Source organism: Thermococcus litoralis DSM 5473, assembly GCF_000246985.2.
Classification (GTDB): Archaea; Methanobacteriota_B; Thermococci; order Thermococcales; family Thermococcaceae; genus Thermococcus_A; species Thermococcus_A litoralis.
In genome coordinates this window covers 1,459,804-1,516,035 of record NC_022084.1, presented here as the reverse complement: position 1 = coordinate 1,516,035, position 56,232 = coordinate 1,459,804, and the positions used below count along the sequence as shown (strand labels likewise).

Below are 56,232 nucleotides of genomic sequence, written 5' to 3'. Positions count from 1 at the left end.
TGTGTCTTGAAGAATCTGTATCTCCGATAGGAGAGAATCCCAACAACTAGGGAGGTAAACGCTGCAAGCCTATCAATGAATCCCAGGTAAATACTTCCAGAGAGGTAGTATGCCAAAGGATTAAAGAGAAATCCCATAGCCCACATGCCTAAGTAGGCTTTGTAGAGCTCCTCCGAGTCTTCAAGGGAGTCCCCCAAGATTGTGTTCTTTTTTCTCTGGACATCCCAGAGCCCCACAAACACAATAATGGCGTAGGTTATTCCCATCAAATATCCAACTCCCGTAGAAATTGGGTCAGAGCCCATTTCCCTTCTCCCGAAGGGTTAATATATTGGCTAATCATAATTTTCCTTGGGGAGCATCATGTGGGAAGAGATAGAGCGCCATTTAAGACTTGCAGAAGAGGAGCTTTCATCAGCGCATATACTTCTGAAAAACAACAAGCTTAGAGATGCAATAAGTAGAGCATACTATTCAATGTTCCATGCCGCTAAAGCATTACTCTTAACAAAAGATATAAAGCCAAGAAAACACTCTGGAGTTGTCAAGATGTTTGGGCTGTATTTTGTGACGGAAGGATTCATTGAAGAGTTATATGCTAAAGCACTTAACAAAGCCTTTGTTCTGAGATCTCGGGCAGATTATGATATTTATTACCAGCCAACACATGAAGAAGCTGAAGAACTTGTTGAAAGTGCTGAAGCATTCTTGGACAGGGTTAAAAAGGCTCTGGAGATGATCAAAAATGAAGGAAAAAGCCCTTGAAGTATTCTTAAAAAGAATAAAAGAAAAATTTGGAGATGAAGTACAGGAGATCATTGTATTTGGCTCCTATGCAAGGGGAGAGAGTGAAGAAGAAAGCGATATAGACGTGATGATTGTTGGTAACGTTCCACTTGAAGATGTCATAGATATCTCTACCGAAGTACTTCTTGAGTATGGGGAGCTCATAAGCCCGATTATTATTTCTCCAGAGGAATTCAGAAGGAGAAATGATTCGTTCATACAAACTATTAAAGAAGAAGGGATAAGAGTTTAATTGCTCCCTACTCCTCTATCTCCACCCCATACGCCTTTTTTGGATTCTCAACGTGGATTTTGTAAGCTGTTTCCTCGTCCATTAAGCCCTGCTGGAGAAATGCTTTTGTCCTCTTGGGCACGGTTTTGGGGCCTAAAACAGCTCCCGGCCTCTTTTTATCGTCTATGTAATCGGTCTCCATCAAGAACCTGCTTCCCTGCATTAAGGCTTCCATAATGGCTTTTTTGCTCGCTAGAATTGAGGGAAAGACGCCAACTTCTTCGGCAACTTTGACCAGTGGCGGGGAGTAATGCTTGACGACTTTGTAGGGCTTTATGCCCACTTCTTTGACAATCGCTCCGAGCTCTCTGAACTTCTCTTCATTAAAGCTCTCCGTGTGGAGCTGGACTGCACAGTCTGCTTCTTTAGCAAGTTTCATCCCATACTTCATGAGCTCTATGCTTGCATTCCATACCTCCTCGCTGACCTCGTAGTGTGGCCTTCCTATCTCACCTATCGCTATTGCCTTTCCCTCAAGGCAGAGCTTTTGGGCATATTCCAAAGCCTTCATGACCTCGTCTTTAGCGTATTCCACACCTTTCTTCTCCGCAAGGTAGGCAAACTCCGCCGGGTGAACCCCAACCAAGGCAAATGCCCTAACTGGGGTTTCTTTATTTATCCTCTCCACAAGGCTTATGTGAAAGTCCATGGCCTTCATGAAGTCCTCAGCTCTACTTCCATTAAATCCGTAATCGTGGGCACTCTTGTAAACCACGTTGAGATGCGTGCCTCCAGCCTTGTGAAATTCTTTAACCGCCTCTAAGAACAGCCCTTTAAAGGGGTCAACGTGAAAGTGGTTATCAAATATTATCATTCCCACCACCAAGAAAGCATAAGTGAAGAGGTTTAAAAGCCCTTAGGATTGATAAACCTCAAGTACCTCCCCGGCTTTGGTGTTAAGTTTCCCTTCCAAAACAAGGGCCACTTTATCATATTCGAGCGCAAAATCGACCTTTTGCCTCTCTTTCTGTATCTCCCTTATGAGTGCGGCTTTCTTTCCCTTCACTTTATAGCCTGGGTAAATAACTCCCTCAACAACTTCTCCAACCAGAACTTCATTGCCAAAGATTTCAAAGACCTTTTCCACCTTAAACTTAGCCACGGGTCTTTTTGAGAATATCTCAACTCTACCCTCTTTCTTTTTGAAAATGTCAAAGAGCCCCATGTTCACCACTGGAGTACTCTCTCAAGGGAGACTTCGTACTCTTTGCCCAGAAACTCTATAAACGGGTTCTTTCCAAAGGTAACCTTTCCCTTTCCGTATTCTCCTTTGATGTATACCACAGTCGTCGCCATTTCCTCTAGCTCCGGGATTGGGTTGAACTTGAGATTTGAAGCAACGTTTTTGTCTATTATGTAAAACGCTTTTCTGCTCTTGTTGCCCAAAAATCCCTGAATGGAGTTTATTACCGTATAAAATTCAACGGGCTCCTGGAAGAAGGCAAAAAGCCTCTCAAGGCCAAGGACTATGTTGATGTACTTCCCCTCAGAAAAAACTTCTTTGACAGTACTCTCATATCTGCTCAAATATATCACCGGCTCTGTTTCCAAGGGAATTCTTCCCACGACCTTCCCAACGTCCATCTTTCCCCCAGTTTTGATTACAAGGACATCTGAGAAGTCCTCTTGAACGCCAAGAAACTCCAGTTGCTTTTTTATCAGAAAAAGAGTGTCTAAAACATCGTCGATCATTATTTTAATTCCCCTTTCCCGAGCATATCTCACAAAGGCATACATTGCCATAACCAAGCCGTAAGTAGTTTCATCCTCTATAAGAACCAAATCGCCGAAGGGTGTTCTATCCACTACATCAAAAAGCATCTCTTTTGTCATTTCCATCTTATCACCCCAGCTGGGATTTCGATTTTCTTTCCAAGCAGATCCAAGCTTGTGGATTTTTTGAAAGTAAAAATACCGCTCGTAGGGGTTGGAACGGCTTCAATTACCGTAGTTGCTAATCTTTCAAGTTCTGGTAGAGGGTTAAATGGGATTAAGGATGCAATATCCTTATTGACTAAATAGAATGCCTTCCGCTTCTCATTTCCAAGGAAAGACTGAAGTGCGAGGATAAAGGCGTAGAATTCTGGTACCGATGAAACAAACGAAAAGAGCCTTTCAAGGCCGAGGACAATGTTTATGGATTTCTCAACCTTTGAGAAGACCGCTCTCCCTGCCTCTTCATAATTTCTTATGTATATAACCGGCTCGCTGACAAATTTTACCCTTGTAACAACGTTTCCAATGTTCCTTTTTCCACCGGTTTTAACAACAAGGGCATCTCTAAAGTCCTCCTTAATGCCAAGGAATTCAAGATGCTTCTGAATAACGTGGAGAGAATCGAAGTTATCATCAATTATAACCGGCAATCCCCGTGACTTCCCATAGGACATAAGCCCAAGGGTCATAAGCTCAGGTATGAATGACGGAGAGTATTCAACGAGAACAATTTCTCCAAACTTTATTTTATCGGCTAGTTTAAAAACTCCCTCTAAAGACTCCAAACTTTCACCTCCACAACTAATTAATACCCTCTACAAATATAACTTTTTTGCATTAAAATAAAAAAGAATCAGAGCCTAACAACGTGCACAGAACAGGAAATGCAGGGATCAAATGCCCTAACAGTTTCTTCCAGCTTCTGAAGGAAAGTCATTTCATCTGAGCTTCCATACCTCTTTTTAGCCTCTTCGTAAAGGCTGAGCTCCATAATGGCGTGGTTGAAAGCTGTGGGGGTTATAATGTTGGAATACGCTATGTTGCCCTTTTCATCAATCCTGTAGTGGTGCACCAAAACGCCCCTAGGTGCCTCAACGTAACCTATTCCTTCTCCTTCTTTGGGTTCAATCGGCACGTTTTCTCCCTCAAAGCCCTTATCGAGGAGAGCTCTGGCTATTTCCTTCGTCCTCTCGAGGGCATATACAAGCTCTATGGCTTGAGCTAAGTTGTTTAGGCTGACGTATCCTTGAGCAAGCTTCTCCTTATATTCCTCGTAGAGATGCCTTGCCATTGGGGTAAGCATTTCGTACTTCAATATTACCCTTGGAAGGGCTCCTACCATGAATACCTCTCCTTTGTATCTGCTCTGCTTTGCAAAGCTGTATGGGAGAGTTTTCTCCTCAATGCACTTGAAATAGTCAAAGTGCTCTCCATCGTCAGCAATCAGCTCATCCCCATAGAGGTAGCCGTTAACCGCAACGTAATGCTCCGCCTTTGCTCCCAAATACTCCTGATTCGCAAATATGCCCACTGCCCTCCTTGCAAGCTTTAATAATGCCTCACTTTGCATTTCCATTCTTTCAAGCTCTTCTATTGTTGGGTATCTCCCAAATCCACCGGGCTTAACATTTATGCCGTGTATCTCCCTTCCACCAATAACCTCCCTGATGTAGTTGCCAAACGCCTTGATTGTGAGGCCTTCTTTTACTATTTCGCCGTGTTTGCTTGCCATTCTTATCGCGTCAGCATACCCGAAAAGGTCCGGAGCAACTAAGAGGTAGAGGTGCAGAGCATGACTCTCGATGAGTTCTCCTAGAAGGCCTAGTTCCCTTAGAAGCATTATCTCCTCTGGGACTTCAACTCCAAAGGCTCTCTCAATGCCAAGTACCGAAGCGACTGAATGCGACAGATAGCATATGGCGCATATTCTAGCCTCTAAGTCCGGCACGTCCCAGTAGTGTCTTCCAAGGGTGAGGAGCTCGAAGAACCTTGGCCCTTCGAATATTTTCACCTTAACGTCCTTCACTTCCCCGTTCTCGATGATTATTTCCGCTCCTCCGTTTCCTTCAACCCTTGTAAAAGCCTCGATCTCAATGCTCACCATCTCAGCTCACCCCTTGCAAAAGTCTTGAACTTTCTCCGAATGTATTCCTCGTCGTAGCCAAGCTCCTTGAGAATCTCGAACTCACTTGCAGGGTTTGCTTCCTTCGGCAGAGGCCCTCTGCACCCAATGCATCCCAGCTGAGATTTTATGCAGACTGCATTGCACCCGCCGAGCGTTATTGGACCCAAACAAGGAATGCCCCTCTTAACAAGAACACACTCGTATTCATTGAGCTTGCACTCCACACAGACCGGATAGTCCTTTGTAGGTGGCTCAACACCTTTTGCCAAATTCATGAGCACCTGATAAATTTCATCCTTATCATAGGGACAGCCCGGCAAGGCGTAATCAACTGCCACATGCTGCACAATCGGAGTTGAATCTAAAGCCTTCATTGGGTTTGCTCTCGTTCCATAAACTTTCTCAAGCTTTTCTCTGATTTTCCCTTCAACACTCGCCTGCACGTCTCCATGGGTGGCACAGGTTCCGAGGGCTATGAGATATTTTGAGTGGTTTCTTGCGTAGTGAAGGAGATTAAGATCCCTCTGTGTTGAAACACTTCCAGTAACAATCGCCACATCAAGAGTGTCGTGTTCTTTAATACTTGAAGCCATGTGAAATTCCTTTATTTCGTAGAATTCAAGCAGATCAAAGAGCTTTTCGTATAGGAAGAGAATGTTGAGAGCGCATCCTCCACAATCGGTCAGCTCAAAAACACCAAGCTTGAGCATCATATCAGCCCCCTTGTAGATAGAGCATCCCAATAAGTGAATACAGGGCCGTCTTTGCACACGTATTTAATAGAGGTGCTCGTTCCCACGATGCAGTGGCCACATTTCCCAACCCCACAGCGCATTCTCCTTTCGAGGGTCATGTAAATCCTTCCCGGAGAGAGCTTTCTATCTAAAAGCTCCTTGATAACGTATTTGTACATCACCGGTGGGCCGCAGATTAGTGCATAGGTGTTTTCAACGTCAAAGGTTTCTCCTCTAAAGAGGTCTGTAACGACTCCTTTGCATACCCTCGGTGAATAGCCCTTCTCTAGGTATATGCATGAAGGGCTCTCCACTTCGTAGGCGAGTTTCACATGACAGTTCATATCCTCGCCATGTTTGAGGAGGTGTATCACCTCATCCCTGAAGAGAATATCCTCATAGGCCTTTGTGCCGTAGAAGAGGTAGATTTTTTCATATTTCCCTGTATCCAGAGCATACCACAGCACTGAGCGAAGGGGAGCCATTCCCAAACCGCCAGCCACGAGAACTAAAGTTGAACCTTCCATCTTTTCCATTGGAAAGCCATTGCCATAAGGACCTCTAATCCCAACTATGTCACCCTCTTTGAGCTTATGCATGTATTTTGTCATTCTCCCAACCCTTCTAACACAGAGCTGGAAGTAGCCCTCTCTAGTAGGAGTTGAGCACAGGCTTATCGGAAACTCTCCAAAACCCCTTATGTCAACTATAACAAACTGTCCGGGCTTGTATTTGAAGCTTCTGTTGAGCTCTGGATCGACAAAGCGAAGTGTAAAAAGCTTTTCCCTTGAGGTGAGCTCCTTCACTTCCAAAATCCTCGCGTCGTGTGTTTGAAACGTCATTGTAACCCCTCCCTCACCTCATCGAGAACCTTAACGTGCTCTATCTTAGCTGGACAGAACTCGTCACATCTTCCGCATCCAACGCAGTTAAAGCCCGCTGAGGGGTCAAAGTAGCTCTTACAGTAATAGCGGTGCCTGAAGCGATCTAAACGAGTTGGTCTAAAGTTATGTCCTCCAGCAACCAAGCCATGGGTTTCCATAAAGCAGGAATCGTATCTCCTCACCCTTACTGCCTCATAGGCGTTCATCCATAGGTCACACACTTCATAGCATCTACACGTCGGACAAACCATGTTACAGTTGCCGCATCCAAGACATATCTTCTCGTACTTTTTCCACACCGGGCTGTTAAAGGCTAAGTCAAGCATGTCTTCAAGACCTTCCTTGTTGAGGTGCTTCTTAAAGGAATTGGCCCTTTTCTCTTCAAACTCCCTGAAGTTCCTCATATCCTCCTCTGTAAGTTCTTCAAAGAGCTCTTCATTTTCCCAAGCTATCTCATGTCCTTTTACACTACCAACCCTCACTAACCAGCCGTCCGGGAGCTCATGCAAAAATAGATCAAAGCCGTGCATAGCGAAATCTGTTCCTAAGCTTTTGCAGAAGCAGTATTCATCTGGCATACAGCTCATGCCGATTATTATTGAATTTTCCCTTCTTTTCTTGTAGTAAGGATCTACTGGCTCATTAAGGTAAACCTTGTCGAGTATCTCCAATCCGTGGATATCGCATGAATGAACCCCAAAGAGAACTACTGGTTCAACTCCATCGATCTCTTCCCATTTGCCTCCTTTAAGCCTGAGCATTTCATCCTTAGGCCTCACAAAGAACTTCTTCGGAGGAAGCATCGTTCTGGTGTAATCAAAGGCTATCTCCGAAGGTTTCTCGACATGCTGAAAGGAATAGATGTTTCCCTTTTTCACCGGGGCATATACTTTGCCCCAGTTCTTCAAAGAGTTGAAGAACTCCTCAAAATTTTCTTGAGGCAGTTTTACATATCGCAAGATTACCACCCGAATTCATTGTTTAGTTTTATATTTGTAAAGAACGAATTTAAGGATTTTTTAAACATAAGGTGACCAACCAAATGTTGCAAACATATACTTTAGTGTACATTTATAAACGTTGACGTAGATAAAGGGCATAGAATGGTGGGTGGTAATCATGAATTTGAAGTTTGAGTACATCTACAATTATGAGCCGAATCCGAGTTCTTTGATCCCATTGTTGCAGAAAACTCAGGAAATTTTTGGATATCTTCCAAGAGAAGCTCTAGAGGAGATTTCAAAATACCTAAAACTGCCTTTGAGCAGAGTTTATGGTGTTGCTACATTCTATGCCCAGTTCCGCTTTGAGCCCCTAGGCAAATACGTTATAAAAATATGCCACGGCACCGCTTGCCACGTTAACGGGGCGGTAAACATTTCTCAGGCAATTAAAGAGGAGGTTGGTGTCGAAGAAGGACAGACAACCCAGGATGGACTTATAACCCTTGAAAGAGTCGCCTGCCTCGGATGCTGCAGTCTTGCCCCTGTGATAATGATAAACGACAAGGTCTTTGGCAAATTAACGCCTGAGAAGGTTAGGAAAATAATCAAAAACCTCAAGGAGGGGAAGCTCAATGTCTGAGATCAAAGCCATTGCAGTCGGCATGAACTCTTGTGGAATTGCTGCGGGGGCTAGAGAGACTTATGAGGCACTCAAAAAGGAACTTGAAAAAAGAAATCTAAATATCAAGCTCAAAATCGTTGGATGCGTTGGTATGTGCTACCGCGAACCTCTCGTGGACATAATTACCGAGAATGAGATCATCACATACGGTCACGTTGACCCTAAGAAAATTCCGAGGATCATAGAGGAGCACGTCATCAACGGGAAGCCGGTAGATGAATGGATAGTCAAGCGCGACTGGTGGGAGAACGGCGAGAGGAAGACTTGGGATGTTGACGGCTACTTCGCCAAGCAAAAGAAGATAGTTCTTGAAAACTCCGGCTACATAAATCCTGAGGACATAGAGGAATACATAGCTGCTGGGGGCTATGAAGCCCTCAAAAAGGCCCTCAAAATGGAGCCAGAGGAGATAATAGATATAATCACCAAATCCGGCCTGAGGGGTAGGGGAGGCGCCGGCTTCCCCACGGGCCTGAAGTGGAAGTTCACCCGTCAAGCGAAGGGAGACGAGAAGTACGTTATCTGCAACGCCGACGAGGGCGACCCCGGAGCCTTCATGGACAGGAACGTCCTTGAAGGGGATCCCCACCGCGTGATCGAGGGGATGATAATAGGGGCCTACGCGATCGGAGCTACCAAGGGCTTTATCTACGTGAGAGCCGAGTATCCCCTTGCAGTAAAACGCCTTAGGATAGCGCTCCAGCAGGCGAGGGAGCGAGGCTTCCTCGGCGAGAACATCCTCGGGAGCGGTTTCTCCTTCGACATCGTCATCAAAGAGGGCGCTGGAGCCTTCGTCTGCGGTGAGGAGACCGCTTTGATAGCCTCCATCGAGGGCAAACGCGGCATGCCGAGGCCGAGGCCGCCTTATCCTGCCCAGAAGGGTCTCTTTGGAAAGCCCACCAACATAAACAACGTGGAAACCTGGGCGAACGTGCCATGGATAATAAGGCACGGCCCGGAAGCTTACGCTTCCCTTGGGACGGAGAAGAGCAAAGGCACCAAGGTCTTCGCCCTCTCGGGCAAGATAAAGCATGGAGGAAACGTAGAGGTTCCTATGGGAATCACGCTTAGGGAAATCCTTTACGAGATCGGCGGTGGCACTAAGACCGGCAAGAAAATTAAGGCAGTTCAGCTCGGCGGGCCTTCGGGCGGTTGCATTCCGGAGGAGCTCTTTGACACCCCCGTTGACTACGAGAGCGTGAACGCCACCGGGGCGATAATGGGAAGCGGCGGAATGGTGGTTATGGACGAGGACACCTGTATGGTCGACGTCGCCAAGTTCTTCCTTGACTTCACGGTTAAGGAGTCCTGCGGCAAGTGCACCTTCTGCCGCATAGGCACCAAGAGGATGTGGGAAATCTTGGATAAGATAACCAAAGGACAGGGGACTATGGAAGACATAAAGGAACTTGAGGAACTTGCCCCCATGGTGAAAGCCGGTTCTCTATGTGGGCTTGGACAAACGGCACCAAATCCAGTTCTAACAACCCTTCAGTATTTCAGGGATGAATACATAGCTCACGTGAAGGACAAGAGATGCCCGGCTAAGGTATGCAAGCCCCTCATAAAGTACGTCATAATAGCAGATAAATGCACAGGATGTACGGCATGTGCGATTTTCTGCCCTGTCAAAGCTATAAGCGGAGAGAAGCTTAAGCCGCATGTAATAGACCAAGAAGCGTGCATAAAATGCGGAACATGTTATAATGTCTGCAGGTTTGATGCCATAAAGATAGTTGATGCCTATGAGGGTGATTGAAATGGTCAAGCTCATCGTGAATGGTAAGGAAATCGATGTTCCCGAGAACAAAGTACTCCTTCAGAGCCTGAGGGAAAAGGGAGAACACATTCCAGGAATGTGCTACGATTTTGAGCTCGAGCCCTATGGATCATGCCGCCTTTGCTTAGTCGAAACTCCTAGAGGAGTTACAACTTCATGTACACTCAAACCTGCAGAAGGTCTGGAAATAGAAACGTTAAACGAAAAGATAGTCGCAATGAGGAGAACAGCTCTTGAGCTAATGCTCTCTGACCACTACGGAGATTGCATAGGGCCATGTCAAGAGGGATGCCCGGCACACAGTGACGTGCAAGGGTATTTAGCCCTCATAGCGATGGGCAAATATCACGAGGCTGTAAAACTCATGAAAGAGAAGTACATTCTTCCGGCAGTTCTTGGAAGAGTTTGTCCGGCTTTCTGTGAAAGCGAGTGCAGGAGGAACCTTGTGGAAGAACCTCTAGCAATAAGGCAACTCAAGAGGTTTGCGGCAGATTATGATCTTGAGCACGGCCCTTGGATGCCAGAAATTCCACCCTCAACGGGAAAAAGGGTAGCAGTTGTTGGTAGTGGGCCTGCGGGACTTGCATGCGCCTATTACTTGAGAACCATGGGTCACGAGGTGACAATAATAGAGGCGATGCCAGAACTCGGGGGAATGATGCGCTATGGAATTCCTCCCTACAGGCTTCCGCGTGATGTTCTTGACAAGGATATAGCAACTGTCATCAACACCGGCATTGAGGTTAAAACCAACACGGTGCTTGGAAAGGACATAACACTTGAGGAGCTCCGAAAAGAATACGATGCTGTTTTCCTTGGTGTTGGGGCATGGAAAGGCAGAAAGATGGGCATAGAAGGAGAAGAGCTTGAAGGTGTTATGCAGGGCATCGAGTTCCTCAGAAAGGTCAACATGGGCGAAGAAGTAAAGCTTGGCAAACGTGTTATGGTTGTCGGTGGTGGAAACACCGCTATGGATGTTGCAAGAACGGCTTTGAGGCTCGGTGCAAAGGTTACCGTTGTTTACAGGCGTTCAAAAGAAGAAATGCCGGCAAACCCAAGGGAAGTTGAGGAAGCAGAGGAAGAAGGTGTGGAATTCATATTCTTGGCAAACCCGGTTAAAATCCACGGCAACGGTAGAGTAGAAAAGGTTGAGCTAGTTAGAATGAAGCTCGGAGAACCAGATGAAAGTGGAAGAAGGCGTCCAATACCCATAGAGGGCTCAAACTTTTTCTTGGAGGCAGATAACGTCATCCTCGCCATAGGTCAGTATTGCGATGATTCCTTCTTAAAGAAACTGGGCATAGAAGCAAAGCGTGGAAAAGCCGTGGTAGATGAGGTAACCTTACAGACAAGCATTGAAGGGGTGTTTGCAGGAGGAGACCTAATCTTAGGACCCTCAACGGTCATAGAGAGCATAGCGACTGGAAGAAGGGCCGCTTTGATGATTGACCTGTATCTCAAAGGAAAGCTGGAGAAGGCAAAAGAAGTACTTATTGAGCCCTCAAAGCACATAGACGAGATAGTGAGAGATGAAGACTTGTACAGAATCCTCTTCGACTTGAAACCCTACAACCACTGGAAAGACGTCACTGAGGAAGATTATGAACATGTGGAGAGGAAACCAAGAGTCAAAAGCAGGTTAAAGCCCGTTGAAGAAAGGATTAAAGGATTCGTTGAAGTTGAAGAAAGCCTAACCGAAGAGGAAGTGCTTAAGGAAGCAGAAAGGTGTATGAGCTGCGGATGTATGGAGGTCTTTAGATGTAAGCTCAGGGAGTACGCAACGCTTTACGAAGCTAAGCAGGACAGGTTTAAAGGAGAGACAAATCGCTTTGAAATTGACGAAACCCATCCAAGCGTCGTTCTCGACAACAATAAGTGTGTATTGTGCGGTAGGTGTGTCAACTTAACTCATGAGATAGTTGGAGAAGGAGTAGTGGACTATCTCTTTAGAGGATTCAAAACTAGGATCTCACCTCCCCTTGGAAACACACTTGGAGACATGGACGGAGTTTTCATAGGAGACATGATTGACGTCTGTCCTACAGGGGCAATAAGCGAAAAGCTACCCTTCATAAAGCCCGGCCCGTGGAAGACAACTCCAGTAAAGACTGTCTGCAACGGGTGCAGCTTTGCATGTGAAATGAACATCGAGGTTTATAACGATATGCTCGTTAGAGCTTCTTCAGTGGCAGGATGGAACAACGGACACCTCTGCGACATCTGCCGCTTCAAGAGACCATGGGCTGAGGATTTAACATTCCCGCTTCTCAACGGCGAAAAAGTGGAATGGGATAAAGTCAGAGAATTCATAGAGAGCCATGAAGACATTGCTCTCATATTAACCCCCGAGCTGACGAACGAGGAGGTTGAATACTTCAAGAGAGTTGCAGAGGAGAAAGGCTTCAAACTTGGAGCTTTTGTAGAGGACGGAATTTCCACGGCAACACTTGAGGACATAAAGAAAGCCAAGAAAGTTCTTTTAAAAGCAGACATCGAAAAGTATCCCTATCTGAAGGTGTTGCTAAAAGGCAAAGAAGTCGTGGAGGAAGGTTACGAAGTTGCCATAGTTGAAGCACCTGCAGAGCCCTTAAATGTGCCGACGCTTATACTCCATGAGGGCGTTAATGAGGTAGGCTTGTTAAAGCTTGGAGTTAAGGGGTTGCCTGAGGCGGAAGCTTACGTGGTCATAGGAAAACCCAGAAAGGGCTTGAAAGGCGATGTATTGGCCCTTCCTTCAGGCTTGTGGGCAGAAAAAGAAGGGACAATTATAAACGCTTTCAACATGGAGCTTAGAGTCAATAAAGCCCGGGAGCCTGAATACAGTGTGAAGGAGATATTCTCCCTCTAATTTTTCTCTTTGAGGTGAGCTTATGGAGTTCTTTGAGGTTGTTAAAAAGAGGAGAAGCATTAGGAGATACCAGAAGAAAAAGGTTCCAAAGGAATGTGTAGAGAAGATTCTTGAGGCGGCATTTTATTCCCCAAGCTCAAGGAACAGAAGGCCATGGCACTTTGTAGTTGTTGACGAGGAAGGGCTTATCAAAAAGCTAGCTCAAACAAGACCAGCGTTGGAGTTTTTGGAAACAGCACCTTTAGCAATAGTTGTATGCGGAGATGAGGAAATAAGCTCCGCTTGGGTGTTTGATGCATCTATAGCGGCAGAACACATACAGCTGGCTGCCACGGCATTAGGATTAGGTGCATGTTGGGGACATGTACTCGACAGAATGCACAACGAAGAGAGGAGTGCAGAGGATTACGTGAGAGAACTCCTGGGAATTACAGACCATATAAGGATTTTATGCGTCATCGGGATAGGGTATCCTGCTGAAGAAAAATCCAAGCACAGTGAAAAAGAAGTAATGTGGGAGAGGGTTCACTGGAATGGGTTTGGACACAACCTTTAGATCATTCCTTCCTCTTAAGGTACCATGCCATAAGTAAAATAGCGATGATGCCCGCAAAAGCCCCTATTACTTTCCTTTGCAAAGCTTCTTCCTCCTGAATTTTAAAGCTTCCACTTTGGAGGTCCATTAAAAAGAGCAGCATTGCGTAATCTTCAGAGCACCCTCTCTTGCCGTAGTCTCCAGCAAGTTCACTTTCACATCTAAGCGAATTATATTCCTCCAGAAATCTTCCTATATCTTCATTATTCCTGCCTGATAAGTAGTACCAAAGAAGGGCCATCGCAGAGGGCCTTATAGAATCACTCCACCAGTCATAGCGTGGGTGAATCTCAAACTCATAGCAGCCCTTACCACATTTCTCTATCTCAGCGCAATAAAATTTTATGTAACTAGCATTTGAGAGTTTCTTGAGAAGAAATACGTCAACTTCTGGTTCCCAGCTTATTTCTTCTGGAATAGTGAAATTAAGACGTCCACTTACTGTGAAATTCTCGTCAAATGCCTCAAACTCCCAGCTCTTGCTTAAGAGGTAGTAGAATGTTCCGTTCTCCCCAATTTTGGTGAGATTGGTTCCGTTAAATGTCACGTCAATACGGTACTTTTCCTTCGAATCCCAAAAGAGATTTGCTGAAACATAAAGGGCATAGTAATCGTCAAAAGAAAGTTTTGTGCTGTTTAAGATTGAGACCACAAAATCGACGGCATTCTGGTTGAGCTCTAAGCCTTCCTCTTTAATAAGCACTAGAGGAATGATCAAACTCTCAAGGGGTTCTCTATGAGAGACGTGGACAGTGGGGAAGCCGAGCTGGTAAAATGGGAAGTTGTAATTCCATTTAGGAGTTTCATTGTCGATGAAGAATGGGAGATATTCTTCGTTCATCAAATTTTTGGGTTCGAGATTTGAGTTCAGCCACTCTAGAGGCTTTGAAACATCGTATCCTAATCTGTGCAAAAGTGCAATGGCATATGCGGTGGAAACTAAGCTTGGCGTTTCTTTAAATCCCCATATCGCCTCTGCCTCTTTACAACTTGAACGTCCAACCTTGGAGGAGGAGATAGTATAAACATAAGTCCAGTATGTGCCATTTTTCATTGTTTTCAAGAGATATTGCACTCCTTTCTTTACTGCGGGAGAATCTTCAGGCTCACCAGCGTCTAGGAGTGCGTATAAAACCAAGGCTGTTGAAGCAGCTCTAGAGCAGGTTGTTATATAACTATACTCTGGACACTTCTTAAATGAAAAGCCATAAAGACAGGAGGGAAAGCCCTCGAACTCTTTAGGTCTCTCTGCATAATAATAAGCATCACAAAATGGAACACCAGAAACATCAAAGGTTACAATAGGTGGAAATGAGCCATCATCACTCTGAAGAGACTTTAACCATTCTGAGTACTCCTCGATGGTTTTCTCTTCCTTAACGCCTGACCTTGCAATGGCTATTATCCCAAGAGAGCGGACATATATTTTGTAGCTCAGTTCGGCATTTTCAATGGATTTGTCCTCGATAATTTTCTCAATGATATCTTTCTTAGCTTCATCAATGGGAATTGCTTCGGTCTGAGGAGTCAAGATAAGCAAGGTTATCAATATGAACAAAAGCTTTTTTATGTTCATGTGTTTGTTTTTTGATCCAGGTTATTTTAAAATTTTGTATTGCCAAAAATAATAAAGTATTTGAGAGCTTGAGCAAAAAGAAGTTTATCAGATAACAGCAGGAATCCCAGGAACTCTTGGGAAGGGTTGCACCTCAGCTATGTGCTTTGCGCCCACTATATACCTAACAAGCCTCTCCAATCCGATGCCGGCTCCAGCAGAGGGCTTAAGTTTTCCAGCTTTTGCAACCTCGAGGTAAGGCCTAAAGGCTTCTAAGCTTAACCCGCTTTCCTTAAGCTTTCTAACTATCACATCATACTGCCACTCCCTTTCTCCACCGCTAGAAACCTCCCCGTAACCTTCGGGCAAGATCAAATCGTAGTTTCTAAAGTGCCCCGGTCTCTCCGGATCTTCCCTGTCGTAGAATTCCCTCGAAATGTCCGTTATCCAGAAAGGCTCACTCATTACCTCACTTGCCTTCTCATCATCCCCAAACTCTTCTCTTATTTCGGCCATTGTGAAGCGCTTAAACGGTGACTTAACCTTGGGCAGTTCTCTCCCTTCAAGTTCATCCCATTTCCTCGCTTCCTTAAAGAGCCCAACCATGAGCTCCTCAATCAACCCCATGACGTCGTCCATAGTGGCATAGGCTATCTCAAAGTCAAGCTGGGTAAATTCATATGCATGCCTTCCATCGTCTCTATCTCTCTCTTCAAGCCTGATGTTTGGTGAAAGAACAAATATCTTTTCCAATCCCATCGCTATGGCAAACTGCTTATGCAGAATCATGCTGTGCATCAGCTTTAGTCTTGTCCCATAAGCTTCAATTTCTGGGGCTCTCATTTTACTCGCTGCTGGATCTGGCCACAGGGGATCGGTTATCGAGCTAAGCATAACTGGCAAGAGCCACTTAAAGCCCTTCTTCACAAAGAAGTCTGTCATATAATCTATAACTTTCGTCTGTACTCTTATCACCTTTTCAATATCCCTGCTTACAAGTTGAACTGCGTTCATGAGCATCACCAGTATGACAAATTCCCGAAGTCCTATATGTACTTTGTGCAAAAAACTTTGAAAAATTGGTAAATTTGCAAAGAAATAGGGCTACTATCTTAGATTTTATCCAATAGGTTTATAAAAAACATTGACACAATTCTCCCAAACCTCAACTATGAACTTTCAATCTCAACAACAAAAGTCACAAGAAGAGAAGATAAGAAAGGAAAAGACTTCACTGCTGTGGACAGACGTCCTTCTCTGTCGGTGGGTTTGGATCAAGGCCTTTTCTCTGTCTTATCTGTCTTATGATGTTTATTGCAAGTTCATTTGGAACCCTCTTGAAGCCAGCGTGCTCTGTGCTCCACAACGCTCTACCGCTTGTTGCACCCCTAATTGCCCCGGCGAATCCGAACATCTCTGCCACTGGAGCCTCGGCAATGATAATCATCACTTCACCTTCTTGCCTCATGTCGACAAGCTGTCCTCTTCTCTGGTTAAGCTCTCTGCTGACTGCACCCATGTATTCGTATGGAACGTTAATAATAACCTTCTGGTATGGCTCGTAAAGCACTGGGTTCGCCTTCATCATTGCACAGTGGATAGCGGTTCTAATTGCTGGGTAAATCTGGGCTGGACCTCTGTGGACGTTGTCCTCGTGAATCTTTGCATCCACGAGTCTAACTATTACCTTCATTACAGGCTCTCTGGCAAGTGGTCCCTCGTCCATTGCCTGGTGGAAACCATCTACAAGGAGATCCATAACTTCGTTGAGGTACTGGATACCCTTGGTGTTGTCAAGGAACATGTTTCCGTTGTAGATGTCCACAATGCCTCTTGCAATGTCGTAATCCATTCCAAGCTCTGCGAGCTTCTTTGCAACAGCCTTTGGATCCTTTGGTCTTCCTTCCGGTATTTCGCCTTCTCTAATTGCTTGGTAGATCTCATCTGGCATTGGCTCAACAACAATGTAGAACCTGTTGTGCTTGTTTGGTGACTTTCCTTCGACTATTGGGCTTTGCTTTGTAATGCTTTCTCTGTAAACGACGATTGGCTCTGAAACATCGACATCAACGCCCCATTGCTCCTTAAGGTGCACGAGCTTGACCTCAAGGTGGAGCTCACCCATACCACTGAGGAGGTGCTGACCGGTCTCCTCGTCAATCTTGACGTGGAGTGTTGGATCCTCCTTGGCGAGCTGTCTGAGAGCTTCGATAAGCCTTGGTAAGTCTTTAACGTTCTTGGCCTCAATAGCCACTGTAACGACGGGCTCACTTGTGTAGTGAAGTGCCTCGAATGGTTCAATTTGCTCCTCGCTAACTGTCTCACCGGCCATTGCATCTCTCAAACCTGTCACAGCAACTATGTTACCTGCTGGGACGGCCTCCATATTAATTCTCTCTGGTCCCATATAGATACCAACTTGCTGGATTCTCGCTTTCCTCTTTGCGGTGATGAGATAAACCTCTTGACCCGTCTTTACGGTACCGCTCCATACTCTACCGGTTGCAACTTCACCGGCGTGCTTGTCAATAATGATCTTTGTAACAACCATGGCCATCTTTCCATTTGGATCACAGTTAAGCATCGCCTGACCAATCTCGCTCTCGATGTCTCCTCTCCAAAGGTGCGGAATTCTGTACTTCTGTGCTTGTAGTGGATTTGGAAGGTGTCTGACTACCATGTCCAAAACAACCACGTGGAGTGGAGCCTTCTTTCTAAGGGTCTTAAGGTCACCAGCGTTTGTTAAGTCAATAATGTCCTTGAATGAGACACCGGTACTCTTCATGTAGGGGACGCTGAGTGCCCAGTTGTAGTAAGCTGAACCAAAAGCAACGCTACCATCCTCAACTTTAACAAGCCACTTGTCCTTAAACTCTGGAGGAGCGTACCTCCTGATCAAGCGGTTTACGTCGGTAATTACTTTAACGAACCTCTCCTGCATCTGCTGTGGTGTAAGCTTGAGCTCCTTAATGAGTCTGTCAACCTTGTTTATGAAGAGAACCGGCTTAACGTACTCTCTCAAAGCCTGCCTAAGAACAGTCTCTGTCTGTGGCATGACACCTTCAACAGCGTCAACTACAATGATTGCTCCATCTATGGCTCTCATTGCTCTTGTAACGTCACCACCAAAGTCAACGTGACCTGGAGTGTCAATGAGGTTGATGAGGTACTTTTGTCCTCCATACTCGTGAATCATTGAAACGTTAGCGGCGTTAATTGTAATACCTCTTGCCTGCTCCTGCTCATCAAAATCAAGCACGAGCTGCTTTCCTGCGAGCTCTTCGCTAATCATTCCCGCTCCAGCTAACAGGTTGTCACTCAATGTAGTCTTACCGTGGTCAATGTGAGCGGCAATACCCATATTTCTAATTCTCTCTGGTTGAGTCATCAATTGCTTAATTTCCTTAATCATCTCTTCCCTTTTTCCCATATCGCACCACCTAAAATATTGATCGTCAGTTCATCATTCACTTCAAAAGTCCAGTTATAAATCTTTCCATAACTATTTCCCGAACCTTCTGTGGCGTTTTTGATATTCTCTTATTATCCTCAAAAAGTCAATCTTCCTGAATTCAGGAAAATACACATCAACGAAGAAAAGCTCGCTATAGGCAATCTGATAAAGAAGGAAATTGCTTATCCTTATCTCTCCTCCAGTTCTTATGACTATATCCGGGTCGGACATGTTGGGTACATAAAGATACCTCTTCAAGAGCTCCTCGTTTATTTCATTTTTGCTCACCTTTCCAGCTTGAACGTCTTCGACAATTCTCTTTACGGCATCAACAATCTCGCTCCTCCCTCCGTAGGCAACGGCAATGTTTAGAGTGTAGCTATTGTATTTCCTCGTCGCTTTCTCAGCCTCCTCCGCCGCTTCCCTCACGTTCCTTGGCAACAGCTCTTTCCTGCCTAAGACATTGACCCTTATTCCATACTTGTGGACTCTTTCATCATGTACAAGTTCCTTGAACTTCTTTTCGAAGAGATCCATGAGCATCTTCACTTCTTCCTTGCTTCTCCTGAAGTTCTCAGTTGAGAAAGCGTAAACAGTCAGCGTCCTTATTCCCAGCTCCCTGCACCATTCAAGAATTTCTTCCAGCTTTCTGGAACCAAAAAAGTGACCGTACCAAGGAGGCTTGTCCAAAAGTCTTGCCCACCTTCTATTGCCATCCATTATGATTGCCACGTGCTTGGGTATCTTTTCAGGCTGAGACTTAACTTTTTCAAAGAGGTAAGACTCATACAAGTCATAAGCGGGTTTGAATAAAACATGAGGAATTTTGGAAACAATCCTGTAGAGCATCTTCCTTCACTCAATCTTCTTTCTCTTTGCCATGTGCATTTCGGCAAGCTCAATATAAATCTCAGCATTCTTCTTTGTCATCTCTATTTCCTCTTCACTGAGCTGCCTCACAACTTTGCCCGGAACACCTACGACAAGGCTGTAGTCCGGGATTTCCTTTCCTGGAGGCACTAGGGCGCCGGCACCTATGATGACGTGGTTTCCAATCTTTGCACCATCCAACACCACAGCACCCATTCCGACGATAACGTAATTTCCAATCTTTGCCCCGTGAACAACTGCGTTGTGCCCTATTGTAACGTACTCCCCTATTATTGTGGGCATTCCATGGGAAGTGTGGATGCTAACGTTGTCCTGAATGTTGGAGCCCTTCCCCACGTAGATCTGCTCTATGTCTCCCCTCAGAACTGCCGAAGGCCAAACACTTGTCTTTTCCTCCAGCACAACGTCTCCGATTATGTATGCGTTTTCGTCAACAAAAGCTGTCTCGTGGATTTTGGGTTTCTTTCCATTTAGCTCGTAAATCACCATGACCATCACCGCTAATGGCTGGGTAAAACAACTTATAAACTTTAACGCCATAAAAGATATGTGGGGGAACGCTAATGAGATACAGAAAAGGTGCCAGTGCCGAGAGAGAGCTCATAAAGATGCTTGAAAAAGAAGGATTTGCCGTTGTTAGGTCAGCAGGAAGCAAAAAAGTCGATATTGTTGCGGGAAATGGTAAACTCTACCTCTGCATTGAAGTTAAGACCACAAAAAAAGATAAACTCTACTTGAGCGAGGAAGACGTTGAGAAGGTAAAAAGTTTTGCCAGCAGATTTGGGGGAAAGGGAATAGTTGCTATCAAATTCATAAACAATGGCTGGTATTTTTTTTGATGCTGAAAAGCTAAAAAAGAGCGGAAAAAATTATAGAATAACCCTTCAAACGGCAAAGCACAAAGCCAAAACCTTTGATGAAGTAGTTGGTAAGCAAAAATCTTTAATTGAGGTGATTGAAGGTGGATAAAAGGGCAATTGTTTTGATAACAATTCTATTTTTGCTCCCTATCTCGGGGGTAAGTGCCCAGCCTTCTCTGTTACTTGAAGTCACTCAAAAAAGCTTTGAAGCAAAGCCCGGTGAAACAATCTCAGTTCCCATTACACTGAGCAATATTGGAAACGAAACGGCAGAGAACATAACCATCTACATCTCGGGGCCACTCGTCGAGGGTCTTCTCTACAGCCAAGACGTCATAAAAAAGCTGGAACCTGGAGAAAAAGTAGAGAAAACTCTACCCATATATATTGAAAACCCCAAAGCAGGGGTTTATGACCTCAAAGTGGTTGCAAGGGTAGGAGCGGTGCTTATTGAAGTTCCAATATCCCTAAGAATCCTAACAAAAGTGAGCTATTCAATTGATATCGATGTGAAGGACAGGTATCTCTTTGGGGAAGACGTTGCAGTAACGCTGAAGGTTTCCTCCTCATCCAACGGGATAATTTTTGGGGATGTTTCCTATGAGATTTACAGAGAAAACGTTTCAATTGCAGAGAAGTCCATCCACAACATCTTCCTTTACCCCGAATACCCAAAAAACAGGTGGGAGTACGTGATATTTCTTCCCAAGCCAGATGCGGGAAAATACACAGTTGTTATGAGAACCAGGTTTGGGGGAATCTCAAAAACAATTACAAAAAGCTTTGAGGTTTATCAAAGGAAGCTGAGATACGAAACAAAATTCGAAAAGGGCATAATATACGTGAGGGTCTTAGACGAGGGAGGAAATGGGGTGGAAGGAATACCAGTAACGATAGAGGGAACTGAGCTGAAAACTAATTCCTATGGAATAGCTTTCGTTGAGGCAAAGGAGCCCGGAACTTATCACATAACCCTCAATCTTGATGGAAAAATAGTTGAAACGTTTGTTGAAGTTAAAAAGCTCTTCATGGCGTATGAGCAGAGAAATGAAACTCTTTTAGTCTACGTTAGGGACTCGGCAGGGAAAGGAATAGGAAACGTTACCATAGAGGCCATAGGACCGATTGGAAAAACCTACAGCATAACGGATGAAAATGGGACGGCTGTGATAGACTTAAACGAGACTGGCTTCGGTAGCATCTCCCTAAAAGCCGAGAGCGATAGATATTTGGGTGCTGAGGCGATAGTAACTGTCAAGGAACCCAAAAAGCCAGAAACTGAGACCCCAACTCAAACAACTTCCACCCCAATAAACCAGACAACACCAATTCCTCCAGTGAAACCAAAAGATTATGGAAACTTACCCTAATCCTAGTTCTCTCCGCAATAATCTTTGGGAGCACCTCTTACCTAGCCCTTTTCAAGCCCCTTAAATTCGAAGAGCAGCTCGATAAATACTACTTCGTAAAGGTGAGGGCTCCAAGGCTTAGGGAGCTTCGCAACTTCAGATATGAAAAAGCAATAAACGCTGTCGATGCAAGGGCAACAAAAGGAAAGGTAGCAATAGAGGACGGTAAAGTAATATGGGAGATAGACAAACTTGAACCCGGGGAAGAGGCCTTTTTGCAGGTTATTCTCTGAATCTTCTCTTTTCTTCGGAAAAATTTTTAAGGTCCAAAGCTTCATTAAGATAAGCATCTAAATGGAGGGTGATAAAATGGTTAACTGGGAGCTTATGCAGAAGGTTATCGAAGCTCCAGGGGTTTCTGGATACGAGTTCATGGGAATCAGGGATGTTGTAATCGAAGCTCTTGAAGATTACGTCGATGAAATCAAAGTGGACAAGCTTGGAAACGTCATAGCCCACAAGAAGGGCGATAGTCCAAAGGTGATGATCGCTGCCCACATGGACAAAATAGGTCTTATGGTGAACCATATAGACGAAAAGGGCTACCTACACGTTGTTCCAGTTGGTGGGGTTGATCCAAGAACTCTTGTGGCACAAAGGGTAAGAATCTTCGGGGAAAAGGGAGAAATATACGGTGTCGTCGGACATGTTCCGCCCCACCTAACCAAGCCAGAAGAGAGAAACAAAGCTGCCGATTGGGATACAATAGTCATCGACATCGGAGCAGACTCCAAGGAAGAAGCGGAGAAAATGGGCGTAAAGGTAGGAACCATAATGGAATTTGCCCCTGCTTTCACAAGGCTTAACGAAAACCGCTTTGCAACCCCATATTTAGACGATAGAATCTGCCTATATGCAATGATAGAAGCGGCAAGAGCATTGGAAGGACATCAAGCAGACATATACTTCGTGGCAAGCGTCCAAGAAGAGGTTGGACTGAGAGGTGCTAGGGTGGCAAGCTATGCAATTGACCCAGAGATTGGAATAGCGATGGACGTTACCTTTGCCAAACAGCCAGGGGACAAAGGAAAAATAGTCCCAGAGCTCGGAAAAGGCCCCGTAATGGACGTTGGACCAAACATAAATCCAAAGATAAGGGCATTTGCTGATGAAGTTGCCAAGAAATACGAGATACCCCTCCAAGTAGAGCCAAGCCCAAGACCAACCGGAACTGATGCAAACATCATGCAGATAAACCGTGAAGGAGTAGCGACAGCAGTCCTTTCGATTCCAATAAAATATATGCACTCACAGGTAGAGCTTGCCGATGCGAGAGACGTTGATAATACCATAAAACTTGCAAAACATCTGCTGGAAGAGCTCAAACCAATGGACTTAACTCCATGAAAAACCTTATCTTTTCTTATTCCCTAATTATTCTTGGTGTTATGTGTGAAGAAAGAAGAGATTGGGTATAGAATAAAGCTCATAGAAAAGAGCATTCAGGCTATAAGAACATCGTTTCCAAAAACTCAAGAAAGATTTTCAAAGATGGGGCTTGCCAAAGATGGAATATACAAGCAGCTTGAATTTGCAATTCAAAACCTCCTCGATGCCCTCAATGAAATATCCTCCAGCTTAGAGCTTGGAGCAGTAAGTTATCGGGGAATAATTGAAAACCTGCATAAGGAGAAGATTATTGATGATGAGCTGAAGGAGAAGCTTGATTTCTTGGTTCAGCTGAGAGATGTGTTAGTTTACAACTACGATATCCTTAACGATGAGATAGCTTTTAAGAACATGGAAGAATACCTGCAGTTCCTTGAAGAGGGCTTGAAATTCTTAACTTCTTTTCTGGAGGGTGAAGGGTGAAGATAGGAATCCTCCCGTTGGTAGTGAAAGAGGTTGAAGAAGACGTTCTAAAGGGAGTTGCTGACTATATCAGAGAATTCTACTCAAAATTTGGGTTTAAAGTGGAGATTTTGCCTTTCCTAACTGCAAGCGATCTCTTCTTCTCCTACAATCCAATTAGGGAGCAATTTCTCGGAAGATTCTTTCTTGCAAAGGTTGCTGAACATAGAGGGGATTTTTCAGCAGTTTTAGGAATTACCGATGCAGACCTCTATGAGGAGGGCATGAACTTCATTTTTGGACTAGCTAATCCCTACTTGAGAGCCGCTATAATATCACTGGCAAGACTGAGGCCAGAATTTTATAATGAAAAAATGGAGAAGTTTTAAAAGAAAGGGCTATAAAGGAGGCAATGCACGAACTCGGCCATGTATTTGGGCTCGGCCATTGCGAAAACCCCAGATGCGTAATGCACTTCTCAAATTCAATAATCGACACCGATTATAAAGGAAAAGACTACTGCGAAAAATGCTTGAATAAGCTAAAAAGAAACCTGGAGGGGATAAGATGATCGAAATTGAGCTCAAAGGATATGCAGATGAGAGGGTATTCGAGAGGGTTAGGGAAACCTTTACCTTTATGAGGAAAGAAATACACGAGGACATCTACTTCAACCACCCATGCAGGGATTTTGTAGAGACGGATGAGGCACTTAGGATAAGGATAAAACGCTTTAATGGTCATTTCGAGGCATTTCTCACGTACAAAGGACCCAAGATTGATAAGCTTTCAAAAACAAGGAAGGAAATAGAGGTAAGCATTGAGGATGTTGATGCATATCTTGAACTTTTAAGGCATCTCGGCTTTAAAGAGGTTCTCACGGTAAGAAAAACCAGGGAAAAATATTACGTGGAGAAAGGCGTTACCATAACGTTAGATGATGTAGAGGGGCTTGGAAAGTTCGTCGAGATAGAAAAACTTGCAAAAGACGAAAAAGAAGTGCAAAGAGAAGTTCCACGACTCATGGAAATCCTGAAGTCCCTTGGGATTGAAAAGTTTGAAAGAAAATCCTATCTAGAGCTACTGATGGAAAAGCTCAGCTCTTCAACAGGGCTTTGAGAGCCTTTATGAGTTCTTTATCATTTAGGGCGGCTTTTTCGAGAAGTCCCTTCCTTTTTAATTCAGCCCCGATTTTTACGCTAATAGGGATTCTGATGCCGAGCTCCCTTAGATAATCCGCTTCCTCAAAAATCTCTCTCGGTTTTCCTTCCATCACTAGCTCTCCTCTATCCAAAACTATTATCCTATCGGCAAAATCAAACAGATATTCGGTATTATGCTCAACCAGAACTATTGTAATTCCCTGTTCCTTGTTTAAAAGGGTTATCAAGCTTAAAACCTGCTCCCTGCCAATGGGGTCTAGTTGAGAGGTAGGCTCATCAAGCACCAGAACCTCTGGCTTAAGGGCTAAAACACTGGCTATCGCAAGCCTCTGTTTCTGCCCACCACTTAGATTTGGGGGAAATTCTTTTTCAAGCCCTTCAAGCCCAGTAATTTTCAATGCCCAGTAGATTCTTCTCCTTATCTCCTCCACATCCAAGCCGAGGTTCTCAAGGGCAAATGCCACTTCCTCCTCGACGGTCATGTTGAAGAGCTGGGAGTCAGGATTTTGGAGAACTAATCCAACAATCTTCGAAAGTTCCGCTACGCTAGCTTCTCTAGTGTTGTACCCCTTTACAAAGACATTGCCCCTAAAATCTCCTCTTATCGAATGGGGAATTATCCCGTTAAACGTTAAGCATAGGGTGGACTTGCCGCTTCCACTCGCTCCTAAAATGCCCAAAAACTCCCCTTTCTTAACTTTAAAGCTAATGTCCTTGAGAGAATACTCCTTTGCTCCAGTATATTTAAAGCTCAAATCTTCCACTCTTATCATGCTTTACTCCCTCTCCACGATTCTAGGCACCATTAGGAGAACGCCAAATATGAACACGAGGGTTGAGAATATCTCAAGCCTTCCAATCCACATGTGAAGGATAAGGAGAACCTTAACATCCAGCGGCAATCCTGGAGATGTTATCCCCACACTTAACCCAACGTTTCCTTGAGCTGAAGCAACTTCAAAGAAAGCGTCCGCCAAGCTAGCCCCAACCCTAAGCATGACCCATACGGTTCCAATTAGCAAGAAAGCAATGTAAGTCATCGTAAATCCTAAAACCTCCTGCATATCCTCCTCCGTGAAGATATAATCACCAATTTTCCTTTTTATGACTGCCCCCTTAGGAAGGATAGCCTGCTGGATAGTCCACTTCAAGCTCTGGAACGTTAGAGTGATGCGGATGAGCTTTATACCTCCCGCTGTGCTTCCAGCACCACCACCAACTACCATCAGAAAACCAATTAGGAGCTTTGCCAGCTCTGGATATTGGGATAAATCCGAGATAGAAAAGCCAGTACATGTTATTGCAGAGACCGCATGAAACACGGCTTCCCTAAAAGATTCCCCAATTGTCAGCCCATTGTAAACCATAAGCCCATATCCAATGAGCGCTATAACTGGGGTTAAAAAGAAGAACATGTACTTAACCTGGATATCCCTAAAGAAGGGCACAAGGGACTTCTCCTTAAACATTTTATAGTGGACGGTAAAGTTTGTTGCACCCATTATCATAAGAAAAATAGTAACTGCCTCTATGCTGAGGCTGTTGAAAAACCCTATGCTCAAGTCATGGGAGCTCATACCACCGGTTCCAAGCCCGGTCATTGAGTGTATCACAGCATCGAAGAGCCCCATACCGTTTATGTAGTACAGGTAAACACCCACAACGGTCAGAACGGCATATATCCGGAAGATTATCTTTGAAGTATTTGCCAAGTTTGGGAGAATTCTCTCGCTTCTCGCTTCCGCTCTGTAAAGTCTTGCCGCAGCAACTCCTGGACGAATCAAAATGGTAAGGGCAACCAGCACTATACCAATTCCACCAAGCCACTGCATCCAAGCACGCCAGAAGAGAATTATATGGGGGTAGCTTTCGAGATTGCGCATCATGGTTAACCCGGTCCCGGTCCAAGCAGACATGCTCTCAAAATAAGAGTCAACAAAGCCCATACCTGCTATCCTCATGAAGGGAACTACACTTACAAAAGACGCAAAAAGCCATACGAAAGCGGCAGAAATCATGGCCTGCCTCAGGTTTACGTCTTCTATATGTTCGGAATGCCTAGCAAGCCATGCACCAAAAAGAATACATGCCAAGCCAGGAATAACAAAATAATAGACGTACTGCATCTCTTCCCTGTAAATCCACGTAATTAAGACTGGGATTAGATAAGCAACACCTATACCTTGAAGGAGCGCTCCTATGAGATTTCTTATGACAAAGATGTCATCGGTGATGTTGATGTACTTCCGAAGCTCTAGCATTGGGCCACCACATTGTTTAAAGAGAAAGGCGTTAAAAAATTTTCGAGAAATCAGACAACTTTTTTAAAAACAAAATAGAGAGTGAACTTAGGTGGTAGAAGTGGAAGACAAAATTGAGAATCTCCTCAAAGCAGGTGAAATTGCAAGGAAAGTTAAAGAAGAGGTTTTAAAGCTAATAAAACCTGGAGCATCACTTTATGAGATAGCCGAGTTTGTTGAAAACAGAATAATGGAGCTCGGAGGAAAACCTGCCTTTCCGTGCAATCTTTCAATAAACGAAATTGCCGCTCACTACACCCCCTATACCGGGGATAAGACGGTTCTCCAGAAGGGGGATTACCTAAAAGTTGATCTAGGCGTTCACGTTGATGGCTACATAGCGGATACAGCCTTTACAGTGAGAGTGGGAATGGAAGATGACGAGCTAATTGAGGCTTCAAGGGAAGCCCTTGAAAACGCGATAAACGTTATCAGAGCTGGGGTAAAAATAAACGAAATCGGGAAGGTTATAGAAGAGACCATAAGGGGATACGGCTTCAACCCAATAGTTAATCTCAGCGGGCATGTAATAGAGAGGTATAAGCTCCATACAGGCATTTCAATTCCAAACATTTACAGACCACACGATAACCATGAGCTCAAAGAAGGGGACGTTGTAGCGATAGAGCCCTTTGCAACCACGGGCGCTGGGCAGGTAATAGAGGTGCCTCCTACGCTGATCTACATGTACCTTAGAGACCGACCCGTTAGGTTACCACAGGCAAGAAACCTCTTAAGCTACGTTAAAAAGAACTTCTCCACTTTACCCTTTGCATACCGCTGGGTTCAAAAGCTCATGCCGGATGCACAGCTAAGACTGGCATTAATACAGCTTGAAAAAGCCGGAGCATTGTATGGGTATCCAATCTTAAAGGAAATACGGGGAGGACTTGTGTCCCAGGCAGAACATACCGTAATAGTTGAAAAGGACGGGGCATTGGTAACCACGTAGTTCTGTTATGCTTTTTTCATTACTTTTGTTTAAGAGTGAATTTGTTTCCAGTTTTTTGAAGATGGGAAAGAAGCGAAGTCCAGTTTTTGCTCGGCTATGGCGCCGGGGCGGGGATTTGAACCCCGGCGGGCAAACGCCCAGTGGATCTCGAGTCCACCGCCTTCCCTGGCTAGGCTACCCCGGCGCTCCCAATCACCAATCACAACCACATACAAGCTCGGCTCAAGATTTAAAGCCAACCTAAGGAGGCTTTCCCCAGTTCGGCTCACATTAGCGAACTTTTCCTTAGCAAGTCTCCACACTGTACCATCAATCGTTATCTGGTGTCTCTCACGAAGCCTTCTTGACGCTTCTTTTGAACTACTAACTCCGCTAAACTGCTTTCCCCGTGTACTGACACGGGTGGACATACACACATCACATCAATGGATATTTAATCTTTACGCTTAAAAGGGCGTGTTTATAGTAACTTTTATTAGGGTTTTTGCTGAATTCTTTCAGGTGGTTGCCATGATCCCCAGGTGGGACCACAAACTCAAAGACCCTGAAAGCGTGGCATTCATAATCCTCGACATTTTAGCAGACTTCGAATCAGAAGGAAAACTCAAAAACCTACCAAAATCCAAAAATTCCCAGTAAAAACAATACTACAACCTACCCCTCAGAGACGCCCAACACTACGACAGAAAATTCTTCAGAGTAAACATCCACTACTAACCCTCCACAACTGGGAGAAAAAGCTGAACCTCGAAAAACTGACAAACCACCTCCCTGAAAAAACTCCAGAAATTACCCTACGCCAGCACTCAAGCAGACTCAACCATTATCACAAATAAAAAAGGACAGGATAAAAGTTCAGGCAATAACGAGAATCCTGCCGGGTTTACTGTATCCGGTTGCTGTGAAGATCACGACTTCTGAGAACGAGCTGATTGAACTCCTGCCAGAGGGTTCTGGGAATTTTTATGCTGATGGAGCTTATGATTCGAAGAAGGTTCTGAACACTGTGGTGGAAAAGATTATCGGCCGATTGTTAAGAAGACTAAGAACCCTCCAAGTGGTTTTGGCAGTAAGAAGAGAGACAGTGTGTTTTCTGAAAAAGAGTATGGGCATAGGAATCCTCATGAGGGGTTCTGGGGTGCGTTTACAACGTGGTTTGGCAGTAGGATCCCCTGTTTTCTGAAAAAGACTACTGTAACCCGAATCCTGCTTGGGGTAATGTGTTATGGTCTGAAAATCCTCCTCAGAGTCAAATACTGTTTAAATAACAGGGGGTGAAACTAAACACGCCCGTTGCGACGAAAGGGTTTTAAGGCTGAAACCACTTAGTAAATAATGGTTTCAGACTTCATGTTCCCCTTCTTTTTCTGAAGTAGTGGCAGGGATTTAAACCTGACACCCCACTGCTTATCCTAACAGTATCATCAAATAAGCAGTAGGATGTTAGGTTTAAATCCCTGCCACTACTTCAGAAAAAGAAAAACATAAATGAAGATAAAAACTGAATGGCCTATTAAAGCGCTAGTCTCAAAACTTCCACAATATCTTCTTTGCTTAATGGTGGGATCCCAGGTAATCTCCCTTGGTTATCTCTCCTGACTTCAAGCGTCTTTTCTGCCCAGTCATAGAGCATTTCCTCTGTAATCTCTCCTATTCCCAACTCGGAAAGACGGGTGGGGCATCCAATAGAGCGTAGAAACTCTTCAAATCTGTTAATACCCTCCAATGCAACTTCTAGAGGATCTCTTCCCTCTGAAGAAACCCCAAACACACGTTGGGCAAACTGGGCAAACTTTTGAGGATTATACCTTGCTGCAAATTTCATCCATGCAGGGTTTAACACCGCTAGACCAGCTCCATGTGGCACGTCATAAAGAGCAGAAAGAGTGTGCTCTATCGCATGAACCGGAAATTGTGCATAAGTTCCCACATTTACCCACCCATTAAGTGCTACAATCGATGCCCAATGGATTTGGGTTCTTGCCTCCAAGTCTCTTCCGTTTTCAACTGCTCTAGGTCCATATTCGAGAACCGTGATAACAACTCCTTCTGCGAACCTATCTTGAATAGGTGTTCCTCCTACCCCATTGAAATAACTCTCTGTCACATGGGCTATAATATCTGCAATCCCATAAGCGGTATAGTTTTTTGGAACAGTCACTGTGAGTTCAGGGTCAACAATTGCCACAGTTGGATATATTGCCCCAGACTTCATAGGGGTCTTTATTGGAATTTCACCGTCATCCAAGGTGATTACTGCAGTCCCATTCATTTCTGAACCTGTAGCCGCAAGAGTTGGGACTGCAATTATTGGAAGTGCTTTCTCAGGAGGTTTTGGAGTTCTACCAGCTATTATGAACATATCTCTTGGATTCCCTTCATAAAGAGCTATAGCGGCAATTGCTTTTGAAGCATCTATTACACTACCACCGCCAAGTCCTATTACCATATCGCATTTATTTTCTTTGAGAACTTTTACACCTCTAAGTACCGTTGAAAGCCGTGGATTTGACTCGACTCCTGAGAACTCGACTACCTCAACTCCTGCTTTTTTAAGAACTTCAAGGGCTCTGTCAAATATCCCCGCCTTCTTAACGCTACCTCTTCCTATAACAAGCAATGCTTTCTTTCCGTACTTACTTGCAACTTCTCCAAGTTTTTCTAGGGATCCAACTCCGAAAATTAATCTCGTTGGGTTGTAGTATTCAAACTTCATCATTTTCCCACCTCCGTTATAGACAGATACGAAGGAGTTACAACACCCCCACCTTTCTCAAAGCCCTCTCAAGTTCATGCATTTTCTCTTTATCAGGGAATTCAAGTGGGCTTCTTACCTCTCCAAAGTCTAGGCCACGAAGTTGTAACGCTGCTTTAACTCCTGCAAGATAAGGACATTTCTTCAAAGCCTGTCTTATTTTAAGTACCTTATCTTGAAGTTCTTTTGCTCGGCCAAGGTTTTTCTTTTTGATTTCATGGTAGAGCTCAACAACAATTTCGGGAAAAACATTCGAAACTGCTGAAACTACTCCATCGGCACCCAAGATTAAGTGCGTAAATATAAGAGCATCACTGCCTCCAAACAGCACAAAATCCGACCTTTCCTCTTTAACTAGTGTTATTGCGTTGTATGCCCATATGACATCTTTCGAACTGTCCTTTACACCAACAATATTTGGAATCCCCGCTAGCTTCAACAGTGTGCTCACGTCAATTTTTACTCCTGTTCTCTCTGGAATATAATAAATTATTATCGGGAGTTCAATACTCTCCGCAACCTTTCTGTAATGCTTTATAACGCCATTCTGAGTAAGGGGATAATAGTATGGAGTCACAACGTGTACTGCATCTGCACCAACTTTTTCTGCATATTTGCTAAGTTCTACGGTCTCTTTTGTGCTAGGGCACCCGGTACCAGCTATTACTGGAATTTTACCGTTCACGTGTTCTACAGCAGTCCTTATGACTTCCTTTTTCTCTTCAAACGTTAGGAGAGGCCCTTCACCATTTGTTCCCAAGAGGAACAGTCCGTGAATTCCACCTTTAATCAGAAAGTCTAAATATTCAGTTAGTTTACTTGAATCGACTTCCTCCTCCCGTGTAAAAGGAGTAATGCTGGGAGAGAATATGCCTTCAAACCTCATTTTTATCACCTCAACACATCGTGAGCGTGAGCTTTCTGTGTAATTACAAGTTCGAGCTCATCCTTGGTAACAAACATTATGTCTCCAGGAATTGTATGAGCATAAGCTGCCATTGCAATACCCAGCTCAAGAGCTTTCTGTATGTCTCCGCTGCGGAGATACTCATACACAAAACCCGCGTCAAAGGCATCGCCAGCGCCAATCCTGTCAACAACCTCAAGCTCGTACGGCTCAGCCTTGTAAATCCTATCGTCCTTGAGGGCCATTGCTCCTTCTGAGCCCAAGGTGAGAACAGTAACCTCCGCGTTGTACCTCTCTGCAAGAGTGTGAATCATCTCCTCGTAAGTGCCGTCAACCTTGAGGACGTTTCTTGCATCGTCTTTTGTAACGAGGAGGATGTCAACGTTCTTCAGTATTGGGTCTAAAGCTTTAAATGCTTCTTCTGGTGACCAGAGTTTGGAGCGGTAGTTAACGTCGAAGGAAACTCTTGTGCCGAATTCTTTTGCCTTGCTGATTCCAATCTCCACAGCTTTCTTGCAGTTTTCGCTGAGTGCGACAGTAATTCCGGTAGTGTGGAAGGTGTCATAATCTTTTAGAATCTCCCAATCTACTTCATTTGGATCAATATTCGCTATTGCTGAATTCTTTCTGTCATAGATAACTTGAGTGGGTCTTGGTTTCTTACCAAACTCGATAAAGTATAGTCCAACCCTGTAATCGTTTGTCCAGATTACGTGTGAGACATCCACACCATGTTCTCTGATTTTGTTTGCAATGAATCTTCCGAGAGGGTTGTTTGTTATTTTGCTAATCCAAGCTGCCCTTCCTCCGAGTCTTGCGAAGGCAATGGCAAAGTTTGATTCTGCACCCGCAACTCGCATTTCCAACTCATGGGCTTGCTCAATACGTTCAAAATTCTTTGTTGAAAAGCGTATCATACTTTCCCCAAAAGAAATCACAGATGGAACATCTTTTTTCATACCCCTCTCCCTCCTTTAAGTTTAGACATCAAAATAGGCAATGTCCAAGTAACTAATGTTAGAATTGCCAATCCTAACGCGATAGGTCTTGAAATAAATATCAACGGATCGTTATTTGCCTTAATAAGAGTTGTGATAAAATTAAATTCGACCATTGGCCCCAATATGATTGCTAAAACTACTGATGATAACGGGATTCTAGCTCTTTCCATGAAGTATCCAATTATTCCAAAGATAAACATTATCCATACGTCGAAAATGCTATTATTAACTGCATAAGCTCCCACTACGCTAAATGTCGCTATTATTGGTACTAAGATATTTCGAGGAACCTTTAGAATATTAGTTGATAGTCTTATACCAACGTAACCTACTAATAGCATCATTAAATTGGCAAAGATAAATGCAAGAAATATTCCCGTTGTAAGTGTGCCATACTTTTCAAATAGTGTTGGACCAGGTCTGAGTCCATGAGTAAGTAATGTTCCAAGAGCTATTGCTGTTATGGAATCTCCAGGAATTCCAAAAACAAGCAGAGGTATCCAAGAGCCTGAAATTGCCGCATTATTAGCTGACGTTGATGCGATAACCCCCTCAACAGCCCCCTTTCCATACATCTCTGGATTTTTACTAGTTCTCTTACCCACCCCATATGCGACCCATGCTGCTATATCAGCTCCCGCTCCAGGTAATGCGCCTATAAATGTCCCTATAAGTGCGGAGGTAATAAATACTCTTTTAAATTTCCGTACCTGCTTTAAAACGAAATTAAAAACTCCTGTTTCACTTAAAGTGTTTATTGTGAAACTTTTACTAGAGGCTGAGATTTGTTTTATTAATTCGGGAATAGCAAATAATCCTATCATCACTGGAATAAAACTTATACCATTTAAAAGTTCAGTTCTATGTAAAGTAAATCGAGGATAGCCATATACTGGGTCTATTCCAACGGATGATATTAAAAAGCCCAAAGCTACAGCAATAGTCCCTTTAATGGGGCTTTCAGCTGCAATTACTATTGCCATAGATAAACCCCATAATGCTAACCAAAAATACTCAACAGTTGAAAAGTTAGAAGCAAATTCTGCTAATAAAGAGGATAAGAACATTAACAGTAATGCCCCAATAATACCCCCCATAGAGCTGCATACCAAGTCGATAACCAACGTAGATAATGGGTGTTTTCTAGATAGTTGATATGCATCCAATGTTTGAGCTGCAGAAGCTGGTGTTCCAGGGATTCTTAAAAGTACTGCAGGAATATCCCCTGCAAATATTGCTACTGTACTCAATCCGACTATCATAGCAATACCTGCCAGAGGATCCATAAAGTATGTGAACGGCACTATCAAAGCCGCACCCATTGTTGCTGTTAATCCTGGCATTGCTCCAATAAACAATCCAAGAACCTCTCCAGCGATTAGTGCAAGTAATACGTAAGGATTAAGCAATAATTGAAGTGCTCCTAGAAGATTCATAGCATCCACCTCCACAATATTGGACCAAGCACTGGTTCGGGAAATACCACGTTAAGAATCATTACAAATAACACATGTATAAACAGTACTAATCCAACAGAGATCAACATTGCCCTAACTATAGAAACGCCATAAATTACCTGAAGAACAAGCAAATATACAAGCGCAGTTAGAGTAAAGCCCAAAAGTGGTATTAAACTTATATAGAGCACTGTTAAAAAAATAAACACTATAACATTTTTCATAGTTTGGATATCACCTAGCATTATAAATTTTTCGAAATTCCATTTTTCTATGCCGGTCGGTTTATCTTTTAAAGAACTCTTTAAACTATTTACAACAAGGAGTATACCACAACTAATCAATACAAATGAGAGTATCAACGGAAAAAATGAGGGGCCTGGGTATCCTCCCGAGACAAATAATGGGAGACCCCTAGAGGAGTATAAAAAGAAAAAACTAACAAAAAAGACTGCAATAGCTGTTCCTAGATCTCTGCTCATTGTAATTCCCTCCCGAGTTATACATTGCTTACTCAGCTTGTATAACCTGCAGCTTTAAGTAACTCTCCGACAGCCTTATAATCATTTTCTAAAAACTTAGCAAACTCCTCCGGTGGTAAATACGCCATACCAAAGCCATTCGTCTCCATGAATTCTTTCCATTCAGGAGATTCAAGAATTTCCTTTAGTGCATTGTGAAGAATCTCAACCACATAGTCAGGAGTACCCTTGGGAGCCACAACCCCCTCCAAGTACCATACGACCAATCTATTCCCTTTTCTTTAAGTGTTGGTACATCTGGGAACGCTGAGTATCTCTCGTCAGCCATAACTGCAAGAGCCTTAGCTTTTCCCGCATCTATTAATGACTTAGCTTCTGGCAAACTACATACGACAACATCAACACCTCCAGCTATCAATTCTTGAAGCGCTGGAGCTGCACCTTTGCTTGGTATCCATGGCAATGCACTAGGATCAACTCCCGCTGTTTTGAGCCATCCAATCCTTGCTATATCCCAAACACCAGCACGTGCTGTCCCAGAAGCCTTTAGCTCACCTGGATGCTCTTTAATGTAGTTAGTTAACTCTATTATGTCATTCCAAGGAGCGTCTGCTCTAACTATAACAGCCGCTGCGTCTTTGTTATATAAAATTATGGGTGTAACATCCTGATATGACACCTCAGCTAGCCCCAACCACTTATATGTTGACAATTCCCATGTCGCTATGCCTATTGTATACCCATCCGGAGAAGCTGTAGCCATAGCTAGATGTCCTATTGTACCACCGCCACCAGCTTTATTTTCAACAACAACATTTACTCCTAACTTTTTCTCTAGAAGTGTAGCAAGCATCCTAGCAGTTCTATCAGTTCCTCCACCCGCAGCCCAAGGTACTATTATGGTTATCGGTTTTGTGGGATATTGGGGAGTTGTAGTAGTTGTTTCTTTACTTCCAATACATCCAGCGGCTACTACTGCCAGCCCCACTAAAAACAACAAAGCAAGGCTTAATATCTTCTTTTTCTTTTCGTTCATATTTCGACCCTCCAGTACAGAACCTAGCATATGCACATCGATGTTCATTTTTTAAAAGGTTTAAACTTTTTTAAGGTTTTCTTATAAAATTTAAAAAACATTACAAAATGTTGAACTAGCAAACATCTATATTAAGTGAGACAAAACTCAATGCTTCGTTAATTTAATTGATAAATAATAAAATACAACTCAATACTCATAAAAATTCGGAAAAATCCAATGAGAATAGTCTTGCTTTCATATGGTTTTTAAAATTTTAAAAGGAATTATTAAATATCTTTTCAAAAAACAAAAACATGAAAGCTCAAATGTATGCATAAAAACCATAGGTGAGTAAGATATGAGAACATCCCACAGGGTTAATGCAACCCCTTGTCCCCTTATAAGAGAAATTTCAAAACTAGCCCACACAATTCCAGACATAATACACATGGAAATTGGAGATTTTGGAAAAGAGTTTAAAGAGATGCACAAGGAATTTATTGCCTCTCTCCTAGCCGAAGCTACCAAAGAGGGGTACTTAAACTATACTGAAAACAATGGATTATATGAGTTGAGAAGTGCAATAGCTGATTACTATAAAAAGCAACATAATGTAAAAATTGAGCCAGAAAATGTCGTGGTTACCATCGGCGCTATGGAAGGACTTTTTCTCTCTTTATTACTGATATTAGATGCTGGCGATAAGATCTTATTACCTGACCCGGGATATCCCAACTATACTTCAGAATCAATTTTAGTTGGAGCTGAACCCATATATTACTCCCTTGATAGCAATTTTCATCCAAATATCTCAGACATTGCAACACAAGCAAAAAAATCAAAAGCAATAATACTCAATACTCCTAATAATCCAACGGGTGCTGTGTATCCAAAAAACGTCCTCAAGGAAATTGCAGAGATAGCTAAGGAAAATAGTTTAGTTGTAATATCAGATGAGACCTATGAAAACATAATTTTTGAAAAAAAGCACCATACCATGTTAAAATTTGATGATATTAGGGATAACCTAATAGTAGTGAACAGCTTTTCGAAATCCGTTGCCATAACCGGATTGAGGTTGGGATTCATAATACTTCCCGATGGGCTTTCAGAAATTACAAGTAAGATACAAGAAAATATAATTGCAAGTCCTCCTGCGATGATTCAAAAAGCTGCAGTAAGTTTACTAGAAAACTACAAGAAAATTACCAGAAAAGTAACACAAAAGCTCAAGAAAAATAAAGACGCACTTCTCAAAAAACTGCACAAACTTCCAAAAATTTCATATGCACCTCCAAAAGGGGGATTTTACCTGTTCTTAAATGTTTCTGAGTACTATTCAAGTTCATACAAATTTGCAATGGATCTCATACGAGCGAAAAGAGTAGCAGTAACTCCAGGCATAGGATTCGGAAAAAATGGAGAAGGATACGTAAGAATCTCGTATTCTTCTTCGTATGAAGAAGTCTTAGAAGGTGCCAAACGGATTGTGGAATTTTTAAAGGAGGGAGGGGATAAACTTGCCCAACAAAATTGACGAAGTAGACTTTACCCTTTTGAGACTGTTAAGAAAAAACTCCAGAATGTCCCTAACAGAAATGGCTAAAGATTTGGGAGTCACGGTCCCGGCGATTAAGTACAGAATACAGAAACTTGAACAAAATGGGATAATAAAGAAATACTCCGCTATTATCGACTACGAGAAGTTGGGGTATGGAATTATAGCGTTTGTAGGAATAAACATTGACCCCATGAAGAGAAAGCAAATTATGGAAAAGATTTTAGAGTTAGACGAGATAATAGAACTGTATGAGATAACTGGCGAGTACGATGTTATGGCAAAAATAGTAACAAAAGATATCCATTCACTAAGAGAATTCTTGACCTTTAAGTTAGGGGGAGTCGAAGGTGTAACTAGGACATATACCATGATAATAGTTAAAGAATTTGACATCGATGATAGGAGGAATAAACAATGGAAAAGCATGAAATAGAAGCCTTGATTTTTTTGAGCGTAAATAAAAACGAATTAGTAAACCTAGACGAGCAGATCTCCAAGATAAGAGAAGTCAAAAAGGCTTATGAGGTTTTAGGCAATTATGACTTAGTGCTTTTTGTTAGTGTCCAAACTAGAACAGACTTGGGCAGAATAATAGATAGAGTTTCAACATTAAGAGGGATAAGGGGAATAGCAACTTTCGTTCTCACGGAAAGAATAAAATAAACTTCAGCAAACCCTCGGCACGGGATCGCCAACGGGTGGCTCCATAAATCTCTTCCCACCTATGCCGGTTTCAAGAAGCACCTTGCCACGGTATTGATCTATTACCTCACCTATAATCGCAGCATCTCTGCCAAGTTTAGTTTTTCTCATAGCTTGAAGAGCCTCCTCCGCGTATTCTCTCGCTACAACCATCACGACCTTTCCTTCATTGGCAACTTCATATGGGCTTATGCCGAGCATGTCACTAGCAGCCCTTACCTCGGGCTTTACTGGGATATCACTCTCCCTCACCAAAATTCCAACGTCGCTCTTTCTTGCTATCTCGTTCAGGGCGTTGCTTAATCCCCCCCTTGTGGGGTCTTTCATTGCGTGAATGTTCTCCCACCCAATTGCTTCAGCGACAGCTTTTACTACTTCCCATACGGGAGAAACGTCACTCTTAAGCTCCGTCTCAAAGGCTATCCCCTCTCTATGGCTCATCAAAGCTATCCCATGATCTCCAACAGTTCCGCTGACCAAAACAATATCTCCCACCTTTGCCCCAGCATCGCTTATCGGCCTTTCAGCAATTCCAATTCCAGCCGTTATAACGAAAATCCCTATCTTATCTTCGACGACTTTGGTGTCCCCAGTAACTATAGGAACTGGAACTTCCTTTGCAGTTTCATCCATTGATTTTAGGATTCTCTCAAAGTCCTCTCCGCTAAACCCTTCTTGGATTATCATAGAGTTTGCAAGCGCTAAAGGCTCTGCCCCCATTACGGCTAAATCATTCACCGTCCCGCTCACAGCCAAGCGGCCTATATCCCCTCCGGGAAAGAAGAGCGGCCTAACTGTATGCCCATCTATGGTAAAAACCAAATGCTTATCTCCGAAGGGAATTGTTGCGGCATCGTCTAAGGCATCTAGCCCTATCCCACCGGCTGATTTCAATGTAAGGTTTTTGAGAATCACATCTCTAATAAATTCCTCCATCAACTCTCCACCGGCTCCGTGTTCAAGCTTTATTCTCATATTCACCACCTGCTTTTTTCTCTAAGGAAACCCCTTTAAAATGTTACTTTTTTCTTTTGAAAGCCTCGCCCTTTAGGGCGGGGATGCAGGGATTGAAAATTAGCCTAAAAACAGGAAAGCAAAACTATTTTAAAGCCTAAAAATAATACCATACCTTAAAATGAAGCGAACAGTAACCCTAAAACTCCAACCCTCAAAGGCCCAAGATAAAACCCTCAAAGAGTTAGCTTTTATCAGCTCGAAAATCTGGAATAGAGTAAACTACCTTCGCAGGCAGGAATTCTTCGATGGAAAACCAATAGACTTTCTCAAAACCGAGAAAATAGTTTATGAAGAGTTCAAATCCGAGATAGGCTCGGCAACAGTCCAGCAAATAGCAAGAAAGAACGCCGAGGCCTGGCGTTCCTTCTTCTCACTCATCAGGAATAAAAGGAACGGAGAACTCCCCAACTGGCTCAAGCCAAAACCCCCAAACTATGTTAAGGACAAAGGCTTAATCGTCCTCAGAAATGACCAATACAAGATTGAAGATAACAAACTAATCCTCAAAGGCCTCGGAAAGTTCAGAAGACTGGAAGTCCAGTTCAAAGGGAGAATACACTTGAAGGGTAAACAGGGAAGATTAGAGATAACTTACGACCCGATAAGGAGGAAATGGTATGCCCACATCAGCATTACAGTCGCAGAGAAGCTGAAGGGCGAAAACTGGGAGAAAATCCCAAGAGAACCGTTAGGAAACCTTTCAGCGGGCATAGACTTAGGCGTGAACAATTTAATGGCCGTCTACGTGGAGAATGGGAGGTTTCTTGGTGAATGGGAGACCGCTCAAGAGCATTGCCTTCTACTGGCAAAAGAGGATTGCCGAGTATCAGTCGAGGCTTAATAAAAGCGGAGCTAAAAAGAGCAGAAAGCTCTCAAGAATGCACGAGAAGGCGAAGCTACAAGCCAGGCATTACATTAACACAGCAGTAAGACAAACCGTTGAAAGGCTTTATCATCTTGGAGTCTCTAGAATTGTGGTAGGCTATCCAAAGGGAATAGCGAGAAACTCTGAAAAGGGTAAAAAGCAGAATTATCTCCTCTCCCACGTCTGGCGGTTTAATTACGTTATTAAACGTCTAAGAGAAGTTGCCGAAGAGTATGGTATTGAGGTTATAATCACGGATGAGGCTTTCACTTCTAAGGTTTGCCCTGTCTGCGGGAAGCCCCACGAAGGGGCGAGGTTTGTTCGTGGATTATTTAAGTGTCCCGCAACGGGGGTTATCTTCAATGCAGACCTCGTTGGAGCGTTTAATATTTTAAAAAAGGCTGTGAAAACGATAACCCCGAGCCTCTCGGCTTTGTCGGGAGGTAGGGGTAATTGGGGGAAGGCCCTCCCAGAGGGGTTGAAAGCCCGTTTTGAATTGGGTTTTAATGAAGCCCCTCGAACCTTCCCGCACTTGGCGAGGGGTTAGCTCGTTGGAACCTTCGCCGTTCACGGCGGGGAGGAGGTCAGTAAGGAGGCAAAAAAGAGGAAATCAAAGTATCAAGTCCTCTTTACTCAGATAACCCTCCAAATAGAGACCTCCAAGGAAAGCCTGGCCGACGTTTGTCCCATTGTCCCCCCTTGGTACTTCGTACGTTGAGTAGAACCTCAGACCATTGCCTTCCACGATTTTTCTTATCGTTTTCACTATGAGTTCGTTGTATGCAACCCCTCCGCTTATGCCAATGTTCTTAACTCCAAACTCCTTCGCCTTCTCAACTGCAACTTCCCCAAAAGCCCGCCCTAGAGCGAGGTGAACTGAATACGCTATATCCGCCGGATTTGCCTTGCTTTCAAGAACCTGTTCAAAGAGCTCCTCAACCTTCAGCTCTTCCCCCTCTATGGGAATGCTAAAGCCCAGATCGTTTTTGCCCTTAAGGGCAATTCCCTCAAGCTTCATTGCGGGTTCTCCTTCGTAGGTTCTCCTATATGCAACGTTGAGCAGAACGGCCATCGCGTCAAGAACCCTACCTGTTGAAGAGGCATAGCCAACGTTTATCTCCCTCGCGAGCTGGTTAAGTATTACGTTGAACTCAACCTTCCCGTATCTGAGGTTTTCAATGGCTTTTGGACAGTGCCTTTCGATTATCTCTTTTACTTCCTCTACCCCATATAGCTTGCTCAAAATCCCCACTAAAGCCCTAAGAGGATAATAGCTCGCCAAATCTCCACCTGGGAGGGAGTAATAACTTATATGGGCCAACCTCTCAACGTCTTCGTAGCTTAAGTATAAAACTTCACCGCCCCATGTGTTTCCGTCGCTTCCATAGCCAACTCCATCCACCGCTATTCCTACTATCTCGTCAAGATTGTTTTCAGCCATAACAGAAGCAATGTGAGCGTAGTGGTGCTGTACTTGGATAAATTCTGCATTTTCATCTTCCGCTATCTCCATTGCTAGTTTTGTGGTGTTGTAAAGCGGGTGAAGGTCAGCAACCACAAGATCAAACCCCTTAACCCTCAGTATTTTCTTGAAGTGGGCTATGGCACTCCTCATGAACTCAAGAACTTCAACCTTTGAAGTGTTTCCTATGTACTGGCTCGGATAAACCCTCGAACCCTTTACCATTCCAAAAGCATTCATGAGCTCTGCCCCAACTGCCAAGCCCGAATACTCAAAAGGTATATCTATTGGCAATGGAACAAACCCTCTGCTCCTTCTTATTACAGCTCTTTTTCCATCAACAAACCTGATAACGCTGTCATCCGTTCTGTTGAGAATTTTCCTGTTGTGCAGCAAGAAGTAATCGGCTAAGTCCTTAAGCTCTTCAAAGGCTCTATCGTTGTCTATTACCATTGGCATCCCCGGGTAATTAGCGGAGGTCATGACGTAAACAGGGCTCTTAGAATAGTGGAAGAGTATGTAGTGGGTTCCAGCATAGGGGAGCATGACACCTATAGTGGGCAAGCCCGGAGCTAGAGCCTCTGGCAGTGGGAATGGTTCCTTCTTCCTTAAAGCCAGTATTGGCTTCCTGTAGCTTGTGAGTTCTTCCCTCTCTACATCACTAACTATTGCAAAGCTCTCTACTGTTTCTAGGTCTTTAGCCATTATTGCGAAGGGCTGCTGAGGTCTTAGAATTCTCTTCCTGAGCTCCTTCACAACTTCTTCATTGGTAGCGTCGCAGGCTATGTGAATTCCACCTATGCCTTTTATTGCCACTATGTAGCCCTTGTCGATAAGCTTTGCAGCCTTCTTTAGCGGATCTCCCGTTATTTCTTTTCCATCGTTCGTGTAGAGCCTGTAGCTCGGTCCACATACAGGGCAGCAAACCGGTTCCGCGTGATATCTTCTATTTAGAGGATCCCTGTACTCGCTCTCACAATAATCGCACATGTCAAATTCTCTCATTGTTGTGTTTACCCTGTCATAAGGAAGGTCTTCTATTATCGTAAACCTCGGGCCGCAGTTTGTGCACACGATGAAGGGGTACATGTACCTCTTATCCGTGGGATCGAAAAGCTCCCTAAGACAGTCATCGCATATGCTCACGTCTGGAGGAATTATAGAATCCCCACCTTCCCCACCGTTGGAGCTCTTTTCTATGTAAAACCTGTCAAATCCCTGAAACGGGATTTCTTTCACGTTTATCCTCTCAACCCTAGCAAGGGGAGGTGCTTTTTCTCTAAGGTCTCTCAAGAAGGCCTTTACTTTTTCTTCTTTCCCCTCAACCACTATCTCCACTCCGGCATCGCCAAGATTTTTAACGTATCCCCTTAGATCGTGCTCATGAGCAATTCTGTAAACGAAGGGTCTAAAACCGACCCCTTGAACAATTCCCTCAACGTGAATATGATAAGCTCTCACTACCTTCACCTGTTTCAGAATTGGAAAAAAGGAATTTATATCTTTCCAAAACCAAAAGTTAAAAAACTAATGAAGAGTTTTCAACCAAAGGTTTGAAGCTGGGAGTTTTTGGAAAGAGAAATAAAGGGGCTGTTTCGTAAATGGTTAAAATCGTAAAGTTTGTTGAGGTTTGTAGGGCGAAATTTTTAAATATTTTTTGGAGTGTTTTGTAGTGATGGGCAGTCCTCGATACGTGGGGTTTGTCAAGCCCGAATGGGGACTGTAGCTCTGAAGATGTGGGGAGTCTCCGTTCCCCCCGAAAGCCCCACGATGAAGACGGGAGGCTGGAAGGTCAGCCGTAGTGACGTTTACAAACTTTATGCAAGTTACGGCTGACCAGAACGGTTCATCAATACCCCTCATAAAGCCTATACGCCAAAAACCTTGGCAGGCCGGCTTCTATTATCTTCCTCGCTGCCGTATCAACGTCATATTCAACCCTTTCAAACACTATCTCATCACTATCCGTATCTATGAATGCATAAGCTGCCCTCCAGTCACCGTCTCTGGGCTGACCAACTCCGCCTGGGTTTATTATTCTCCTCCCTCCAATCTCCTTGAGCATCTGCATGTGTGTATGTCCCACAACAAGGTTCTTTTCTCTGAAATACTTCAAAACCTCGACAAATTCACTATCGGGGAGCCAGGGAAAGAGGTACTCATCCAGAGGTGCCCTCGGAGAGCCGTGGATTATCAAAAAATCTTCCCCATCGGTTCTAAAAAGTTGCCTCACAGGAAGCCTTCGAAGGAATTCGATGTTTTCTCCGCTCATCACTCTTTCATGCCATCTTATTGCTTCCCTTGCATAGGGATTAAAGCCCCAAGTAATCCCAAAGGCAACGGCATTATCGTGGTTGCCCCTCACGCAGAGAATTTCCCTCTTTTCCATTTCCTCTCTAAAAAATTCTACGACCTCGTTGGGATTTGCCCCATAACCTACTAAATCACCCATGCAGAATACCACATCGGCTTTCTTCACACTTTTCCACACAGCCTCCAAGGCTTCGAGGTTTGAGTGGATGTCACTTATGAGGGCTATCAGCATGTTATCTATTACACATCAAAGATTAAATCCTTTTCTCAGCAGACTTCATTAACCCTTCCAAAATAGCTTGGGCCTTCTTCGTAGAATTCCTCTATAAGCCTCTGGAGCCTCTTTGAGAGTTCTATCTGAACTCCCCAGGAACCCTCAATGTAGCCCTTAGCCGCCATCCTGCCAAGAAACTTCTTCATCTCATCGCTAAGTGGTGAAGGCTTGCATCTTGCCCACGGAGTTCCCGGCAAAGGCATAAAATAATGGGCCCTAACCTTTCCGCCTTTGCGCATTATCCACTTCATGAACTCTATACTCTTTCTCTGGCTTTCTTCATTTTCGTTTGGCAAGCCAACTATGAAGTCAACAACAGGCTCTATCCCATATTCGAGCATATACTCAACCGCTTGCCTTACATGTTCCGTTGTGTGCAAGCGGTGCATGGCCTTAAGCATCTCATCGTCGCCGCTTTGAGCACCTATTGCCAGTCTTCTGTTGTCAGCATATTTCAAGAGAAGCTCAAGTGTTTCAGGCTTAACGAACTCTGGCCGTACTTCACTCGGAAAAGTACCGTAGAAAAGTCTCCTCCCCTCTTCCCTTAGGGGTTGAAGAGCTTTTAAAAGGGCTTCAAGCTTGTCGAGTCTTAATATTGCTCCCGGACTGCCATAGGCGAAGGCGTTTGGGGTTATGTAGCGCATGTCCTTCATTCTTCTTGAATATTTCACGATCTGATCTATCGGCCTGTGCCTCATACGAAAGCCCTTTGCATAGGGGGTTTGGCAGTAGTAGCAGCCAAAAGGACAGCCGCGGCTTATTTCTATGGGCGCTATCAGATAAGAGCTTTCCGCAAAAGGAGGAAACTTAGTAAAGTCTTCAACCTTCGCAAAACCCGTAAAGACGAATTCACCGTTGAGGTAAAACAAAAGCCCCTTAATCTCCATGAGTTCCCTTGTTATTTTAAAGTTGCTCTTTTTAAGGGCTGTTAAAAGCTGGAATATAACCTCTTCCCCTTCTCCTACAGCGGCTATATCAAACCCCATCCTTAAGGTATGCCTCGGCATTGCGGTTGCATGATAGCCCCCAGCCACTAATAAGGCGTTGGTCTTTTCCTTTAGGACGTTTACTTCTTTCTCAACTTCCCAGATCTCCTCGGTGAGGAAGGAGTAGAGAACCACTCTAGGCTTTGCCCTCAAAATCTCGCTAAAATCCTTTGTTATTAAAAGCTCACCGATATTAAAGCCTTGAGACTCAAGTGCGCCCAAAAGATGCACAAAAGCGTTGTGATTTCGCCTTGTCATTCTGATAGCTATCTCATGCATGGTATAAAGTCAGAAGTAGATTTTTAAATGTTTACCAAAAAAGAACAAAAGAAGGGAAAGGCCATCAGGCCTTAATTGCAAGCTTAATGTCTTCGGCCTTAACGGTCTTTCTTCCAGCGTGCTTTGCAAGGTCTACTGCCTTCTTGGCGATCTCCATAGCCTTCTCCTCAAGGTGCTCGGCGAGGACCTTTGCTGCTTCCTCACTAACTCTTGGAGCACCTGCCTTTCTAATCAATCTGTCAACTGGGGCAATTGGCAACTCAGCCATTTCCCACACCTCCTAAAGTTGTCTAAATTGGTATTTGCATTTTATTTTATGAAAGAAGTTATATATAAACCTTTCGGAAAAGAACCTCTTTGAGAGCAAGAGGGGATGAGTGGTCTTATAACAAGGCATAAGCCAGACATCTCACGGGCACTTATCGAGAGTATGAAATTCTAAGGGGCATAATTTCCACAGTTTAAAAATAAAGGAATCCCCACAGTTGCTGATTTTATTTATGTTTATCAAAAGATATGAAGTCAAAGAGCAACCTAAAGGTTTTGTAATTTTTTCCATCTTATTTTTAAATGCCATGTTATTTACAGCAAAAACCCTGCGAGTGATTGTTTAAAATCCAAAAATCTCAAGGAAAGAACTTTTTAGATGAGGGAGCAAAAGACAAAAGGTGATAATCATGCATCCAGAGGGGTTCTTGGAGGTCATTACCGGACCAATGTTCGCAGGAAAGACAAGTGAACTGATAAAAAGGATAGAAAGGCAGATTTTTGCGAAAAGAAAGGCGGCTCTTTTCAAACCGTCAATAGACAACCGCTACAGCGAAGATAAAGTAGTTGCTCACAACGGATTAAGCTATGAAGCCTTCGTAGTGCCTACAACAGAGGAAGGTGTGAGGACTATATACCAAAAAACCAAGGAGGAGGATTTTGAAGTTATAGGCATCGATGAGGTCCAGTTCTTTCCGATGTCGATCGTTGAAATCCTAAACAAGCTCGCCGATGAAGGCGTTTACGTTATAGCCAGCGGTCTGAATTTAGATTTTAAGGGAGAACCCTTTGAAGTAACCAAGGAATTATTAGCGCTAGCAGACAACATTGTCTATCTAACGGCCATATGCAGCGTCTGCGGAAGGGAAGCCACAAGGACGCAGAGGCTCATAAATGGAAAACCCGCCCCAAGAGACTCCCCCAGGATACTTGTGGGTGGAATAGAAGCTTATGAAGCCCGGTGCAGGAGACACCACATAGTGCCTTAAAGGACATCAAAGCTTATCTCCAAAAGTTCCTTAGCCTTCCTAAACCTGACTTTCCTAATTTTTATCTTCCCAATTTCTCCCGTTGTCTTCGTGTGCTCCTTATTGCATGCGTTAACGTTCCAGTCTTCAATAACCACAATTCTAAGGGTTCTAACTTCCTCTGGAATTGGAAAGAGGTCATACATATCTTCGCCAAACCTCTTCTCCGCTTCTTCCCTTGGGAGCTCGTAGATGTGTATCGGAACGTTTTCTTTGATTTTTTCATTTGCAAGCCTTTCTATTTCCCTAATTTCCCCCTCAGCTGGTTTTCTGTTGAACTTAACAGTTAGCCTTCCATGATTTCCACTAACGTAGACGCTTGCCGTCCATTTAGCCTCTTCTCCCAAAACTTTAACAACGGCCCCTTTGAGGACATGCAAAGCTGTATGAGTTTTGACCTCCATATCAACACTATCAAATGACCTTCTTCCTGTAAGTGAGCTCGGCATTTAAGATCGAACCTCCAGCAGCGCCTCTAACAAGATTATGTCCTAAGATAACATATTTAAACATTTTTTCATTAATTTTCCCCAGTTTTCCAACTGTAACACTCATTCCCTTGCCTAATTCCCTGTGGAGCTTTGGCTGAGGGATTTCTTTATACACAATTGGCTTTGCATACGAAGGAAGCTTAAGGTCTCTTAATGGGTCAAAGGATTCAAAAGCTCTTCTAAGTTCTTCAACGGTTGTGTCTTGGCCAAGCTCGACAAAAACCGCTTCTGTATGACCGTGAGATACTGGAACCCTTGTTGTAACAGCGGATATTTCAAAATCAAGACCGAGGATTTTTCTTGATTCGTTCTCGATTTTCCACTCCTCTTTTCCAATGTATGGAATTACGTTATCAAAGATCTGCAGAGCTGATAAACCTTTAAACCCTGCCCCGCTTATTGCTTGCATTGTTACCACATTCACTTTTTTGAGCTCAAATTCTGAAAGAACCTTAAGCGAGAGCACCAGTATTGCAGTTGAGCAATTGGGGTTTGTGACTATAAACCCCTCCCAGCCCCTTTGCTCTTGTTGAACTTCAATAAGCTTTAGCTGATCTCCATTGACTTCTGGAACTATAATAGGTACATCCTCTTCATATCTATGGGATGAGGCGTTGCTAAACACAGGGGTCTTCTCAGCTAGCTTTTCTTCAACTTCACCCGCTATTGAAGATGGAAGGGCTGAAAAAACCAAATCCACATCTGGATCCTTTAAGAAATCTCCCAACCCCTCCACTTCCATCTCTCCAATATCACCACTAGGCCACTCTGCAATATCTTTGTATTTCTTTCCCTTTGATCTTTCTGAAGCTACTAAGCGCTCTATTTTAAACCAAGGGTGATTCTCTAAGAGTCTCACAAACATCTGGCCAACTAATCCTGTAGCCCCCAAAATCGCAACATCCATTAAAGAACCTCCTTAAAGGCACTCAACGTTGGTTCTATAGGCTCTGACAAGGAAAAGTTTTCAATTATTATGTTTGGGTCTTTCAGCCCATGTCCTGTTGTAATTAAAACATAGCTCTCATCTGAATTAATCAGGTCAAGCTCTTTCAACTTAACTAACCCAGCCAAGGAAGATGCCGATGCCGGTTCAACGAAAATTCCTTCTTTTGATGCGAGAAGTTTTTGGGCCCTAAGAATCTCCTCATCACTAACACTCTCAAAGAATCCCTTTGACTCTTCAGCAGCAAGCCAGGCCTTTCTCCAATTAGCAGGATTCCCAATCCTTATTGCTGTAGCCACTGTATCTGGCTTTTCTTCGGGCTTAAATTCCTTTTTCTCTTTCCAAGCTTTTGCCAAGGGTGATGCTCCTTCAGCTTGGATTCCAATCATCCTTGGCAATTCATCGATAAATCCTGCTTGGAATAATTCTTTAAAGCCTTTCCAGATGGCTGAAATGTTACCAGCGTTTCCTACGGGTAGGATTATATTGTCTGGAACAAACCCCAGCTGATCAAAAATCTCAAAAGCTATAGTCTTTTGGCCTTCTAACCGGAAGGGATTTATTGAGTTAAGCATGTAAACTCCAAGTTCTCTACTGGCCTTAACAACAACTCTCAAAGCATCATCAAAGTTCCCTTTAACCGGAACAACTTTTGCACCATATACTATCGCTTGGGCCAGTTTTCCCAGTGCAATTTTTCCACTTGGAACAAGGACGTAACTTTTTATCCCCGCTTTTGCTGAATAAGCGGCTAAAGAAGCCGAAGTGTTGCCCGTTGAGGCGCAAATGACTTTATCCATGCCAAGTTCCAAAGCTTTGCTAACACCCACGGTCATTCCCCTATCCTTAAAAGAGCCTGTTGGATTTGCACCTTCATTTTTGACGTAAAGTTCTACTATTCCCAGCTCTTTTTGAAGATTTTCCAGACGATACAGAGGTGTTCCCCCTTCATTGAGAGAAACTCTCCTTTCAACAGGAATAAAACTCTCATACTTCCACAATGTTATGTTCCTCCCATCAAAGACGTTTTCAACTTTGCCCAAATCAATGACTACCTCCAGCAGACCTCCGCAGTCACATCTATACCTAACTTCATTTTCTCCATACTCTTTTCCACATTCTATACACCTGAGCATTTTGCCCCACCTCCCACTTTTGTTATAAAATACTCTGCCCTAATCCCTTCACTCTCAAAGGCCTCAACCATTGACTTTCCAATGTTGCGCAAATCTTCTCCCAAAGCAAACATGGCCGGTCCAGAACCGGATAAAGAAACCCCATAAGCTCCACTCTCCAAAGCTGCTTTTCTGACTTTATCAAACCAAGGTATGAGGGGCTTTCTGTATGGAATAACCAAATAGTCATCCAGGAGCCTTCCAACTGTCTCCAAATCTCCCTCCTTCAGTGCTGAAATCAAAGCACTTGCTAGGGCCAAGTTCTTAACAGCGTCACCTAGCGGAATATCTCTTGGTAAAACAGATCTTGCTTTCCTTGTGCTAACCTCAACCTCTGGAAGAACCACGACGAGTTCAAAGTCAACATCAAGCTTAAACACCTCAAGATAGTGTAGAGATTTTAAAATTGTAAAGCCACCAAACAGAGCTGGAACCACGTTATCCCCATGGGCACTACCAGATGCTGCTTTTTCTCCCTCAAGAGCAGCTTTTATTATGAGATTCTTATCTCGAACCCCAAGGACATTTGCCACAGCCAGTGCCCCGCCTATAGCTGAAGCCCCAGAGCTTCCAAGCCCGCTTTTAGGCCTTATTCTCTTTTTTAATTTCATGTTAAATCCCACTTCCACATTGAGCATCTTTAAGAGAGCAAGGGCAGATATTGAAGCAACGTTCTTCTCAGGATCACTTGGCACATCAAATCCTTCAACCTCTAATGTTACCTCATCACTTTCTTTGAAGACTATTACATCCACAGGCTTGGCAAGACATAAACCAAAGACATCAAATCCCGGCCCAAAGTTCGCTATTGTTGCTGGAGCTAGAACTTTCACCAAAAATCACCTCATGAACTTCATTCAAAACATCCTCAAGCTCAGCCTTACCAACCATAAAACACGTGTATTCTTCTTTTTGTTCAACAACTGGGTAGGGCACACTACAAGAAGCTCCAATCACTCCAATCTTTGCTTTTTCCCCAATAATCTTGTAGGTAATTAACGGTATTTTAAGGGTAAAATTTGAAACTAGCGTGCCTAATCTCCATTTGTTTGTCCTTCCAAAGATCAATGGGACCCTATTTTTTACAGGCTCGATGGCTCGTTCGTGTAAAGCTTTTAACCCAAGTTTTGAGGCAATTAAAGCTTCATCATATGAGATAAACGGAATAATCCTGACATTTTTGACTATTCTTGGATTAGCCGTATAGATTCCTTTCACGTCACTCATGATCAAAACTGCTCTGGCATTCAAGAGACGCCCTAAAACTGAGGCCGTGTAATCACTTCCTCCTCTCCCAAGTGTTGTCCTAAGGCTATTGAACTTCCCTAGAAATCCTGTCACAACAGGTACCTTGCCCGCTTTTAATAGCTCCTCGAGCATCCAGAGATTATTCTTTGTTTTTTCCAGATTCACTTCAGCATTCCCAAAGTTTCCGTTTGTTTCTACCAAATAGAAGGCATCAATTGGAGCACTCTCTATACCCCTCTCGTTTAGTGTGCTTGAAAAGAGTTTAACTGATAGTCTTTCGCCGAAGGAGAAGACATGATCTGTGTATGCCTTCTTACTTGGGAAAGCTCTTTCATTTTTCAGCACAAACCTAAGTTCCTTAAGTTCCTCCTCGATGTCTATATTGACGCCAAATTTCTCAGCCGTAGCCAAGTGTATGTTCGTAAACTCCTCTAGAAGCTCCGGGCTTTTCCTTTCTGCAAGCTCCAACAAAAGGTCTGTGACTCCTTTAAGTGCGGACAAAACGACAACAACTTCACTTTTTTTCTCCCAGAATTTCTGGACAAGCTCTAAGGCATCTTCAAAAGAGTTCCTAATCGAACTTCCTCCAAATTTAACCACTATTCTGGAGAGTTTGTAAATCACCCATTTTAGCTCACCTTACTCCCAAAAGTTTAGATTACCTATATAGTTTTTTCGAAGAAAAAGTTGCCATTTTGTCAAAATTGCACTCAGTCCCCCTATTAGGGCTCCATAAAATTCAAAAAATCAAGCAAAAAACAGAACAGAATTCCAAATTATTAAAGAATAACAGCAATAACTATTGAGTTAACGTTCGTCCTTGTTGGGCCCGTTACAAGCAGAGCTTTTGCTTTCTTTAAAGCCTCATAAGCGTTGTGCCTCCTTAAATGCTCCTCGACATCTATGCCCTCTTTTTTAAGGGCTTCCAGAGTGTAGCCGTCCACCAATCCACCGGCGGCATCCGTTGGGCCGTCAGTTCCATCTGTATCCATAGCCAAAACCGCAACTCCTCTAAGGTTTGCTATTTTTCTCGTTATGCTCAAGGCAAACTCCTGGTTCGGCCCTCCAAGACCGGCTTCACCCTCTATCGTTACCGTTGTTTCTCCACCGGCTATTAAGATGCAGGGCCTTTTAAAGGGCCTACTCCTATGGTAAATCTCCTCTATTATTGAGCCAAAAGCTATTGCCACTTCCTTGGCTTCTCCTTCAAGGGTCGTTGTGAGAATATGCGCATTGAGTCCGAGCTCTCTAGCTTTTCTCTCTGCTGCTTCACATGCCAAGGCGTTGCTCGCTATAAGGAAGTTGTGGACGTTGGGAAGGTCTTCCTTTAGGGTTTCCTCAACTTTTCCCTCAAGGCCAAGCTCTATGTGCCTTCTCACGCTTTCAGGAAGCTTATCCCAGAGGTTGTAGAGCTTGAGTATCCTGTAGGCGTCCTTAAACGTTGTGGGGTCTTTTACAGTTGGTCCGGAGGCTATAGCTTCGAGGGGATCGCCAACGACATCTGAGAGGATAAGGCTTATCAGAGTCCCCTTCACGAGCTTCGCCAGCTTACCCCCTTTAACCTTTGAGATGTGCTTTCTGACGGTGTTGATCTCATAGATCTTCGCCCCGCTTTTAAGGAGGAGCTCATTCGTTTTCATCTTGTCCTCAAAGCTTATCCCGTCCTCTGGAAGGGTGAAAAGCGCGCTCCCACCACCGGAGATGAGGACGAGGAGGGTGTCGTTTTCCTTAACTTTTTTTGCAAGCTCTACCCCGAGCTGAGCACCCTTTACTGAATTTTCATCCGGCACTGGATGCCCCGCTTCAATTACCTTGATCTTTTTGAGAGGCAATGAATAGCCGTACTTAGTCACCGCTATTCCCCCGGCAATCTTCTCACCCAGAACCTCTTCAACGGCTTTTGCCATCGAACATGCTGCCTTTCCAAATGCCAAAACATAGATTTTTCCCCTTATCAGGAACTCTTTTCCTTTAACAATAAGCTTGCCGTCCTCAACCTTTAGTGCTCTTTTTACCGCTTCATAGGGGTCAGCGCTTTTTATCGCCTCTTCCATCAGAATTAAAGCGATTTCCTTAGCCTTTATATCTCCATAAGAGAGAAGTTCCTCTCGATTCACCATGTAAATCACCGTAGGGTATTAAAGCAGAGCAAGATATAAGGGTTAGGGAGACATCAGAAGGACTCTAAGGAGGGGATCCTCTATCCAATATCTTCCTCCTTCCGAACGTATGAATCCTGCTTTTTCAAGAGTGTCTAGATACTTGTAGATATGCTGAATTCTCCTAGGTGCCTTTTCTGCCTTCTCAAGCTCTCTGTAAACCTCCGCCCCCCTAAGTGCGCTGGGATATACATTAGCGAGGACTCTAAGCACTTCAACATAAATGGGGCTGCTGTAAACGTTCAAGAAAGCTTCCAAATCCTTTTTCCACTCATCAAGGGCATATTTTCTGCTCTCTTCTAGTGCCCTTGGAAGAGCTTTTTCTACAGCAACTCCCCTCCTTACAAGGTTTGTTACAGTTAATCCATAATAAGAAACAAAACCTGGAACGCCTCCAAGCTCCCTTACAGCCCTTTCAAGTTCGAGTTCATTTTTTACATTAATACCATAGCTTTCAAAACCTCTTCTCAAAAATTCTACGCCCTCCACCACGCTCCAGCGCGGGAGTGTAAATATCTCGGCCGAGCGCATAAAGTTTGGCTTACTGGCATCGGGATTCAAATACTCCATAAGTAGACCGGGCATTGAGCCTGTAAAAATCAGGGATATGTTCGGATAACTGTCCGTTATCTCCTGAAGTAAACCACGAAAATCCAAGTTTTTCAATCTAGCAAGCACCTGGGCCTCGTCAAAAATAAGGAGTCCTCTTGCTGAGTTTTGAGATAGCACTCTCACAAGAGTAGAAAAGTCCGAAGTAAACTCCTCTATGCTTGTCTTCCTGACTTCGACAGAAATCCCGCGAAGGGAAAGGGCGTAGCTCTTACTCATGGTTATAAGTCTTAGAGATGTTCTTTTTGGCTCTACATCGGATATCGAAATAGCCCTAGCACCAATGAAGCGAGAAAAGTTGAAGTATATGTAGTGATGGTTTCTTCTTTTCGTGAACTTTTCAGCGACCACATTAACAACGCTCGTCTTTCCTACACGCCTCGGGCCTAAGAGAACAGAAATATTTCCCCTAAGAACTGCTTGAAAAAGTTTTTCAGCCGTATTTCTGTGCCCTTCTCCCCAAAGGCACTCCTCCTCCATAATAGGTCTAGTGCTGAAAAAGTTTTTACATACCATGTAATTTACACCCCATGTAAATTACGTTCTATGTAATAAAAATCTTTCGATAAGAACCTTACCTCAAAGTCTCATCATTCCACAATTATCTCAACAATCACTTTCTGCCCCGGATTTTTCAGCTTCTCCACAAGTTCCCTTTTAATGTCCTTCGCGGCTTTGTTTGCTTTTACTGCCAAAGTTCTCCCATCAACGTAGTCGCTCTTTCTTATCACCATAGAAACATCGCTCTCAAAGCTCAGCCTCTCGTCTCCAAATGCCTCAAGCTCATCAACAATATCATCAACAATTATCCTTATCTTTATTTTTTTGCCCTTTTTCAGGGCTTCTTTTAACTCATCACTTAGGTCTTTAAGGGCTTTGTTGGCTTTTATGCATATTATGCAGTCTCCCCTTGGCGTTAGGTAATCCTCCTTCGTTATTTCCAGCGTTGAGCGGTGGGTTGCCTTTACGTTTTCATGCCCGTAGCAGATGATGGTTTCCTTAATCATCTGACCTCCTCCCCGCCCCTGAAGGAGGGGTTATGACTCCCGAGAGGAATCCCCTCCTTCAGAAGTTTCATCGGTTTGTGGGTCCATCACCTACTCCCGTCGCCAGTTTCGGTTTGGCCCACAGGCCCGGTCTTAGGCCCGTTACCCCTACCCGCCCAAGCGGGATTGGGGTTATCGCCTTAGAGGCTGCTCCACGAGCTTTTACCACCTAAGGGGGCGGTTCTCAAAGGACGCCTTACGGCGTCATCCTCCCTAAAGGGAGGACACAACGAAAGCCCTCTCAAAGAGCACCTTTAAGACGGCCTCCCCGAGGCCTTATTAAGAGGAAAAAGTATTTAAGGCTTTCGACATTTCAAAGGATCAAACTCAGAATTTCTGCATCCCCGCCCTAAAGGGGCGAGGCTTTCAGGTGGTAAAAACCTTTAAAGGGAAGCTTTATAAATTTGGCTGGGAAAAGTTTAAAACAGCCTCACTTGATTTGGGTGTGGAAATTAAGATTATCGGAGGGATGAGGAATGGGAAACATTAAGCAAGGTTTCATTAAGAGAACCGCGAGAGAGCTCTTCAACAGGTATCCAAACGAGTTCACAAGGGACTTTGAGCACAACAAAAAGAAGGTTGAGGAGCTAACAAACGTCACAAGCAAAACAATAAGGAACAGAATAGCTGGCTACATAACAAGGCTTGTAAGACTTAAGGAAGAAGGAAAAATCCTCTAAATCAGTTCTCTCTTTATCCTTTTTAAATCCTCAAGGATTTCTCTTGGGAGTATATCCTCGAATTCCTTCAAAAGCTCATCAAACTGCTCCTCGCTTTCTCTGGCAATTCTGCGCATAAGGCTCTTTATGTAAGTCTCAGTGAGCATTCTGACATCTTCAAGCTCGCTCTTCATTCTCATATACTCGTCTATTTTTTGCTCTATCTCACTTAAGAAGGAAGAAAGTTCTCTGATTTTTTCTTCAATTGGTTCTTGGGACTTTATGAGCTGCTTTATCTCCTCATATTCCTTCGTTTGTCTTGGGGCTTTTGGCTCATACATCTCGGTGCCGAAGGAATACGGCGTGAGGAGAACCTCCAACCTAATGCCCCTCTTTATTTGGTAGTACTTCCTAGGCCTGCCCCTCGGAATCTTCTCTATCCTGCCCTCAATCAGCCCAGCACTCTCAAGTATTCTAAGGTGCTCAAGGATAGCCTTTTGCCCAACTCCCAATTCCTTCGAGAGCTCGCTTACAAAGTAGGGTCGTTTGGTAAGCAAGAGCAGTATCCTCCTTCTCGTCTCGTTTCCAAGGACATCAAGTAACCTTCCATGCTCCTCCATAGTCTCACCCCGTGATGAGAGTGACATCTTCCTCTTATCTAACTTAATGTAAATAAAAATCCTACTTAAATCTTTTGGTTTTAACTACACAAAATTACTTTAAGGTTTAAGGGAGAATATATTTTTGGTGACCCCTATGAGAGTTGTTGGAGGAATCCACCTGGTAGATGAAACTTTTGCAAACGTCTATCTGATAGAAAGGGGAGAAAAGCTTCTCCTTATAGATGCCGGACTTCCAGAGGAGTATGAGAAGGTTTTGAGGTACATAGAAAAGCTCGGCTACGTTCCAGAGGATGTGGAGGTAATAATAGTAACCCATGCCCACTACGACCATGTGGGCTCTTTAAAAAACCTTAAAGACGCAACCAGTGCAAATGTTGCAGCCCATAAAGACGAGGTCCCCTATTTGAAGGGAGAGAAAACCTACAGGAGAGAAATAGAACCAGTTGATGTTGAAATAGAGCTGAACGACGGAGATGAGATCGAGGGGCTGAGAGTTATCCACTCTCCGGGGCATACTCCCGGGAGCATTTGTTTGCTCGACTTGGAGACAAAAGCTCTCTTTGTGGGGGATTTGGTTATGGAGGAAAACGGAAGGCTTGAAGAGATTCCGCACCATTATTCCCTCGATCCAATGAAGAACAGGGAAGCCATAAAAAGACTTTTGGAGGTTGATTTCGTGCATTTACTGCCAAGTCATGGAAAGCCGATCTTAAACGACGGGAAGGAGAAGTTGAGGGAGCTTGTGGAGAGGCTTCAGTCTGAATAATTTAGAGATCTTTAATCTACTTCAATTTTTATCTTAAAACCTCAAAACTCCTTCGGCAAAACTTTGACTCCGAGCTTTGTCGCAAGCTTTCTGAGCCTTTGGTCAAAAGTTGCCAAATAACCTTTCTCCAGCGCGTGAATGAGAATTACCGTGTCATTGAAGCGCGATAGAGAGAGCTTCTCCCTTTCAAGGAGCTCAAGGGCGCGGAGGATTATCTTATAATCATCGACGAGGCTTCTAAACCTCGGGTCAGAGGTGTACTCTAAGAGCATCGTCCTAGCTTCCTTAACTGAAAACCCTTGGTTTTTAAAGAACCACACATACTCCTGAAGCACTATCGATGGAACGTACCATTTATCGAGAGAATTCAGAAGG

Annotated in this window: 60 protein-coding genes, 1 tRNA gene and 2 pseudogenes (2 of these 63 cut by a window edge); 25 read left to right on the top strand and 38 right to left on the bottom strand. The window is 43.7% G+C overall.

Features of this window, described 5'->3' with window-relative positions; translation table 11 throughout:
- Positions 1–305 carry the 5' portion of a hypothetical protein gene (locus OCC_RS08225; protein ID WP_004069426.1) on the bottom strand. Its footprint begins 67 nt before the window's first position, so the window shows 305 of its 372 coding nt (coding positions 1–305); its start codon is at positions 303–305; its stop codon lies beyond the left edge, outside the window.
- 58 nt (positions 306–363) lie between these two features.
- On the opposite strand from OCC_RS08225, the gene OCC_RS08220 reads away from it, so the two are divergent.
- On the top strand, positions 364–765 hold the full coding sequence (locus tag OCC_RS08220) for a HEPN domain-containing protein (RefSeq protein WP_004069424.1): 402 nt from the start codon (positions 364–366) through the stop codon (positions 763–765).
- Positions 746–1,039: a nucleotidyltransferase domain-containing protein gene (locus OCC_RS08215; protein ID WP_004069422.1), complete on the top strand. Its 294-nt coding sequence runs from the start codon at positions 746–748 to the stop codon at positions 1,037–1,039. The genes OCC_RS08220 and OCC_RS08215 overlap by 20 nt, the downstream gene beginning before the upstream one ends.
- A gap of 7 nt (positions 1,040–1,046) precedes the next feature.
- On the opposite strand, the gene OCC_RS08210 is transcribed toward OCC_RS08215, so the two are convergent.
- The 8 genes from OCC_RS08210 to shyB form a co-directional block, all read right to left on the bottom strand.
- Complete coding sequence (locus OCC_RS08210; RefSeq protein ID WP_004069420.1) at positions 1,047–1,892, bottom strand: TatD family hydrolase; 846 nt, start codon at positions 1,890–1,892, stop codon at positions 1,047–1,049.
- A gap of 42 nt (positions 1,893–1,934) precedes the next feature.
- Positions 1,935–2,243, bottom strand: coding sequence for a tRNA-binding protein Pbp11 (pbp11, locus tag OCC_RS08205; RefSeq protein WP_004069418.1), 309 nt, complete (start codon positions 2,241–2,243; stop codon positions 1,935–1,937).
- A 2-nt stretch (positions 2,244–2,245) separates the two neighbouring features.
- Positions 2,246–2,917, bottom strand: a complete 672-nt coding sequence (locus OCC_RS08200; protein ID WP_004069416.1) for a DUF257 family protein — start codon at positions 2,915–2,917, stop codon at positions 2,246–2,248.
- On the bottom strand, positions 2,908–3,579 hold the full coding sequence (locus tag OCC_RS08195; protein WP_004069414.1) for a DUF257 family protein: 672 nt from the start codon (positions 3,577–3,579) through the stop codon (positions 2,908–2,910). The genes OCC_RS08200 and OCC_RS08195 overlap by 10 nt, the downstream gene beginning before the upstream one ends.
- A gap of 68 nt (positions 3,580–3,647) precedes the next feature.
- Complete coding sequence (gene shyA, locus OCC_RS08190; RefSeq protein ID WP_048874706.1) at positions 3,648–4,895, bottom strand: NAD(P)-dependent hydrogenase/sulfhydrogenase 2 subunit alpha; 1,248 nt, start codon at positions 4,893–4,895, stop codon at positions 3,648–3,650.
- On the bottom strand, positions 4,892–5,632 hold the full coding sequence (gene shyD, locus OCC_RS08185; protein WP_004069411.1) for an NAD(P)-dependent hydrogenase/sulfhydrogenase 2 subunit delta: 741 nt from the start codon (positions 5,630–5,632) through the stop codon (positions 4,892–4,894). The genes shyA and shyD overlap by 4 nt, the downstream gene beginning before the upstream one ends.
- The gene (gene shyC / locus OCC_RS08180; protein WP_004069409.1) at positions 5,629–6,495 is read right to left on the bottom strand and encodes an NAD(P)-dependent hydrogenase/sulfhydrogenase 2 subunit gamma; all 867 of its coding nucleotides are present in this window, start codon (positions 6,493–6,495) and stop codon (positions 5,629–5,631) included. The genes shyD and shyC overlap by 4 nt, the downstream gene beginning before the upstream one ends.
- On the bottom strand, positions 6,492–7,496 hold the full coding sequence (gene shyB, locus OCC_RS08175; RefSeq protein WP_004069408.1) for an NAD(P)-dependent hydrogenase/sulfhydrogenase 2 subunit beta: 1,005 nt from the start codon (positions 7,494–7,496) through the stop codon (positions 6,492–6,494). The genes shyC and shyB overlap by 4 nt, the downstream gene beginning before the upstream one ends.
- 160 nt (positions 7,497–7,656) lie before the next feature.
- Between shyB and nuoE the strand changes: the two genes are divergently transcribed.
- Genes nuoE through OCC_RS08155 form a run of 4 tightly spaced genes read left to right on the top strand, consistent with a single transcriptional unit; the run spans position 7,657 to position 13,347 of the window.
- Entirely contained in the window at positions 7,657–8,121 is a 465-nt protein-coding gene (gene nuoE, locus OCC_RS08170) for an NADH-quinone oxidoreductase subunit NuoE (protein ID WP_004069407.1), read from the top strand.
- Positions 8,114–9,922, top strand: coding sequence for an NADH-quinone oxidoreductase subunit NuoF (gene nuoF, locus OCC_RS08165; RefSeq protein ID WP_020953762.1), 1,809 nt, complete (start codon positions 8,114–8,116; stop codon positions 9,920–9,922). The genes nuoE and nuoF overlap by 8 nt, the downstream gene beginning before the upstream one ends.
- Before the next feature lies 1 nt (position 9,923).
- Positions 9,924–12,791 (top strand): NAD(P)-binding protein, encoded by a 2,868-nt coding sequence (locus OCC_RS08160; RefSeq protein ID WP_004069400.1) that lies wholly within the window; start codon positions 9,924–9,926, stop codon positions 12,789–12,791.
- A 22-nt stretch (positions 12,792–12,813) separates the two neighbouring features.
- On the top strand, positions 12,814–13,347 hold the full coding sequence (locus tag OCC_RS08155; RefSeq protein WP_004069398.1) for a nitroreductase family protein: 534 nt from the start codon (positions 12,814–12,816) through the stop codon (positions 13,345–13,347).
- 1 nt (position 13,348) lies between these two features.
- Here the strand turns inward: OCC_RS08155 and OCC_RS08150 are convergent, their stop codons facing one another.
- The 5 genes from OCC_RS08150 to OCC_RS08130 form a co-directional block, all read right to left on the bottom strand.
- The gene (locus OCC_RS08150; protein WP_004069394.1) at positions 13,349–14,962 is read right to left on the bottom strand and encodes a prenyltransferase/squalene oxidase repeat-containing protein; all 1,614 of its coding nucleotides are present in this window, start codon (positions 14,960–14,962) and stop codon (positions 13,349–13,351) included.
- 87 nt (positions 14,963–15,049) lie between these two features.
- The gene (locus OCC_RS08145; protein WP_004069392.1) at positions 15,050–15,955 is read right to left on the bottom strand and encodes an asparagine synthetase A; all 906 of its coding nucleotides are present in this window, start codon (positions 15,953–15,955) and stop codon (positions 15,050–15,052) included.
- 217 nt (positions 15,956–16,172) lie between these two features.
- Positions 16,173–18,371 (bottom strand): elongation factor EF-2, encoded by a 2,199-nt coding sequence (locus OCC_RS08140; RefSeq protein ID WP_004069390.1) that lies wholly within the window; start codon positions 18,369–18,371, stop codon positions 16,173–16,175.
- 72 nt (positions 18,372–18,443) lie between these two features.
- Positions 18,444–19,244 carry a polyprenyl diphosphate synthase gene (gene uppS, locus OCC_RS08135; protein WP_004069387.1) on the bottom strand — a complete coding sequence of 267 codons (801 nt, stop codon included), beginning with the start codon at positions 19,242–19,244 and terminating at the stop codon, positions 18,444–18,446.
- 6 nt (positions 19,245–19,250) lie between these two features.
- Positions 19,251–19,775 (bottom strand): gamma carbonic anhydrase family protein, encoded by a 525-nt coding sequence (locus OCC_RS08130; RefSeq protein ID WP_004069386.1) that lies wholly within the window; start codon positions 19,773–19,775, stop codon positions 19,251–19,253.
- Positions 19,776–19,849: 74 nt separating this feature from the next.
- On the opposite strand from OCC_RS08130, the gene hjc reads away from it, so the two are divergent.
- The 8 genes from hjc to cyaB all read left to right on the top strand — a co-directional run bounded on the left by hjc (position 19,850) and on the right by cyaB (position 24,465).
- Positions 19,850–20,125 (top strand): Holliday junction resolvase Hjc, encoded by a 276-nt coding sequence (gene hjc / locus OCC_RS08125; RefSeq protein WP_020953761.1) that lies wholly within the window; start codon positions 19,850–19,852, stop codon positions 20,123–20,125.
- Between the two features lie 122 nt (positions 20,126–20,247).
- A complete protein-coding gene (locus tag OCC_RS08120) occupies positions 20,248–21,516 on the top strand; it encodes a CARDB domain-containing protein (protein ID WP_020953759.1) in 1,269 nt (422 codons plus the stop codon).
- A gap of 101 nt (positions 21,517–21,617) precedes the next feature.
- The gene (locus OCC_RS12880; protein ID WP_020953758.1) at positions 21,618–21,788 is read left to right on the top strand and encodes a hypothetical protein; all 171 of its coding nucleotides are present in this window, start codon (positions 21,618–21,620) and stop codon (positions 21,786–21,788) included.
- 76 nt (positions 21,789–21,864) lie between these two features.
- Entirely contained in the window at positions 21,865–22,902 is a 1,038-nt protein-coding gene (locus OCC_RS08115) for a lysyl aminopeptidase (protein WP_004068515.1), read from the top strand.
- Between the two features lie 45 nt (positions 22,903–22,947).
- The gene (hepT, locus tag OCC_RS08110) at positions 22,948–23,367 is read left to right on the top strand and encodes a type VII toxin-antitoxin system HepT family RNase toxin (RefSeq protein WP_004068514.1); all 420 of its coding nucleotides are present in this window, start codon (positions 22,948–22,950) and stop codon (positions 23,365–23,367) included.
- Positions 23,364–23,735, top strand: coding sequence for a zinc metalloprotease (locus OCC_RS08105; RefSeq protein ID WP_004068513.1), 372 nt, complete (start codon positions 23,364–23,366; stop codon positions 23,733–23,735). Before hepT ends, OCC_RS08105 begins: the two co-directional genes overlap by 4 nt.
- 23 nt (positions 23,736–23,758) lie before the next feature.
- A complete protein-coding gene (locus OCC_RS13110; protein WP_338010715.1) occupies positions 23,759–23,917 on the top strand; it encodes a zinc metalloprotease in 159 nt (52 codons plus the stop codon).
- Positions 23,914–24,465 carry a class IV adenylate cyclase gene (gene cyaB, locus OCC_RS08100; RefSeq protein ID WP_004068511.1) on the top strand — a complete coding sequence of 184 codons (552 nt, stop codon included), beginning with the start codon at positions 23,914–23,916 and terminating at the stop codon, positions 24,463–24,465. The genes OCC_RS13110 and cyaB overlap by 4 nt, the downstream gene beginning before the upstream one ends.
- Here the strand turns inward: cyaB and OCC_RS08095 are convergent.
- The gene (locus OCC_RS08095) at positions 24,443–25,282 is read right to left on the bottom strand and encodes an ATP-binding cassette domain-containing protein (RefSeq protein ID WP_004068509.1); all 840 of its coding nucleotides are present in this window, start codon (positions 25,280–25,282) and stop codon (positions 24,443–24,445) included. The two genes, cyaB and OCC_RS08095, sit on opposite strands and share 23 nt — an antisense overlap.
- A 3-nt stretch (positions 25,283–25,285) precedes the next feature.
- Positions 25,286–26,770, bottom strand: coding sequence for a TrkH family potassium uptake protein (locus tag OCC_RS08090; RefSeq protein WP_004068507.1), 1,485 nt, complete (start codon positions 26,768–26,770; stop codon positions 25,286–25,288).
- A 100-nt stretch (positions 26,771–26,870) separates the two neighbouring features.
- Here OCC_RS08090 and map point away from each other — a divergent pair, with 100 nt between their 5' ends.
- The gene (map, locus tag OCC_RS08085) at positions 26,871–27,761 is read left to right on the top strand and encodes a type II methionyl aminopeptidase (RefSeq protein ID WP_004068505.1); all 891 of its coding nucleotides are present in this window, start codon (positions 26,871–26,873) and stop codon (positions 27,759–27,761) included.
- 97 nt (positions 27,762–27,858) lie between these two features.
- On the opposite strand, the gene OCC_RS08080 is transcribed toward map, so the two are convergent.
- Positions 27,859–27,945, bottom strand: a tRNA-Ser gene (locus OCC_RS08080).
- A 326-nt stretch (positions 27,946–28,271) separates the two neighbouring features.
- Between OCC_RS08080 and OCC_RS13025 the strand changes: the two genes are divergently transcribed.
- Together OCC_RS13025 and OCC_RS08075 are read left to right on the top strand one after the other, a co-directional pair.
- A complete protein-coding gene (locus OCC_RS13025; RefSeq protein ID WP_020953757.1) occupies positions 28,272–28,400 on the top strand; it encodes a hypothetical protein in 129 nt (42 codons plus the stop codon).
- 262 nt (positions 28,401–28,662) lie between these two features.
- Positions 28,663–28,944 carry a hypothetical protein gene (locus tag OCC_RS08075; RefSeq protein WP_020953756.1) on the top strand — a complete coding sequence of 94 codons (282 nt, stop codon included), beginning with the start codon at positions 28,663–28,665 and terminating at the stop codon, positions 28,942–28,944.
- Positions 28,945–29,274: 330 nt separating this feature from the next.
- On the opposite strand, the gene OCC_RS08070 is transcribed toward OCC_RS08075, so the two are convergent.
- From OCC_RS08070 to OCC_RS08045, 6 genes and pseudogenes are all read right to left on the bottom strand, one after another.
- Entirely contained in the window at positions 29,275–30,480 is a 1,206-nt protein-coding gene (locus OCC_RS08070) for an iron-containing alcohol dehydrogenase (protein ID WP_020953755.1), read from the bottom strand.
- A gap of 34 nt (positions 30,481–30,514) precedes the next feature.
- The gene (gene dapA / locus OCC_RS08065) at positions 30,515–31,402 is read right to left on the bottom strand and encodes a 4-hydroxy-tetrahydrodipicolinate synthase (protein ID WP_004069611.1); all 888 of its coding nucleotides are present in this window, start codon (positions 31,400–31,402) and stop codon (positions 30,515–30,517) included.
- A 5-nt stretch (positions 31,403–31,407) separates the two neighbouring features.
- Complete coding sequence (locus OCC_RS08060; RefSeq protein WP_004069612.1) at positions 31,408–32,382, bottom strand: sugar kinase; 975 nt, start codon at positions 32,380–32,382, stop codon at positions 31,408–31,410.
- Positions 32,379–33,860: a tripartite tricarboxylate transporter permease gene (locus OCC_RS08055; protein ID WP_004069614.1), complete on the bottom strand. Its 1,482-nt coding sequence runs from the start codon at positions 33,858–33,860 to the stop codon at positions 32,379–32,381. Before OCC_RS08055 ends, OCC_RS08060 begins: the two co-directional genes overlap by 4 nt.
- On the bottom strand, positions 33,857–34,363 hold the full coding sequence (locus OCC_RS08050; protein ID WP_004069615.1) for a tripartite tricarboxylate transporter TctB family protein: 507 nt from the start codon (positions 34,361–34,363) through the stop codon (positions 33,857–33,859). The genes OCC_RS08055 and OCC_RS08050 overlap by 4 nt, the downstream gene beginning before the upstream one ends.
- A gap of 32 nt (positions 34,364–34,395) precedes the next feature.
- A pseudogene (locus tag OCC_RS08045) lies at positions 34,396–35,216 on the bottom strand (tripartite tricarboxylate transporter substrate binding protein).
- A gap of 523 nt (positions 35,217–35,739) precedes the next feature.
- Between OCC_RS08045 and OCC_RS08040 the strand changes: the two are divergent.
- Genes OCC_RS08040 through OCC_RS08030 form a run of 3 tightly spaced genes read left to right on the top strand, consistent with a single transcriptional unit; the run spans position 35,740 to position 37,605 of the window.
- Positions 35,740–36,918: a pyridoxal phosphate-dependent aminotransferase gene (locus OCC_RS08040; RefSeq protein ID WP_004069622.1), complete on the top strand. Its 1,179-nt coding sequence runs from the start codon at positions 35,740–35,742 to the stop codon at positions 36,916–36,918.
- Positions 36,902–37,375, top strand: coding sequence for an Lrp/AsnC family transcriptional regulator (locus tag OCC_RS08035; RefSeq protein WP_004069624.1), 474 nt, complete (start codon positions 36,902–36,904; stop codon positions 37,373–37,375). The genes OCC_RS08040 and OCC_RS08035 overlap by 17 nt, the downstream gene beginning before the upstream one ends.
- The gene (locus OCC_RS08030) at positions 37,357–37,605 is read left to right on the top strand and encodes an Lrp/AsnC ligand binding domain-containing protein (RefSeq protein WP_020953753.1); all 249 of its coding nucleotides are present in this window, start codon (positions 37,357–37,359) and stop codon (positions 37,603–37,605) included. Before OCC_RS08035 ends, OCC_RS08030 begins: the two co-directional genes overlap by 19 nt.
- A gap of 3 nt (positions 37,606–37,608) precedes the next feature.
- Here OCC_RS08030 and hypE read toward each other — a convergent pair whose 3' ends face one another.
- Positions 37,609–38,619: a hydrogenase expression/formation protein HypE gene (gene hypE, locus OCC_RS08025; protein WP_004069629.1), complete on the bottom strand. Its 1,011-nt coding sequence runs from the start codon at positions 38,617–38,619 to the stop codon at positions 37,609–37,611.
- 160 nt (positions 38,620–38,779) lie between these two features.
- Here hypE and OCC_RS08020 point away from each other — a divergent pair.
- Positions 38,780–40,073: pseudogene (locus OCC_RS08020) on the top strand (RNA-guided endonuclease InsQ/TnpB family protein).
- 63 nt (positions 40,074–40,136) lie between these two features.
- Here the strand turns inward: OCC_RS08020 and hypF are convergent.
- Positions 40,137–42,449 carry a carbamoyltransferase HypF gene (gene hypF / locus OCC_RS08015; protein ID WP_004067587.1) on the bottom strand — a complete coding sequence of 771 codons (2,313 nt, stop codon included), beginning with the start codon at positions 42,447–42,449 and terminating at the stop codon, positions 40,137–40,139.
- A gap of 252 nt (positions 42,450–42,701) precedes the next feature.
- Between hypF and OCC_RS13020 the strand changes: the two genes are divergently transcribed.
- Positions 42,702–42,824, top strand: a complete 123-nt coding sequence (locus OCC_RS13020; RefSeq protein ID WP_274517769.1) for a hypothetical protein — start codon at positions 42,702–42,704, stop codon at positions 42,822–42,824.
- A gap of 13 nt (positions 42,825–42,837) precedes the next feature.
- Here OCC_RS13020 and OCC_RS08010 read toward each other — a convergent pair whose 3' ends face one another.
- From OCC_RS08010 to hpkB, 3 genes are all read right to left on the bottom strand, one after another.
- Positions 42,838–43,533, bottom strand: coding sequence for a metallophosphoesterase family protein (locus OCC_RS08010; protein ID WP_004069605.1), 696 nt, complete (start codon positions 43,531–43,533; stop codon positions 42,838–42,840).
- Between the two features lie 35 nt (positions 43,534–43,568).
- Complete coding sequence (locus tag OCC_RS08005) at positions 43,569–44,840, bottom strand: TIGR04013 family B12-binding domain/radical SAM domain-containing protein (RefSeq protein ID WP_004069604.1); 1,272 nt, start codon at positions 44,838–44,840, stop codon at positions 43,569–43,571.
- Positions 44,841–44,904: 64 nt separating this feature from the next.
- Positions 44,905–45,108 (bottom strand): archaeal histone HpkB, encoded by a 204-nt coding sequence (gene hpkB, locus OCC_RS08000; RefSeq protein WP_004069603.1) that lies wholly within the window; start codon positions 45,106–45,108, stop codon positions 44,905–44,907.
- A 409-nt stretch (positions 45,109–45,517) separates the two neighbouring features.
- On the opposite strand from hpkB, the gene OCC_RS07995 reads away from it, so the two are divergent.
- A complete protein-coding gene (locus OCC_RS07995) occupies positions 45,518–46,096 on the top strand; it encodes a thymidine kinase (RefSeq protein ID WP_004069600.1) in 579 nt (192 codons plus the stop codon).
- On the opposite strand, the gene OCC_RS07990 is transcribed toward OCC_RS07995, so the two are convergent.
- From OCC_RS07990 to OCC_RS07955, 8 genes are all read right to left on the bottom strand, one after another.
- On the bottom strand, positions 46,093–46,539 hold the full coding sequence (locus OCC_RS07990; protein ID WP_048874705.1) for an alanyl-tRNA editing protein: 447 nt from the start codon (positions 46,537–46,539) through the stop codon (positions 46,093–46,095). The genes OCC_RS07995 and OCC_RS07990 overlap by 4 nt on opposite strands.
- 10 nt (positions 46,540–46,549) lie before the next feature.
- Positions 46,550–47,533 (bottom strand): aspartate-semialdehyde dehydrogenase, encoded by a 984-nt coding sequence (gene asd / locus OCC_RS07985; RefSeq protein WP_004069596.1) that lies wholly within the window; start codon positions 47,531–47,533, stop codon positions 46,550–46,552.
- Positions 47,533–48,708: a threonine synthase gene (gene thrC / locus OCC_RS07980; protein WP_004069594.1), complete on the bottom strand. Its 1,176-nt coding sequence runs from the start codon at positions 48,706–48,708 to the stop codon at positions 47,533–47,535. Before thrC ends, asd begins: the two co-directional genes overlap by 1 nt.
- Positions 48,693–49,580 (bottom strand): homoserine kinase, encoded by an 888-nt coding sequence (locus tag OCC_RS07975; RefSeq protein WP_004069592.1) that lies wholly within the window; start codon positions 49,578–49,580, stop codon positions 48,693–48,695. Before OCC_RS07975 ends, thrC begins: the two co-directional genes overlap by 16 nt.
- A complete protein-coding gene (locus OCC_RS07970; protein ID WP_004069590.1) occupies positions 49,531–50,619 on the bottom strand; it encodes an aspartate kinase in 1,089 nt (362 codons plus the stop codon). The genes OCC_RS07975 and OCC_RS07970 overlap by 50 nt, the downstream gene beginning before the upstream one ends.
- A 155-nt stretch (positions 50,620–50,774) precedes the next feature.
- Positions 50,775–52,115 (bottom strand): glycerate kinase type-2 family protein, encoded by a 1,341-nt coding sequence (locus OCC_RS07965; protein ID WP_004069588.1) that lies wholly within the window; start codon positions 52,113–52,115, stop codon positions 50,775–50,777.
- 42 nt (positions 52,116–52,157) lie between these two features.
- Entirely contained in the window at positions 52,158–53,279 is a 1,122-nt protein-coding gene (locus OCC_RS07960; protein WP_004069586.1) for an AAA family ATPase, read from the bottom strand.
- 74 nt (positions 53,280–53,353) lie between these two features.
- Positions 53,354–53,770: a DUF371 domain-containing protein gene (locus OCC_RS07955; protein WP_004069584.1), complete on the bottom strand. Its 417-nt coding sequence runs from the start codon at positions 53,768–53,770 to the stop codon at positions 53,354–53,356.
- Positions 53,771–54,285: 515 nt separating this feature from the next.
- On the opposite strand from OCC_RS07955, the gene OCC_RS07945 reads away from it, so the two are divergent.
- Complete coding sequence (locus OCC_RS07945; protein WP_004069582.1) at positions 54,286–54,489, top strand: 30S ribosomal protein S17e; 204 nt, start codon at positions 54,286–54,288, stop codon at positions 54,487–54,489.
- Here OCC_RS07945 and OCC_RS07940 read toward each other — a convergent pair.
- Positions 54,486–55,088 (bottom strand): ArsR family transcriptional regulator, encoded by a 603-nt coding sequence (locus OCC_RS07940; RefSeq protein WP_004069580.1) that lies wholly within the window; start codon positions 55,086–55,088, stop codon positions 54,486–54,488. The two genes, OCC_RS07945 and OCC_RS07940, sit on opposite strands and share 4 nt — an antisense overlap.
- A gap of 136 nt (positions 55,089–55,224) precedes the next feature.
- Here OCC_RS07940 and OCC_RS07935 point away from each other — a divergent pair, with 136 nt between their 5' ends.
- Positions 55,225–55,857, top strand: a complete 633-nt coding sequence (locus tag OCC_RS07935) for an MBL fold metallo-hydrolase (protein WP_004069572.1) — start codon at positions 55,225–55,227, stop codon at positions 55,855–55,857.
- Positions 55,858–55,898: 41 nt separating this feature from the next.
- Here the strand turns inward: OCC_RS07935 and OCC_RS07930 are convergent, their stop codons facing one another.
- Positions 55,899–56,232: the 3' portion of a PIN domain-containing protein gene (locus tag OCC_RS07930; RefSeq protein WP_004069570.1), read on the bottom strand. 77 nt of this gene lie beyond the right edge of the window; 334 of the gene's 411 nt are visible here — the last part of the coding sequence; the start codon falls outside the window, past its right edge; its stop codon occupies positions 55,899–55,901.

Coding starts and splice junctions, on each gene's coding strand:
- OCC_RS08220 (WP_004069424.1), top strand. CDS start 364: ATGTGGGAAGAGATAGAGCGCCATTTAAGACTTGCAGAAGAGGAGCTT.
- OCC_RS08215 (WP_004069422.1), top strand. CDS start 746: ATGAAGGAAAAAGCCCTTGAAGTATTCTTAAAAAGAATAAAAGAAAAA.
- OCC_RS08210 (WP_004069420.1), bottom strand. CDS start 1,892: ATGATAATATTTGATAACCACTTTCACGTTGACCCCTTTAAAGGGCTG.
- pbp11 (WP_004069418.1), bottom strand. CDS start 2,243: ATGGGGCTCTTTGACATTTTCAAAAAGAAAGAGGGTAGAGTTGAGATA.
- OCC_RS08200 (WP_004069416.1), bottom strand. CDS start 2,917: ATGGAAATGACAAAAGAGATGCTTTTTGATGTAGTGGATAGAACACCC.
- shyD (WP_004069411.1), bottom strand. CDS start 5,632: ATGATGCTCAAGCTTGGTGTTTTTGAGCTGACCGATTGTGGAGGATGC.
- shyC (WP_004069409.1), bottom strand. CDS start 6,495: ATGACGTTTCAAACACACGACGCGAGGATTTTGGAAGTGAAGGAGCTC.
- nuoE (WP_004069407.1), top strand. CDS start 7,657: ATGAATTTGAAGTTTGAGTACATCTACAATTATGAGCCGAATCCGAGT.
- nuoF (WP_020953762.1), top strand. CDS start 8,114: ATGTCTGAGATCAAAGCCATTGCAGTCGGCATGAACTCTTGTGGAATT.
- OCC_RS08160 (WP_004069400.1), top strand. CDS start 9,924: ATGGTCAAGCTCATCGTGAATGGTAAGGAAATCGATGTTCCCGAGAAC.
- OCC_RS08155 (WP_004069398.1), top strand. CDS start 12,814: ATGGAGTTCTTTGAGGTTGTTAAAAAGAGGAGAAGCATTAGGAGATAC.
- OCC_RS08150 (WP_004069394.1), bottom strand. CDS start 14,962: ATGAACATAAAAAAGCTTTTGTTCATATTGATAACCTTGCTTATCTTG.
- OCC_RS08145 (WP_004069392.1), bottom strand. CDS start 15,955: ATGAACGCAGTTCAACTTGTAAGCAGGGATATTGAAAAGGTGATAAGA.
- OCC_RS08140 (WP_004069390.1), bottom strand. CDS start 18,371: ATGGGAAAAAGGGAAGAGATGATTAAGGAAATTAAGCAATTGATGACT.
- uppS (WP_004069387.1), bottom strand. CDS start 19,244: ATGCTCTACAGGATTGTTTCCAAAATTCCTCATGTTTTATTCAAACCC.
- OCC_RS08130 (WP_004069386.1), bottom strand. CDS start 19,775: ATGGTGATTTACGAGCTAAATGGAAAGAAACCCAAAATCCACGAGACA.
- hjc (WP_020953761.1), top strand. CDS start 19,850: ATGAGATACAGAAAAGGTGCCAGTGCCGAGAGAGAGCTCATAAAGATG.
- OCC_RS08115 (WP_004068515.1), top strand. CDS start 21,865: ATGGTTAACTGGGAGCTTATGCAGAAGGTTATCGAAGCTCCAGGGGTT.
- OCC_RS13110 (WP_338010715.1), top strand. CDS start 23,759: ATGCACGAACTCGGCCATGTATTTGGGCTCGGCCATTGCGAAAACCCC.
- cyaB (WP_004068511.1), top strand. CDS start 23,914: ATGATCGAAATTGAGCTCAAAGGATATGCAGATGAGAGGGTATTCGAG.
- OCC_RS08095 (WP_004068509.1), bottom strand. CDS start 25,282: ATGATAAGAGTGGAAGATTTGAGCTTTAAATATACTGGAGCAAAGGAG.
- OCC_RS08090 (WP_004068507.1), bottom strand. CDS start 26,770: ATGCTAGAGCTTCGGAAGTACATCAACATCACCGATGACATCTTTGTC.
- OCC_RS13025 (WP_020953757.1), top strand. CDS start 28,272: ATGATCCCCAGGTGGGACCACAAACTCAAAGACCCTGAAAGCGTGGCA.
- OCC_RS08070 (WP_020953755.1), bottom strand. CDS start 30,480: ATGATGAAGTTTGAATACTACAACCCAACGAGATTAATTTTCGGAGTT.
- dapA (WP_004069611.1), bottom strand. CDS start 31,402: ATGAGGTTTGAAGGCATATTCTCTCCCAGCATTACTCCTTTTACACGG.
- OCC_RS08060 (WP_004069612.1), bottom strand. CDS start 32,382: ATGAAAAAAGATGTTCCATCTGTGATTTCTTTTGGGGAAAGTATGATA.
- OCC_RS08055 (WP_004069614.1), bottom strand. CDS start 33,860: ATGAATCTTCTAGGAGCACTTCAATTATTGCTTAATCCTTACGTATTA.
- OCC_RS08050 (WP_004069615.1), bottom strand. CDS start 34,363: ATGAGCAGAGATCTAGGAACAGCTATTGCAGTCTTTTTTGTTAGTTTT.
- OCC_RS08040 (WP_004069622.1), top strand. CDS start 35,740: ATGAGAACATCCCACAGGGTTAATGCAACCCCTTGTCCCCTTATAAGA.
- OCC_RS08030 (WP_020953753.1), top strand. CDS start 37,357: ATGGAAAAGCATGAAATAGAAGCCTTGATTTTTTTGAGCGTAAATAAA.
- hypE (WP_004069629.1), bottom strand. CDS start 38,619: ATGAGAATAAAGCTTGAACACGGAGCCGGTGGAGAGTTGATGGAGGAA.
- OCC_RS13020 (WP_274517769.1), top strand. CDS start 42,702: ATGGGGACTGTAGCTCTGAAGATGTGGGGAGTCTCCGTTCCCCCCGAA.
- OCC_RS08010 (WP_004069605.1), bottom strand. CDS start 43,533: ATGCTGATAGCCCTCATAAGTGACATCCACTCAAACCTCGAAGCCTTG.
- OCC_RS08005 (WP_004069604.1), bottom strand. CDS start 44,840: ATGCATGAGATAGCTATCAGAATGACAAGGCGAAATCACAACGCTTTT.
- hpkB (WP_004069603.1), bottom strand. CDS start 45,108: ATGGCTGAGTTGCCAATTGCCCCAGTTGACAGATTGATTAGAAAGGCA.
- OCC_RS07995 (WP_004069600.1), top strand. CDS start 45,518: ATGCATCCAGAGGGGTTCTTGGAGGTCATTACCGGACCAATGTTCGCA.
- OCC_RS07990 (WP_048874705.1), bottom strand. CDS start 46,539: ATGGAGGTCAAAACTCATACAGCTTTGCATGTCCTCAAAGGGGCCGTT.
- asd (WP_004069596.1), bottom strand. CDS start 47,533: ATGGATGTTGCGATTTTGGGGGCTACAGGATTAGTTGGCCAGATGTTT.
- thrC (WP_004069594.1), bottom strand. CDS start 48,708: ATGCTCAGGTGTATAGAATGTGGAAAAGAGTATGGAGAAAATGAAGTT.
- OCC_RS07965 (WP_004069588.1), bottom strand. CDS start 52,115: ATGGTGAATCGAGAGGAACTTCTCTCTTATGGAGATATAAAGGCTAAG.
- OCC_RS07960 (WP_004069586.1), bottom strand. CDS start 53,279: ATGGTATGTAAAAACTTTTTCAGCACTAGACCTATTATGGAGGAGGAG.
- OCC_RS07955 (WP_004069584.1), bottom strand. CDS start 53,770: ATGATTAAGGAAACCATCATCTGCTACGGGCATGAAAACGTAAAGGCA.
- OCC_RS07945 (WP_004069582.1), top strand. CDS start 54,286: ATGGGAAACATTAAGCAAGGTTTCATTAAGAGAACCGCGAGAGAGCTC.
- OCC_RS07940 (WP_004069580.1), bottom strand. CDS start 55,088: ATGGAGGAGCATGGAAGGTTACTTGATGTCCTTGGAAACGAGACGAGA.
- OCC_RS07935 (WP_004069572.1), top strand. CDS start 55,225: ATGAGAGTTGTTGGAGGAATCCACCTGGTAGATGAAACTTTTGCAAAC.